The sequence below is a fragment of the Azospirillum ramasamyi genome, from assembly GCF_003233655.1.
Taxonomy (GTDB): Bacteria; Pseudomonadota; Alphaproteobacteria; order Azospirillales; family Azospirillaceae; genus Azospirillum; species Azospirillum ramasamyi.
Genome location: NZ_CP029829.1, coordinates 949,990 through 1,006,041, shown reverse-complemented (window position 1 = coordinate 1,006,041; position 56,052 = coordinate 949,990). Strand labels below are relative to the sequence as shown.

At 68.6% G+C, this 56,052-nt stretch carries 54 protein-coding genes, 1 tRNA gene and 1 riboswitch (2 of these 56 cut by a window edge); of the genes, 28 read left to right on the top strand and 27 right to left on the bottom strand.

The window, feature by feature from the left end:
• Positions 1-18, bottom strand: partial view of an ABC transporter permease gene (locus tag DM194_RS04595; protein ID WP_111066136.1) — the beginning only. Its footprint begins 750 nt before the window's first position; the window shows 18 of its 768 coding nt (coding positions 1-18); it begins with the start codon at positions 16-18; the stop codon falls past the left edge of the window.
• Entirely contained in the window at positions 15-731 is a 717-nt protein-coding gene (locus tag DM194_RS04590) for an ABC transporter ATP-binding protein (protein WP_425457272.1), read from the bottom strand. The genes DM194_RS04595 and DM194_RS04590 overlap by 4 nt, the downstream gene beginning before the upstream one ends.
• A 74-nt stretch (positions 732-805) precedes the next feature.
• A riboswitch (TPP riboswitch) is annotated at positions 806-912 on the bottom strand.
• Between the two features lie 80 nt (positions 913-992).
• Here DM194_RS04590 and DM194_RS04585 point away from each other — a divergent pair.
• From DM194_RS04585 to DM194_RS04575, 3 genes are all read left to right on the top strand, one after another.
• Positions 993-2,165, top strand: a complete 1,173-nt coding sequence (locus DM194_RS04585; protein WP_111066135.1) for an acetoin utilization protein AcuC — start codon at positions 993-995, stop codon at positions 2,163-2,165.
• A 149-nt stretch (positions 2,166-2,314) separates the two neighbouring features.
• Complete coding sequence (locus DM194_RS04580; RefSeq protein WP_111066134.1) at positions 2,315-2,962, top strand: hypothetical protein; 648 nt, start codon at positions 2,315-2,317, stop codon at positions 2,960-2,962.
• Positions 2,959-3,516 (top strand): hypothetical protein, encoded by a 558-nt coding sequence (locus tag DM194_RS04575; RefSeq protein WP_111066133.1) that lies wholly within the window; start codon positions 2,959-2,961, stop codon positions 3,514-3,516. The genes DM194_RS04580 and DM194_RS04575 overlap by 4 nt, the downstream gene beginning before the upstream one ends.
• An 81-nt stretch (positions 3,517-3,597) precedes the next feature.
• Here the strand turns inward: DM194_RS04575 and DM194_RS04570 are convergent, their stop codons facing one another.
• On the bottom strand, positions 3,598-5,187 hold the full coding sequence (locus tag DM194_RS04570; RefSeq protein WP_111066132.1) for a hypothetical protein: 1,590 nt from the start codon (positions 5,185-5,187) through the stop codon (positions 3,598-3,600).
• A 458-nt stretch (positions 5,188-5,645) separates the two neighbouring features.
• On the opposite strand from DM194_RS04570, the gene DM194_RS04565 reads away from it, so the two are divergent.
• The 3 genes from DM194_RS04565 (at position 5,646) to DM194_RS04555 (ending at position 7,761) form a co-directional block, all read left to right on the top strand.
• Positions 5,646-6,329, top strand: a complete 684-nt coding sequence (locus DM194_RS04565) for a hypothetical protein (protein ID WP_246024290.1) — start codon at positions 5,646-5,648, stop codon at positions 6,327-6,329.
• 198 nt (positions 6,330-6,527) lie between these two features.
• Positions 6,528-6,956: a response regulator gene (locus DM194_RS04560; protein ID WP_111067752.1), complete on the top strand. Its 429-nt coding sequence runs from the start codon at positions 6,528-6,530 to the stop codon at positions 6,954-6,956.
• Between the two features lie 304 nt (positions 6,957-7,260).
• The gene (locus DM194_RS04555) at positions 7,261-7,761 is read left to right on the top strand and encodes a single-stranded DNA-binding protein (protein WP_111066131.1); all 501 of its coding nucleotides are present in this window, start codon (positions 7,261-7,263) and stop codon (positions 7,759-7,761) included.
• A 256-nt stretch (positions 7,762-8,017) separates the two neighbouring features.
• Here DM194_RS04555 and DM194_RS04550 read toward each other — a convergent pair whose 3' ends face one another.
• From DM194_RS04550 to DM194_RS04535, 4 genes are read right to left on the bottom strand one after another with little or no spacing between them, the layout of a single operon-like run.
• A complete protein-coding gene (locus DM194_RS04550) occupies positions 8,018-8,794 on the bottom strand; it encodes a sulfite exporter TauE/SafE family protein (protein ID WP_211110605.1) in 777 nt (258 codons plus the stop codon).
• Between the two features lie 25 nt (positions 8,795-8,819).
• Positions 8,820-9,257, bottom strand: a complete 438-nt coding sequence (locus tag DM194_RS04545; protein ID WP_111066129.1) for a YeeE/YedE family protein — start codon at positions 9,255-9,257, stop codon at positions 8,820-8,822.
• 5 nt (positions 9,258-9,262) lie between these two features.
• Positions 9,263-9,688 (bottom strand): YeeE/YedE family protein, encoded by a 426-nt coding sequence (locus DM194_RS04540; RefSeq protein WP_111066128.1) that lies wholly within the window; start codon positions 9,686-9,688, stop codon positions 9,263-9,265.
• 26 nt (positions 9,689-9,714) lie between these two features.
• A complete protein-coding gene (locus DM194_RS04535; protein WP_111066127.1) occupies positions 9,715-10,065 on the bottom strand; it encodes an ArsR/SmtB family transcription factor in 351 nt (116 codons plus the stop codon).
• 101 nt (positions 10,066-10,166) lie between these two features.
• Here DM194_RS04535 and DM194_RS04530 point away from each other — a divergent pair, with 101 nt between their 5' ends.
• Positions 10,167-11,030 (top strand): MBL fold metallo-hydrolase, encoded by an 864-nt coding sequence (locus DM194_RS04530; protein WP_111066126.1) that lies wholly within the window; start codon positions 10,167-10,169, stop codon positions 11,028-11,030.
• A gap of 40 nt (positions 11,031-11,070) precedes the next feature.
• Here DM194_RS04530 and DM194_RS04525 read toward each other — a convergent pair whose 3' ends face one another.
• The 3 genes from DM194_RS04525 to DM194_RS04515 form a co-directional block, all read right to left on the bottom strand.
• Positions 11,071-11,526, bottom strand: a complete 456-nt coding sequence (locus tag DM194_RS04525) for a protein tyrosine phosphatase family protein (RefSeq protein ID WP_162629960.1) — start codon at positions 11,524-11,526, stop codon at positions 11,071-11,073.
• Between the two features lie 153 nt (positions 11,527-11,679).
• The gene (locus DM194_RS04520; RefSeq protein ID WP_111066124.1) at positions 11,680-12,153 is read right to left on the bottom strand and encodes a hypothetical protein; all 474 of its coding nucleotides are present in this window, start codon (positions 12,151-12,153) and stop codon (positions 11,680-11,682) included.
• A 20-nt stretch (positions 12,154-12,173) separates the two neighbouring features.
• A complete protein-coding gene (locus DM194_RS04515) occupies positions 12,174-12,731 on the bottom strand; it encodes a DsbA family protein (protein WP_162629959.1) in 558 nt (185 codons plus the stop codon).
• Positions 12,732-12,849: 118 nt separating this feature from the next.
• On the opposite strand from DM194_RS04515, the gene DM194_RS04510 reads away from it, so the two are divergent.
• On the top strand, positions 12,850-13,263 hold the full coding sequence (locus tag DM194_RS04510; RefSeq protein ID WP_111066122.1) for a DUF302 domain-containing protein: 414 nt from the start codon (positions 12,850-12,852) through the stop codon (positions 13,261-13,263).
• A gap of 406 nt (positions 13,264-13,669) precedes the next feature.
• Here the strand turns inward: DM194_RS04510 and DM194_RS04500 are convergent.
• From DM194_RS04500 to DM194_RS04480, 5 genes are all read right to left on the bottom strand, one after another.
• A tRNA-Gln gene (locus DM194_RS04500) sits at positions 13,670-13,744 on the bottom strand.
• A gap of 117 nt (positions 13,745-13,861) precedes the next feature.
• Positions 13,862-15,967: a hypothetical protein gene (locus DM194_RS04495; RefSeq protein ID WP_111066121.1), complete on the bottom strand. Its 2,106-nt coding sequence runs from the start codon at positions 15,965-15,967 to the stop codon at positions 13,862-13,864.
• On the bottom strand, positions 15,967-18,690 hold the full coding sequence (locus tag DM194_RS04490; protein ID WP_111066120.1) for a DUF4159 domain-containing protein: 2,724 nt from the start codon (positions 18,688-18,690) through the stop codon (positions 15,967-15,969). The genes DM194_RS04495 and DM194_RS04490 overlap by 1 nt, the downstream gene beginning before the upstream one ends.
• Positions 18,691-18,876: 186 nt before the next feature.
• A complete protein-coding gene (locus tag DM194_RS04485) occupies positions 18,877-19,794 on the bottom strand; it encodes a DUF58 domain-containing protein (protein WP_111066119.1) in 918 nt (305 codons plus the stop codon).
• Positions 19,795-19,815: 21 nt separating this feature from the next.
• Positions 19,816-20,781: an AAA family ATPase gene (locus DM194_RS04480; RefSeq protein ID WP_176581399.1), complete on the bottom strand. Its 966-nt coding sequence runs from the start codon at positions 20,779-20,781 to the stop codon at positions 19,816-19,818.
• A gap of 283 nt (positions 20,782-21,064) precedes the next feature.
• On the opposite strand from DM194_RS04480, the gene DM194_RS04475 reads away from it, so the two are divergent.
• Genes DM194_RS04475 through DM194_RS04465 form a run of 3 tightly spaced genes read left to right on the top strand, consistent with a single transcriptional unit; the run spans position 21,065 to position 23,679 of the window.
• Complete coding sequence (locus DM194_RS04475; RefSeq protein ID WP_246024289.1) at positions 21,065-21,679, top strand: DUF1285 domain-containing protein; 615 nt, start codon at positions 21,065-21,067, stop codon at positions 21,677-21,679.
• 32 nt (positions 21,680-21,711) lie between these two features.
• A complete protein-coding gene (locus DM194_RS04470; protein ID WP_111066117.1) occupies positions 21,712-22,365 on the top strand; it encodes a CoA pyrophosphatase in 654 nt (217 codons plus the stop codon).
• A 54-nt stretch (positions 22,366-22,419) separates the two neighbouring features.
• Positions 22,420-23,679, top strand: a complete 1,260-nt coding sequence (locus DM194_RS04465) for a CCA tRNA nucleotidyltransferase (RefSeq protein WP_111066116.1) — start codon at positions 22,420-22,422, stop codon at positions 23,677-23,679.
• On the opposite strand, the gene DM194_RS04460 is transcribed toward DM194_RS04465, so the two are convergent.
• A complete protein-coding gene (locus DM194_RS04460) occupies positions 23,655-24,866 on the bottom strand; it encodes a DUF2252 family protein (RefSeq protein ID WP_111066115.1) in 1,212 nt (403 codons plus the stop codon). The two genes, DM194_RS04465 and DM194_RS04460, sit on opposite strands and share 25 nt — an antisense overlap.
• Before the next feature lie 272 nt (positions 24,867-25,138).
• Here DM194_RS04460 and DM194_RS28605 point away from each other — a divergent pair, with 272 nt between their 5' ends.
• Positions 25,139-25,270, top strand: coding sequence for an SDR family NAD(P)-dependent oxidoreductase (locus tag DM194_RS28605; RefSeq protein WP_246024288.1), 132 nt, complete (start codon positions 25,139-25,141; stop codon positions 25,268-25,270).
• Positions 25,271-25,603: 333 nt separating this feature from the next.
• Here DM194_RS28605 and DM194_RS04450 read toward each other — a convergent pair whose 3' ends face one another.
• Both DM194_RS04450 and DM194_RS04445 read right to left on the bottom strand, forming a co-directional pair.
• Positions 25,604-27,154 (bottom strand): Ppx/GppA family phosphatase, encoded by a 1,551-nt coding sequence (locus DM194_RS04450; RefSeq protein ID WP_111066114.1) that lies wholly within the window; start codon positions 27,152-27,154, stop codon positions 25,604-25,606.
• A gap of 23 nt (positions 27,155-27,177) precedes the next feature.
• Positions 27,178-29,325: an RNA degradosome polyphosphate kinase gene (locus tag DM194_RS04445; RefSeq protein ID WP_111066113.1), complete on the bottom strand. Its 2,148-nt coding sequence runs from the start codon at positions 29,323-29,325 to the stop codon at positions 27,178-27,180.
• Between the two features lie 189 nt (positions 29,326-29,514).
• Between DM194_RS04445 and DM194_RS04440 the strand changes: the two genes are divergently transcribed.
• The 7 genes from DM194_RS04440 (at position 29,515) to trmFO (ending at position 37,253) form a co-directional block, all read left to right on the top strand.
• Positions 29,515-30,033 carry a SixA phosphatase family protein gene (locus DM194_RS04440; RefSeq protein ID WP_111066112.1) on the top strand — a complete coding sequence of 173 codons (519 nt, stop codon included), beginning with the start codon at positions 29,515-29,517 and terminating at the stop codon, positions 30,031-30,033.
• A gap of 99 nt (positions 30,034-30,132) precedes the next feature.
• A complete protein-coding gene (locus DM194_RS04435) occupies positions 30,133-31,749 on the top strand; it encodes a CYTH and CHAD domain-containing protein (RefSeq protein WP_111066111.1) in 1,617 nt (538 codons plus the stop codon).
• Positions 31,750-31,918: 169 nt separating this feature from the next.
• The gene (gene uvrA / locus DM194_RS04430; protein ID WP_111066110.1) at positions 31,919-34,786 is read left to right on the top strand and encodes an excinuclease ABC subunit UvrA; all 2,868 of its coding nucleotides are present in this window, start codon (positions 31,919-31,921) and stop codon (positions 34,784-34,786) included.
• A 62-nt stretch (positions 34,787-34,848) separates the two neighbouring features.
• Positions 34,849-35,043, top strand: a complete 195-nt coding sequence (locus DM194_RS04425; protein WP_111066109.1) for a hypothetical protein — start codon at positions 34,849-34,851, stop codon at positions 35,041-35,043.
• Between the two features lie 132 nt (positions 35,044-35,175).
• Positions 35,176-35,481 (top strand): nucleotidyltransferase family protein, encoded by a 306-nt coding sequence (locus tag DM194_RS04420; RefSeq protein WP_111066108.1) that lies wholly within the window; start codon positions 35,176-35,178, stop codon positions 35,479-35,481.
• Positions 35,469-35,876, top strand: coding sequence for a nucleotidyltransferase substrate binding protein (locus DM194_RS04415; RefSeq protein ID WP_111066107.1), 408 nt, complete (start codon positions 35,469-35,471; stop codon positions 35,874-35,876). The genes DM194_RS04420 and DM194_RS04415 overlap by 13 nt, the downstream gene beginning before the upstream one ends.
• Before the next feature lie 33 nt (positions 35,877-35,909).
• Positions 35,910-37,253, top strand: coding sequence for a methylenetetrahydrofolate--tRNA-(uracil(54)-C(5))-methyltransferase (FADH(2)-oxidizing) TrmFO (trmFO, locus tag DM194_RS04410; RefSeq protein WP_111066106.1), 1,344 nt, complete (start codon positions 35,910-35,912; stop codon positions 37,251-37,253).
• A 134-nt stretch (positions 37,254-37,387) separates the two neighbouring features.
• Here trmFO and DM194_RS04405 read toward each other — a convergent pair whose 3' ends face one another.
• Complete coding sequence (locus DM194_RS04405) at positions 37,388-38,242, bottom strand: phytoene/squalene synthase family protein (RefSeq protein ID WP_111066105.1); 855 nt, start codon at positions 38,240-38,242, stop codon at positions 37,388-37,390.
• Positions 38,243-38,365: 123 nt separating this feature from the next.
• Here DM194_RS04405 and DM194_RS04400 point away from each other — a divergent pair, with 123 nt between their 5' ends.
• The 4 genes from DM194_RS04400 (at position 38,366) to DM194_RS04385 (ending at position 42,215) form a co-directional block, all read left to right on the top strand.
• The gene (locus DM194_RS04400) at positions 38,366-39,238 is read left to right on the top strand and encodes a squalene/phytoene synthase family protein (RefSeq protein ID WP_111066104.1); all 873 of its coding nucleotides are present in this window, start codon (positions 38,366-38,368) and stop codon (positions 39,236-39,238) included.
• A 70-nt stretch (positions 39,239-39,308) separates the two neighbouring features.
• The gene (gene hpnD, locus DM194_RS04395) at positions 39,309-40,232 is read left to right on the top strand and encodes a presqualene diphosphate synthase HpnD (RefSeq protein ID WP_111066103.1); all 924 of its coding nucleotides are present in this window, start codon (positions 39,309-39,311) and stop codon (positions 40,230-40,232) included.
• The gene (gene hpnE, locus DM194_RS04390) at positions 40,233-41,615 is read left to right on the top strand and encodes a hydroxysqualene dehydroxylase HpnE (RefSeq protein ID WP_111066102.1); all 1,383 of its coding nucleotides are present in this window, start codon (positions 40,233-40,235) and stop codon (positions 41,613-41,615) included.
• 6 nt (positions 41,616-41,621) lie between these two features.
• Positions 41,622-42,215: a superoxide dismutase gene (locus DM194_RS04385; RefSeq protein WP_111066101.1), complete on the top strand. Its 594-nt coding sequence runs from the start codon at positions 41,622-41,624 to the stop codon at positions 42,213-42,215.
• Between the two features lie 145 nt (positions 42,216-42,360).
• On the opposite strand, the gene DM194_RS04380 is transcribed toward DM194_RS04385, so the two are convergent.
• The 4 genes from DM194_RS04380 to yajC form a co-directional block, all read right to left on the bottom strand.
• On the bottom strand, positions 42,361-42,738 hold the full coding sequence (locus DM194_RS04380) for an Mth938-like domain-containing protein (protein ID WP_111066100.1): 378 nt from the start codon (positions 42,736-42,738) through the stop codon (positions 42,361-42,363).
• A 30-nt stretch (positions 42,739-42,768) separates the two neighbouring features.
• On the bottom strand, positions 42,769-43,725 hold the full coding sequence (gene secF, locus DM194_RS04375) for a protein translocase subunit SecF (protein WP_111066099.1): 957 nt from the start codon (positions 43,723-43,725) through the stop codon (positions 42,769-42,771).
• An 11-nt stretch (positions 43,726-43,736) separates the two neighbouring features.
• Positions 43,737-45,335 carry a protein translocase subunit SecD gene (secD, locus tag DM194_RS04370; protein ID WP_111066098.1) on the bottom strand — a complete coding sequence of 533 codons (1,599 nt, stop codon included), beginning with the start codon at positions 45,333-45,335 and terminating at the stop codon, positions 43,737-43,739.
• A 121-nt stretch (positions 45,336-45,456) separates the two neighbouring features.
• Entirely contained in the window at positions 45,457-45,888 is a 432-nt protein-coding gene (yajC, locus tag DM194_RS04365) for a preprotein translocase subunit YajC (protein WP_111066097.1), read from the bottom strand.
• Positions 45,889-46,113: 225 nt separating this feature from the next.
• On the opposite strand from yajC, the gene DM194_RS04360 reads away from it, so the two are divergent.
• Positions 46,114-47,001, top strand: a complete 888-nt coding sequence (locus DM194_RS04360; protein ID WP_111066096.1) for an ATP-binding protein — start codon at positions 46,114-46,116, stop codon at positions 46,999-47,001.
• Here the strand turns inward: DM194_RS04360 and DM194_RS04355 are convergent.
• From DM194_RS04355 to serS, 4 genes are read right to left on the bottom strand one after another with little or no spacing between them, the layout of a single operon-like run.
• Positions 46,958-48,184: a LysM peptidoglycan-binding domain-containing M23 family metallopeptidase gene (locus DM194_RS04355; RefSeq protein ID WP_246024287.1), complete on the bottom strand. Its 1,227-nt coding sequence runs from the start codon at positions 48,182-48,184 to the stop codon at positions 46,958-46,960. The genes DM194_RS04360 and DM194_RS04355 overlap by 44 nt on opposite strands.
• 8 nt (positions 48,185-48,192) lie before the next feature.
• Positions 48,193-48,846 carry a protein-L-isoaspartate(D-aspartate) O-methyltransferase gene (locus DM194_RS04350; protein WP_111066094.1) on the bottom strand — a complete coding sequence of 218 codons (654 nt, stop codon included), beginning with the start codon at positions 48,844-48,846 and terminating at the stop codon, positions 48,193-48,195.
• Positions 48,843-49,625 carry a 5'/3'-nucleotidase SurE gene (gene surE / locus DM194_RS04345; RefSeq protein ID WP_111066093.1) on the bottom strand — a complete coding sequence of 261 codons (783 nt, stop codon included), beginning with the start codon at positions 49,623-49,625 and terminating at the stop codon, positions 48,843-48,845. Before surE ends, DM194_RS04350 begins: the two co-directional genes overlap by 4 nt.
• A complete protein-coding gene (gene serS / locus DM194_RS04340; protein WP_111066092.1) occupies positions 49,625-50,896 on the bottom strand; it encodes a serine--tRNA ligase in 1,272 nt (423 codons plus the stop codon). Before serS ends, surE begins: the two co-directional genes overlap by 1 nt.
• Positions 50,897-51,112: 216 nt before the next feature.
• On the opposite strand from serS, the gene DM194_RS04335 reads away from it, so the two are divergent.
• The 4 genes from DM194_RS04335 to DM194_RS04320 form a co-directional block, all read left to right on the top strand.
• Positions 51,113-52,321 (top strand): MFS transporter, encoded by a 1,209-nt coding sequence (locus DM194_RS04335; RefSeq protein WP_111066091.1) that lies wholly within the window; start codon positions 51,113-51,115, stop codon positions 52,319-52,321.
• Positions 52,322-52,416: 95 nt separating this feature from the next.
• On the top strand, positions 52,417-52,980 hold the full coding sequence (locus tag DM194_RS04330) for a 1,2-dihydroxy-3-keto-5-methylthiopentene dioxygenase (protein WP_111066090.1): 564 nt from the start codon (positions 52,417-52,419) through the stop codon (positions 52,978-52,980).
• A gap of 437 nt (positions 52,981-53,417) precedes the next feature.
• Positions 53,418-54,701, top strand: a complete 1,284-nt coding sequence (locus DM194_RS04325) for a type III PLP-dependent enzyme (RefSeq protein WP_111066089.1) — start codon at positions 53,418-53,420, stop codon at positions 54,699-54,701.
• A 143-nt stretch (positions 54,702-54,844) separates the two neighbouring features.
• Positions 54,845-56,052 carry the 5' portion of a homospermidine synthase gene (locus tag DM194_RS04320; protein WP_111066088.1) on the top strand. It continues 214 nt past the right edge of the window, so the window shows 1,208 of its 1,422 coding nt (coding positions 1-1,208); the start codon lies at positions 54,845-54,847; its stop codon lies off the right edge, out of view.

Sequence of the window (56,052 nt, the reverse complement as noted above, 5' to 3'; positions counted from 1 at the left end):
GCGCAGCAGCGCCCTCATTCCGCCAGCCTCCGCAACAGCTCCGCCTGCAGCGCCAGCAATCCGGGGTCGTCGACCCGGCGCGGCACCGGGCCCGACGGTTCCAGAGCCGGCCCCATGACGGCCGGGCGGCCGGTCATCACATGCAGGCGGTCGCCGATGCGCAGCGCCTCCAGCGGGTCGTGGGTGACCATCAGCACCGTGCGGCCGGCCAGCGTCTCCGCCGCCGTTTCCTGCAGCCGCAGCCGCGTGATGGCGTCGAGCGCGGAGAAGGGCTCGTCCATCAGGACCAGCGGCTTGTCCTCCATCAGCGTGCGGGCCAGCGCCACCCGCTGCCGCTGCCCGCCGGACAGGGCGGCCGGACGGTCGCGCTCCCGCCCCGCCAGACCGACGCGGTCGAGCAGCGCGCGGGCACGCTCCACCCGCGCGGCATCGGGACGCCGGTGGCGCAGACGGTCGCCCAGAAGGACATTGTCCAGAACGGTCAGCCAGGGCAGCAGCAGATCCTGCTGCGCCATGTAGGCGATGCGGCCGGGCAGGGGGTGTCCGTCGCCGGTGGTGACGCGGGTCGGAGGCTCCGGCTCCGCCAGGCCGGCGAGGATGCGCAGCAGCGTGGTCTTGCCGACGCCGCTCGGCCCCAGCAGGCAGGTGGTCCGCCCCGCCGGCAGATCGAGCGTCAGGTCGGAGAACAGCAGCGTGCCGCCGAAGGTCAGCCGCGCTCGCGAGACGGTCACCGAAAGCGGCGTCATCGCCGGCATGGACGCGAGGACGGGCGCGGGAAGGGCGATGATGCGGAGAAGGTGCGCTTGCGGTCTGCCATCACTGATCCCTACGCCGGCATGAACCGGATCAGGTTCCAGGGGTCGTCCCGCAACGGGACCTCTCAGCCGCCCATCGGCTCCCCCCAGTGAAGACGGCGACTATAGGCGCGGATGATCCGTGACCGCAAGCATCGGCGCAGGCGATTCCAGAGTGCGGAAGCGGAGGGGTGCCGCTTGACCGGCGCGCGGCACCGCCTAGTTTCTCACGGGACCGATGGAGATCATCCCCTGACCACGCCTCTCCGCATCCCCCTGTTCATCGGCGGCGAGATCTATCGCGGCTCGACCTATGGTCCGAAGCATCCGCTGGCGATCCCGCGCGTGTCGACGGTCATCGACCTGAGCCGCGCCATGGGGTGGCTGCAGGAGGAGGTCTATCTCGACACCCATGTGGCGAGCGAACGCGAGCTGGCGCGCTTCCACACGGCGGACTACATCGCCGCCCTGAAGCGGGCGGAGGCGGAGCAGCGGGTGGACGAGGCGACGGCGGCCCGCCACAATCTGGGCAAGCTGGAGAATCCCGTCTTCGCCGAGATGTACCGGCGGCCCGCCCACAGCAGCGGGTCGGCCCTGCAGGCGGCGCGGATCCTGGGCGACCGTCCGGCCGGGCTGGTCTATGCCCCGGCCGCCGGCACCCACCACGCGCGGCGCGACCGCGCCAGCGGCTTCTGCTATTTCAACGCGCCGGTGCTGGGCATCCTGGAACTGCTCGACCATGGGCTGGAGCGGGTGCTCTATGTCGATCTCGACGCCCATCACGGCGACGGAGTGGAGGAGGCCTTCGCCGACGACGACCGGGTGCTCACCATCTCGATCCACGAGGACGGGCGCTGGCCCTATACCGGCAAGGCGGAGGACCGGGCCGGCGGCATGGCCCGCAACCTGCCGGTTCCGCCGGGCTTCAACGACAGCGAGATGGAGCATGTGATGGAGGCGGCGGTGCTGCCGCTGGCCCGCGCCTTCCGCCCGCAGGCGATGGTGATCCAGACCGGCGCCGACGCCCTGGCCGAGGATCCCCTGAGCCGGCTGGAGCTGTCCAACCATGCGCTGTGGGAGGCGGTGGCCGCCCTGCTGCCGCTGGCGCCGCGGGTGATGGTGGTCGGCGGCGGCGGCTATAACCCCTGGTCGGTCGGGCGCTGCTGGGCCGGCATCTGGGCGGTGATGAACGGGTTCGACCCCGCCGTGTCGCCGACCGGGGAGGCCGAGGCGGTGCTGCGCGCCCTGACCTGGACCCGCGCCGCCGGCCGCAACCCGCCGGAGCACTGGTTCACCACCCTGGCGGACCTGCGGCGGCCGGGACCGGTGCGCGACGCGGTGAAGCGGGTGGCGGAGATCGCGGCATCCTGACTCATTGTCGACGGATTTCGAGCGAAGCCGCGACGTTTCGTTGACGGCATTGGATTGTTCGTTGATCCTCGAAGTTCCGCACGGGTGCCGATCCCGCCGATTTCGGCAGGTCGCGCGGCGCGGAATCCGGTAGGAGAACGGGCGGGCGGATGTCGAACACGACGCTGTTCCTGATCGCCATCGTCATCATCATGCTGGCCGCGGTCCCGGTCGCCATGATGCTGAAGGATTTCCTGCCGAACATCCTGGAAAAGAGCAGCGGTCTGGAGCAGATCGAGAACCGCGTCTATGTGCTGCATGCCGAGACGCAAGAGCTGCAGAACCGCGTCAATCACCTGGTCCAGCGCCGCAACAGCCAGTCTTCCGAACGCCACCGCCTGGAAGCCGACATCCGCAAGGCGGAGAAGCAGATCAGGGATCTGACGGATCAGCCGCCGCTGTTCGTGCATGAGGTCGGCGATCCGCAGGCCGGCCTGATGAAATTCGTCGCGACCGTCACGCAGGAAAAGGCGTCCGCCGCCGCAAGGGCCGCCGGCGACCGGGGGCCGGTCAACCCCATCTGGCGCTGCGCCAACGTGGCGGAGGTATGGGCTGCCAGCTTCGACGAGGCCAAGCAGATGGTCGACGTCGCCTTTCCCTTCAAGCTGGGCTTCCAGAAGTCGTTCATGCGCGGCGACGCGCGGTCCGGCGGCTTGAAGGAGGGCGGCATGAAGGGCGGCGGGAAGGGCGGCGTGCCCCAGGCGCCGGCGACGGCGCGGACCAAGGCCGCGTCGGCCACATCCGGCGCCGCGACATGATGATCAACTTCCTCATCATCCTGGGCATCATCGCCATCGGCGCATGGCTCGGCAACGTGCTGCTTTCGGTCGAACAGCGGGTGTCGCAGGCCCGGCAGCGGGTCCGCGGCGTCCGCAACACGCTGGACAAGCTGGACGCGACCATCCACCGCCTGCACCGCGAGGAGGAGAACCTCCATGGCGAGATCGAGGATTTGGTCCGCGAGATGGTGGAACTGCGCAGGAAGCAGGTCGAGATGCAGCACCGCCTGACCGAGGCGCAGAACCGCCGCCGCCCGCAGATCCTGATCCTGACCGACCGCCGCAACCCCGGCGACAGGGAATGGCTGGTCACCATGGTGAACCAGCAGATCGGCGAGATCGACGCCGCCCACCCGCTGGCCGTCGAATGGGCACGCGGGCGCGAGTATCTGGTCTGGGCGGAGTCGGAGCGCGAGGCGGCCGAACGTGCCAGCCGGCGGTTCAGCGCAAGGCCGGGCTATCAGGTGAAGTCGGTGGCGGCGGCAAAGGAAGACCTCTACAGCGCAAGCGCCGCCCGCAACGCGGCGGCCTGACCGGAGCGGGTCGGCAAAGAGAAAGCCCTTCTCCCGCGGGGGAAGAAGGGCCTTGGAGAGCGGACGGTTCGGCCGGAAGGCTCAGCGCGCCTTGGCGGTCGCCGGGGTCTGGCGGAAGGCGTCGTGCAGGTAGGGCGACAGCGCCAGACGCATGTTGCGCAGCCATTCATGGATGATGATCAGCGACCGCGAGGCGACGGGCGGGGTCATGCCCAGCTTCACCAGATCCTCGCGGGTCATCGTCGCCACCTGATCCAGCCGGTGGCCGGTCAGGCGCGCCCAGGCGGGTGCGGCGCAGGGCGACATGGAGATCACCTGCAGCCCCTCGCGCTCCACCATCTCCGCCTTGCGGCGGGCGTACTGGCTGTCCTCCAGCTGCGAGAAGGGGCCGGAGAAGCCGTTCTCCACCAGGACGCGCTTGGCCTTGGGTGCGATGGTCGCCACCCGCTCCAGCGTGGTCATGCCGGTGGACAGCGAGGCGAGATCGACGGTCACCGGGACCATGAAGGTCAGCCGCTCGCCGTCGCCGACATAGTAGTCGAAGCCCGACACCTCGGCCCAGTTGAAGAACCACTGCGAGATGTTGCCGCCGAAATCATACAGGCGGCCGCCGCGCTGCAACTCCGGCCCGATCAGATCCCAGAACTCGTAGAAGCCGTCGCCCGACCCCATCATGTTCATGAAGTCCTGGGTGATGCGGCGGTGTTCGACCACGTCCGGGCCGAACAGGCGGGCGAGTCGCTCGTTCACCTCGTACTCGACGACCTTCAGCTGCAGGCCTTCCAGCATGGCGGTCGCCATCAGGTGATGGGACAGCAGCGTCTTGCCGACGCCGCCGCGGTCATTGAGGACGAAGATCGTGCCCAGCATGCGATCGCCTTTCCAGTGTACGTTTGTTGAGTCGTCTTGAAGCATCGGGGGGGACATCAGGGTGCCGGTGTTCTGCGCGGCCGCCGTGGACGTCGGTTGGGGAGCCGGCCGCGGGGCCGGCTCGGGTATTGGTTCCGGTATCGGCTCGGACACCGGTTCGGGAATCGGTTCGGGGGCCGGAGCCTCTTCCGCCTCGTTCTCTGAAGCGGCTTCCGGTTCCGGGGCGCCGGCTTCCGCCGCCGGTTGATCCTCGGCCTCCGCCGCCGGAGCAAACAGGCTCGGGGCAGGGGCGGGGGGTTCGGAGGAGGGTTCGGAGGCGGAGTCAGCCGATGCCGGCTCGTCTTCAGGTTCCTCATCCGGCTCCTGGACGGGAGCAGCGTCAACGGACGCCGCGGCCTCGTCGGCATGATCGGAGTCGGCAGCCTCGGCGGTTTCGGCAGCCTCTTCGGACTCTTCGTCCTCGCCCTTCAGCCCGGCCGACAGGGCGGCCTCGTGGACGGCGGCAAGCGTTTCGGCCGGCATTGCCGCGGCGGCAGCGCCATCGTCGCCGGCCGCCTCGCCGCGCCCCTCGTTCCCGACCAGGAAGAAGGCCGAACGCAGGGTTACCGGCGAAATCGGCTGGCTGTCGCGGGCGGTGATGCCCAGCTTCGCCAGCAGGTCGGAGATTTCGGCCCAGGACAGGCCGCGTTCGCGCATCAGCCCGATATCGGCATAGCTTTCGCGCACCGCCTGCATGGCGCTGCGGTTGCCAGCCGGGCGATCGGCAAGGAGCCGTTCAAGTTCCGAGCGATCGATCGACACCTTATGGGATTCCGGCAAGATGAAATGGCGGCGGGGAGCCGCCTGGACGTTGGATCACAAGGAATCCATTCCCCTGGGGCCGAAAAAATAGTACAAGCGGCCATCACGCGCAAACGGTTTCCAAACGACATCAACGGCGCTAAACATCGCTCTCCGCCATGAGGCGCCGGCCGTGACGTTGCGGCAACTTCGCCGACGCTCGGCGGACCGCGCCATGACGTTAGGCAGTTGGAACAGCGGCAGTTGGAAGCACGGCTTTCGGAACCGCCGTCCGGTTGCGCGGTTTGCAGTACGGGCGTCCGGCTGTTTTCGTCGCGGCGTGTGTTGTCACTGGGCTGGGCTTGGAACCGGGGTTGGGCAGGATGCCTCACGATTTTGGTTCATCACGGAACCGGCGCCCCGCACTGGGGGCGGGAATCGGTTTCCACGAGCTGCGGCAGGCCTGCGAGATCTCGGCGTTGCGCGAAGATCTGGAAAGGCTGGCCCATGAGGCGGGCGCGTTGCGTGACGGTGTGGAACAGGCCGTCGAGAATGTCCGCGACCGGTTTGCCGCCCTGAGCGCGGAGGAAATGGCCGATCCCATGGTCCTGGCCCCGCTGCTGCAACTCGCGGTGACCACCTTGCTGGAGATCCGCGAGCAGGCGCGGCAGCTCAACACCCGCACCGGCCCGCTGGCCGACGATGAACGCCCCTCCTGGCTCGGGGCCGCAGAGGCGCCACGCCTGCGCCCGTCCACGTCGCCGCCCGCCTGGGACGAGGAGTGGGATGAGGCATGGGATGAGGAAACGCCGCCGGCCCGGCCCCAGCCAATGGACTCCGTTCCGCCAGCCGACCGGCCGGCCGCACCACCGCCGGATCGGCTGACCGATCTGCCGGCCCGGCCGTCTCAAAGGGCGTTGGCGGCACCGACCGCGCCGGCGCCAATGGTCGAGCCATTCCGACCGGCAGCGGACCCGTCCACACCGCCGCCGGCAGTTTCATCCGCGGCGCCCATCCCACCGGCCGACACCCCGGCCGCATGGCTCGCCGGCGAACCGGCTCCGCCGCCGCTGCCGTCAAGGGCGAATGCGGCGCGCAGTGCCGGAACCGGCAGGCCGCGCCCGTCCGGCGGCATCGACTGGCTCGGCCCGGCAGGACGCTGACCATCTCCTTGGCATCGCCGCCCAAGGCTCACCGACTCGAGGTGATGCGTTTCTGCACCCATTGGCGAAAAAGGTCGGATTCTGAACGATTGATCTTGCAAATTCGGGGTGTTGTAGTACAAACGGCCTATTGGTAAACATAATTTTACCAAAATTCGCCGCTTATTGCTCAACGCCACGGATCCGGAGGTCGGTCGCATGCTCAGGATCGACACCATCGCCAAACCGCAGTCGACCTACCGCACCCGCGCACCCGGCCAGCCGTTGCGCGTGATGGTGGTGGAGCATGACATGGCCGCCGCCGATGCTCTGGCGGCGGTGGTCAGCGACCTTGGCCACACCCTGTGCGGCATGGCTCGGACCGAGGCGGAGGCCGCAGAACTCGCACTGCGCGAACGGCCGGATCTGGCGCTGCTCGATGTCCGGCTCGGCGGCGGCGACGGCATCGCGGCGGCCCGGCGGCTGAAACAGGACCATGGCCTGCGCTGCATCTTCCTGTCCGGCAACAGCGACCACGGCACCATGGCCCGCATCACCGAGACCTATCCGCTCGGCGTCGTCCACAAGCCTTTCTCCCATGCCCAGTTGAAAGTGGCGCTCGATCTGGCGGCGCGGCGTCTGCGCTGACCGGATACCGGCGCCACCTCGAAGGAAACGGTTTTCCGGCGCCTGCTGCTCTGCTATATTTGTTCATGGAGTGTTCTGGTCCGGGACGGCAGGGCGAGTGCGCCTGTCCGGAGATAGCCGGGGCATTTCCGACGGCGGTTGACCGGCGTCGGTCCCTCGTGCTTCGTTGCGCGGGACCGGGGGGATGGTCGCCATTGAACAGCCGGCCCTGCGAATGGGAACCCTCGGCATCTGGATGCCTCCGCCGGGCATCCTGATGGGTCGGCATGGATGCTGGGACACTCGCGCTTAGGAGCAACGAGCGATGAATGTTTGGACGTTTACGGGACGCCTGGGCGCGGACGGCGAATTGCGCACGACCCAGAGCGGCGAGAAGGTGCTGGGCTTCCGCGTCGCCAACGACGTCGGCTTCGGCGATCGCAAGACGACACAGTGGGTCGATTGCTCCATCTGGGGCCGCCGCGCCGAGTCGCTCGCTCCGCACCTGACCAAGGGCAAGAGCGTCGTCGTGTCGGGCGAAGTGACGCTGCGCGAGTATGAGAAGCGCGACGGCACCCGCGGCGCCGGCCTGTCGGTCCGCGTGGCCGAGATCGACTTCACCGGCGGCGCCCGTGAAGAGGGTGGCGGCGGCAGCTATGGCGGCGGCGGTGGCGGCTACGAATCGCGTGGCGGCGGCAGCGGCGGCGGCGGCGGCTATGGTGGTGGCAGCGGCGGGGGCAATTACGGCGGTGGTTCGTCGGGCGGCCGCAGCGGCGGCGGCGCTCCGCCCCGTCACGAGGATCTCGACGACGAAATCCCCTTCTGAGAACGGCCCAAGACGGTCGTGCAAGGCTTCCTGCCTGAAGCCTTTGCGTTCACTACGACTTCCCGGTTTCGCGGTTCACCGGCTATGGTTTCTTTCCGCCTGTGAGCTTCCTGCCGGGAAATCCGGTAAAGAATGGCACGGCTTCCGGTCCGCATGATCGTAATGGAGGGGGAGCGACTTCCCCTCCTGAACGGTCCATACGCCGTGCTTTTCTTCCGACCGAACCCTCGACTGCTGACGATCACGTTGGATCGGATCAGAACAGGCCGAGGGCGCCGGCGTTGCGATACAGCATGTAGGCCGCCACAGCGAACAGCACTCCGGCGAAGATGTTGGTCAAAGCGCCCTTGCGTGTGGACAATCGCACCGCGGCCTTCATGCCCGCGAATCCGCCGACCACGCCGCCGGCGATGAACAGCGCCGCCACCGTCCAGTCGACCAGCCCCGAAAGCGCGTAGTTTGCCGCCGTGGTCAAGCCGAAGGCGCCGACCGAGAACAGCGAAGAGCCGATCGCGTTGAGCATGGCCATGCCGCTGCCGAGCAGGAGGCCGGGGACGATCAGGAAGCCGCCGCCGATCCCGAAAAAGCCCGACACCGCGCCGGTCAGGAAACCGATGACGACAAGCCGCGCGGCGATGGTCTTGTCGATATGCACATCGGGGTCGCCCTCGCTCCCGCGCTTCCTCAGCATGGAAACGCCGACGACGATCATCACCAGCGCGAACAGGAACAGCAGGCTCTCGCCGTTGACCGCCTTGCCGATCGTCGAGCCGACCAGCGCACCGACCACCCCGGACGCGGCGAAGGTCGCCGCACACGGCCACTTCACCGTCCCGGCCCGGGCGTGCTGGGCCAGGTTGGCGAAGGCGTTCGCGGCGACCGCCAGGGCGCTGGTGCCGATGGCGGCGTGCGGGTCCGACACGCCCACGACGTAGAGCAGCAGCGGCACGGCCAGGATCGATCCGCCGCCCCCGATCAGCCCGAGGGAAAAGCCGACCAGCGATCCGGACAGGACCGTGAGAAACTCGAACATCGGAATCATTCCCGTCTGGGCCAGGTCACGCGGCGGTGACGCGGCGCATGCGGACGGCCTGCATCAGATCATGGGCGCCGATTCCAACCAGCATGGCGGCCACGAACAGCCACGCTCCGGAAGTTCCCAAACTGAGCGCGGCGAGCGCCGGGCCGGGGCAGTAGCCGACCAACCCCCAGCCGACGCCGAACAGGATGGCTCCCGCCACCAGCCGACGATCAACGGCCGTCGCGGTCGGGCCCTGGAAGGCGGGGGCGACCAGCGGCCTCCCGCGTCGGCGTGCGACGGTGTAGCCGATCGCCGCAACGGGAATTGCCGCGGCCATCACAAAGGCGAGGCTCGGATCCCAGGAGCCCGCCACATCGAGGAAGTCCAGCACCTTGGCCGGGTCGATCATGGAGGACACCGTCAGGCCCAGGCCGAACAGCAGGCCGGATGCGAGGGCGACAAGCAGGGCGGGCATGACGGTCAAACTCCGATCAGGTGGCGGGTGACGAAGACGGTCACGACGGCGCTGGCCATGAAGAGGCCGGTGGCAGTCAGGGAGCGCAGCGACAGCCGGGCCAAGCCGCAGACGCCGTGACCGCTCGTGCAGCCGCTGCCGAGGCGCGTGCCGAAGCCGACCAGCAGACCTGCGGCGATCAGAAGGGCGGGACTGCCGACATCCGTCGGGGCGGGCAGTTCACCGGCGACCGCACCGTAGATCAGCGGTGCCGCCATCAGGCCGGCCAGGAAGACGGCGCGCCAGGCGAGGTCGCCGGACCGCAAGGCGAAGAGCCCGCCGAGAATGCCGCTAATCCCGGCGATCCGGCCTTTGGCGACCCATAGGAGGGCCGCGGAGGATCCGATCAGAAGGCCGCCAAGGGCGGCCGAAGCAGGCGTGAAGTTTTCCATGGGTGTCAAAGGTCCGGATTGGGCCGTCACTCGGGGCGAGGATCGGCGCAGAACAGGCGGTAGAGTTCGGCAAGGACGGGGCGGACCCGGTCTGAGCCGATTCGGTAGAAAATGGCCGTGCCGTCCCGGCGGGTCGCAACAAGTCCTTCCTCGCGCAGCCTCGCCAGGTGCTGGGACAGGTTGGACTGCGAAAGACCGAGACGCCGGACGAGTTCGCCGACCGGCAGTTCGCCTTCGAGCAGCGAGCACAGAATCATCAAGCGATGGCGGCTCGCAAACGAGCGCAGGAACGCCTCGGCCTCGGTTGCGCGGGCTTCCAACTCGGCTGGATCCATCGGCAGGTCGTTAGGCGGCGCGTCGTGCGACGTGTTCGACATATTTCACCATTTTCTAATTTAGGCTTAATTGATATATTGAGCCGGGCCACCTGTTCAAGCGGTAAAGGGAACGGTCCCGTCAGACCAACCAGGAGGTTTCCATGAAGCCCGACGTCTTGCCGCTGTTCGACGAGGCGACCAACACAGTCAGCTATGTCGTCGTCGATCCCGACACCCGCGCCGCTGCCCTGATCGACAGCGTGCTCGACTTCGACCCGAAGTCCGGCCGCACCGCGACCGCCTCGGCCGACCGCATGATCGCGCTCGTACGCGAGCGCAGCCTTGCCGTGGAATGGATTCTGGAGACGCATGTCCACGCCGACCACCTGTCGGCGGCGCCCTACCTGAAGGAAAAGGTCGGTGGCCGCATCGGCATCGGCGAACATATCCGCGAGGTCCAGAAGGTGTTCCGCGCCCTGTTCAACATGGAGCCCGGCTTCGTGGCCGACGGGCGGCAGTTCGACCACCTGTTCTCCGATGGCGAGCGGTTCCGGATCGGCCGGTTGGAGGCGCGGGCCATCCACACGCCCGGCCATACCCCGGCGGACATGACCTACCTGATCGGCGACGCGGCCTTCGTCGGCGACACCCTGTTCCAGCCCGACTACGGCACGGCGCGATGCGACTTCCCGGGCGGCGACGCCCACGCCCTGTTCCGCTCGATCCGGCGAATTCTCGCCCTGCCATCCGAAACGCGGGTCTTCACCGGCCATGACTACAAGGCTCCGGGACGCGACGAATACGCCTGGGAGAGCACGGTCGCGGAACAGCGGGCGCGCAATGTCCACGTCCGGGACGGTATCGGCGAGGAGGAGTTCGTGGCGCTCCGCACGGCCCGCGACCGGACATTGGACATGCCGAAGCTGATCCTGCCCTCGGTCCAGGTGAATGTGCGTGCCGGGCAGTTGCCCCCGGCCGAAGGGAACGGAAAACGCTACCTCAAGATCCCCCTCGACGCCCTGTGAGACGGTCGGGCGGAAGCGGTCCGCAGCAGCGGTTGTCTTCCTACGTCTTCCTGGCGTCCACAGACTGTATGAAGTTCGCCTTCGTTTCCGGCGTCCCGAACTGGAAGCCCGTCCCCTCGGCCTTGGCCGCCGCCTCGTCGCCGGACTGTCCCTTGCCGCGGGCGACATGCAGGAAGGTGAGGAGACCGGCGCGGCGCCCCGACGCGCAGTGGACGGCGACCGGACCCGGCAGGCGCGCGACCTCCCGGTCGAAGCGTTCGGCGTTGTCCTCGTTCATCATGTCCTGGGGGGAGACGGGAATGCTCAGATAGGCGAGGCCGTTGCTCCGGGCGATCTCCCCCTCCTTGTCCGGCGACAGCACCTCGTCCTTCTCGCCGGGGGCGCGCAGGTTCACGAGCGAGCGGAATCCCTCGCGGGCCAGTTCCCCGACACGGTCGGCGGTCGGCGGCGTCATTTCGATGGTGAAGCGGTCGTCCACCTTCAAGCGGTCCGTCATGCGATGCTCCGTTGGTGTGGGGGGCGGGGTTGGAGCCCGGCCCGACAACTCAAGCCGCGGGCAGGTCGGGTGGATCATGCCACGGCGCCGCCCCTGGCCCCGGCGCGTGGACGGCGCCGCAGGCAGGCGCGGCGCCGTCATGCCCTGAAAACATCAGGACGGTCTGATGCGTTCCCCGAGGTCTTGGTCCGACATGCCGACCGGGCAGACCACCGCTTGGCGGCGCTCCCTCCACTCCCACGCGACCGCCGCCCCGGTGACGGCGGCGCCGACCATGGCCAGATGAAGGCGGTACGGCTCGAAGTAGGCGAGCAGCAGATCCGCCCCGAAGACCAGCAGCAGGAGCTTGTTGCAGGTGGGACAGGCAATCCCGAGGAACGCGACGACACTGCCCAGCCCGGCGCCGCGGAGTGAGCACATCGGCCGCCGGATGGCCACATAGACCCCGACCAGCACCGCCTGGATGGCAAGCAGCCAGACCTCGAACCCCTGGGTCGGCGTCATGCGGATGAACACGGGGTTCGGCCAGACGGCGGTGACGGTCCCCAGCGCCAGGAAGGTCAGGACGGCCCCAGTGACACCGCGCAGGACACGAGGCGGCGCCAAGGGATTGTCGGCGGGAATCATGACGAGCGCTCCATGTCGGTTCAGCCCTGCTCGCCGCTGCGCTTCTTGGTGCGCACATCGGCGACGATCTCTTTCATACCCTTCAGGTCGAGGCCGCCGGGAACGAGATAGCTGCCGATGACGAAGGCCGGGGTACCCTGGAGTTTCAGCATGGCCGCCTGTGCGGACGCCTGCTTGAAGGCTTGGTCCACCTGGGCAGCGCGCTCCTTCAAATCCCGCTCGGCCCGCGCCAGGTCGAGACCGGCCTCGCTGGCCGCCTTGCGGATCTTCTCCTCGTCGAGGCGCCCGGAAATGCTCATGAAGGCGTGATGGACCTGCTCGTAGCGGTCCTGCCAGCGCGCGGCGAGCGCGATCTTGGCGGCGTAGATCGAGGACGCGCCGAACACCGGCCAGTGCTTGTGGACCACCCGGACGTTCTTGTCCTCGGCGACCAACTGCTCGAGGAAGGGGTGGACCCTGCGGCACACCGGGCATTGGTAGTCGAAAAACTCGATCACCGTCACGTCGCCCTGCGGGTTGCCCAGGACCACCGCGCTGGGGCCGTGGGTCAGGTCGTCCGGGCCGAGTTCCGCGACCATCACGCCCGAACAGGCCGAGCTAAGATCTGCGTGAACCCTTGTCCACCGAACCAGGGCAAGATCACTGCGGCGAGCGCCCCCGCTGGTGACGGTCAAAGAGCATACTTTGGAGGCACCCATGACGGCAGCGAACGGACTGATTGTTCAATCGAGTTCATTTGGGCCGAAGGAAACTATTGACCGGCTGGTTGCGGCAATCGCCCGCGCTGGCATGACCGTGATGGCGCGTATTGACCACGCCGCCGCCGCTGAGAAGGCCGGGCTCGCGCTACGCCCGACCGAGGTGCTGGTGTTTGGCAACCCGAAGGTGGGAACCCCGCTGATGCAGGCCGTCCCGACCTTGGCCATTGACCTGCCGCTGAAAGCGCTGGTCTGGCAGGACGATGCAGGAAAGACGTGGCTGGCCTGGAATGATCCCGCCTGGATTAAGGACCGCCATGGCGGAGCCGCCGCCATGGACGAAACCCTCGCGGCGATGTCCGCCGCGCTCACCATGATGGCTGGCAGGGCTACGACAGCAGGAGAAGATTAAAGCTAACCGGCGGTCCCGACGATCTGACGCTGGATATCTGGACGCCGGAGCCGAGTGCCAAGGGGGTGCCCGTCATGGCCGGATTCCCGGCGGCGCCTTCTTTCGCGCAGATGCCGGCGAACAGGCCTATGACGGCACGGGTTTCGCAGCCGATGGCATCGTAGTGGTGACGGTAAACTATGCGACGTCGAGCCTCGTCGCCGATCCAGCGAAGGCAACACGCAGCCTGTGGAAGGATATCGCGTTTTGACGAATGAGCGGTCGCAGAAGGCTTGATCGCTTGCCTGGACGCATGGATCTGTGTCGCATCCCGGCCAATTCAGCGTCGATGTCGCTTCTTTGTCGACCGATCCGGCCCAATAGAGCTGCTGTGCGCGAGGGCGACGTACTGGTGCTCTGGGAAATTTGGCTGGGGCGGCAGGATTCGAACCTGCGAATGGCGGTACCAAAAACCGCTGCCTTACCACTTGGCGACGCCCCAACCGGCGCGGCGATCAACTCGTGTCGCCGGAAGGAGCGGCACCATAATCGGAAGCCCCGCCGAACGCAACAGGCTGTTTTCGGAAAATTCTCCCCGCGGAACCGGCTTTGCGAAAGGTCAGCGCCCCTCCCGGCGCCACGCCATCAGAAGGCCGCCCAGCACCAGGGCCAGCACCGCACCGACCGGCAGCAGCGGCACCTCCGTCACCCCGGTCACCGTATAGTCGCCATTGGCTCGCAGGCCGATCCAGCCGGAGCCGCTCTGGCTGCGGTCGGCCTGGGTGCGGCGCACCTCGATGCCGGGATTGGGACCGCTGTCGGTGTCGGTGATCCACTGGATGCCGCCGCCGGTCGCCTCGGACACCGGCTGCATCCGGTCGCCGGTGGACCGCACATCGGCCAGCTCCGGCGTGTTGACCGCGCCCACCACGGCCAGCGTCGTCCGCTCCCCGTCGGAGATGCGGTAGATGCCGGGGGCGCTGGCCGTCACCGTGGCGACCGCGCGGCCGGTATTGTCGTCCGCCAACTGCAGCGTGCTGGTCTGGTCGGATGGGTCGGTGAGCGTGACCGAGCGCGGGTCCGGGGTGAGGGAACGGCGTTCCACCGTGATGCGGTTGCCGTCCACGCGGGCGCGCAGGTCGTTCTCCTCCAGCTCCGGTTCCTTCATCAGCCAATGGGCAAGGCGGCGCAGAAGCTCCGCCTGCGGGCCGCCGCCTTCGAAGCCACGGCTCCACAGCCAGATCTGGTCGGAGGCGAGCTGCGCCACCCGGCCCTTGCCGACGCGGTCCAGCAGAAGAAGCGGGCGGTTGTCGGCCCCCTGCATCACCACGGTGCCGCCGTTGGGGGCGACGTCGACCTGATGGAACCAGCGGCCCCAGGTCGGCGGCGCATCCACCCGGTCGCCGGGCAGGCCGGCGGTCACCGGATGGCGACGGCCGATTTCGGTGACGGTCGGCAGGAAGGGCTGATTCACCGTCTGCCCGCTGGGGGCGGCGGGGAGGATGGATCCCAGCGGCGTGCGGTAGAGCGACAGCGGCGAGGCATAGCCCTGGCCCGACGCCTCCAGCAGGGCGCCGCCCTTGCGGACATAGTCGGCGATGTTCTCCAGATACATCTGCGGCAGCACGCCACGGCGGCGGTAGCGGTCGAAGATGATGAGGTCGAACTCATCGAGCTTCACCTCGAACAGCTCGCGGATCGGGAAGGCGATCAGCGACAGCTCTCGGATCGGCGTGCCGTCCTGCTTCTCGGGCGGGCGCAGGATGGTGAAATGGACCAGATCGACCGCCGGGTCGGCCTTCAGCAGGTTGCGCCAGGTGCGCTCGCCGGCATGGGGCTCGCCGGAAACCAGCAGAACGCGCAGCCGGTCGCGCACGCCGTTCACCACCACCGCGGCGCGGTTGTTGGCAAGCGTCAACTCCTGCTTCGCCGGTTCCACCTCCAGTTCCAGGACATTCTGCCCGCCATGGGTGACCGGCAGGTCGATCCGCACGTCCTGGCCCACCGGAATGCGGAGCGTGCCCGGCGCGCCGCCGTCCTGGCGCAGGGTCACCGCGGCATCGGGGGATTGGCGTCCGGGCATGTCGTCGACGCGGATGGTCAACTCCACCGACTTGCCGACGAGGCCGTAATTGGGCGCCTGCACGATGGCGATGCGCCGGTCGCCCTCGTTGCGGTCGCCGGTCAGCAGGGTGTGGACCGGGCCGATGTCGGCCAGCTTGTCCGGCACCTGCGGAACGTCATGCACCTGACCGTCGGTGATGAAGACGGCGCCGGCCATGCGGCGGCGCGGAACGTCGGCCATGGCCCGGTTCAGCGCGTCGAACAGATGCGTCTCGTTGATGGCGCCGCCGTCCTCCGCCCCTTCGGCGGTACGGACCACGCGCACCTCGAGATCGTCGAAGCGCTTCAGCCGTTCGGTCAGCTGCTCCACCGCACGGTCGGTGCGGGCGCGGCGGTCGCCGATCGCCTGGCTGGGCGAATCGTCCACCACCACGACGGCCACATCCTTGATCGGGTCGCGCTTTTCCTGCACCAGCGACGGGTTGATCAGCGCCAGCGCCAGCACGGTCACCGCCAGCAGGCGGAGCAGCGTGCCGCGCGCCCGGCGCAATGCGGCGATCAGCACCACCAGCAGGGCGAAGCCGATCAGGGCGCCCAGCACCGGCCAGGGCAGCAGCGGCGCCAGAGCCACGGAAAGTCCGGAGAGCAGATCGACGGGCATTACTGGCCGAACCTTTCCAGGATGGCGGGCACATGGACCTGATCGGCCTTGTAATTGCCGGTCAGGGCGTACATCACGACATTCACGCCGAAGCGATAGGCCATCTCGCGCTGGCGCTCGCCGCCGGGAATGACCGCGTACATCGGCTGGCCGTTGCGGCTGACCGCCCAGGCGGAGGCCCAGTCGTTGCCGCCGATCACGACGGAGGAGACGCCGTCATTGGCCGGCCCCTCCCGCGCTTCGATCCACAGCTGGCCGCCGGCCTGCCGTCCGGGGAAATCGGTCAGCAGGTAAAAGGACTTGCGCAGCACATGGTCCTGCGGCACCGGAGCCAGCGGCGGGATGTCCAGCCCCTCGACCAGACGCTGCAGGGCGCCGGAACCACCGCCCGGCGCCTGGTCGCGGGTGTCGAACAGGATGGTGCCGCCATTGCGCATGTACTCGTTCACCCGCTGGCGCGCCTGATCCGACAGCGGCCTCTGCCGGTCCGAGACGGGCCAGTAGAGCAGGGGATAGAAGGCCAGTTCGTCCCGCTCGGGATCCACGCCGACCGCTCCCGCCGCCTCCACCGCCGTGCGCAGGCCGAGCACACTGACCAGCCCCTCCAGCCCGGCGCGGGAGGTGTCGTCGACGCCGCTGTCGCCGGTCTGGACATAGGCGAGATAGGTTTCCGCCGTCACCTTGATCGCGTTGTCCTGATCCTGCGCCCTCACCGGCTGCGGCGCGGCGGCGATTGCGGCCGCCAGCAGAATCGCGGCCGACGCGCCGCCGGCCCCGCGGCGCAGGCTGGGCATGCGCAGCAGGCCGCGGAGCGCCAGCGCGATCAGCAGGTCGATGGACAGCAGGGCCAGCGCCGCGGCCAGCAGCAACGGCTTCAAGGGAACCTCGCCCCGGCTGCCGAAGCCGCCGCGGCCGATGCCGGCCGGCATGGGCGGCAGCGGGTCGATGGTGGTGACGGCGGAGGACAGGTTCAGGGCGCGGCGGGCGTCGTCGGTCCCATAGAAGCCCGGCGGGTGGCGCGGCCCGATCACGTCGGCGCCGGCATTGCCGGCAATGGGGAAGGCGGTGGGCGGCGGCGGCACCAGCCGGCCGGTGCCGTCCAGCACCTCGACCGGGTCGAGCGAGGTGGTCGCCGCGGTGCCCGTCACGCCGCCGCTGAGCGCCACCAGCCGGCGCAGCATGTCGACATACAGGCCCGATAGCGGCAGGTTCGACCAGTCCGGGTTGGCCGTGGTGTGGACCAGCACGATCCAGCCGTCCCCGCGCTTCTGCGAGGTGACGAGCGGCGTGCCGTCTGCCAGACGCGCCCAGGTGCGGTCGGCCAGATCCAGCGCCGGTTCGGCCAGGACCTGCCGGTTGACCTGCACATCGGCGGGAATCGCCAGCCCCTCGAAGGGCGACTTGGCCGGGAAGGGCTGCAGCCGCGCCGGCTCCGACCAGGACAGGGCGCCGCCCAGCGCACGGTCGCCGATGCGCAGCCGCACCGGCACCAGCGTGTCGGCATGCTGGGCCAGACGCGGCCCGGCGAAGCGCAGCAGCACGCCGCCCTTCTTCACCCAATCCTCGATGTCCTGCACCTCGCTGCCGGTCAGGGCGCCGATGTCGGACAGGATCAGCACCGCGAGATCGCGCTTCAGCAGGTCCAGCGTGTCGCCGCGCCGCACCTCGTTGTAGGGCGACAGGGCACGCTCGAGGTAATAGAGGTCCGAAAGCAGCGGCTGGCTTTCCCCCTCCGACCGGCCGGAAACCAGCCCGACCGGGCGGCGGCGCCAGCGCTCGTCCAGCAGCACGGTGGCGCCGGCGGTGGTGTCTCCCTCCACCCGCAGGGCCGCGGCGTCATTGCGCAGTTCGGTGGGCACGTCCAGCCGCACCTCCCGCATCTTCTGGCCGGGCTCGAAGGCCACGGTCTGGCGGGTCAGCAGCCGGCCGTCGGCGGCGGTGAGGCGGACGGTCACCGGCTCCGGCCTGGACGGGTCGGCGCGGACGACGCGGGCGGTCAGCACCGTGCCCTCGCTCGACGGCGGAAGCAGCAGGTGCGGCGGGCGTTCGGTGGAATCGTCGAGCACGTCGGCGGAGCCGAGGCGCTGCAGCCCGGCGGCGAGCGCCGCGGCACGGCCGTCGCCGACACCGTCGCTCAGCCACACCGCATGGATGGAGCCGCGACCGTTCGCCTGCGCCTCGACCGCCTTGAGCGCCTCCAGCGCCGCGGCGCGGTCGGTGGGCCAGGGCAGGGGGGCGAGCGCCTGGGCCAGCCGGCGGGCCTCGGCGGCGGGCAGGACGGCGCTGGCATGGATCGGCTGGCCGTCGGCCGCCGGCGCGGTGGGCAGCAGGATGACCGGGCGCTCCTGGCGCTCGGCCTGGGCGATCAGTTCGTCCATCATGCGCTTGCGCGTCGGCCAGTCGCGGCCGGCGGCCCAGCCATTGTCGACGACCAGCAGGAGCGGCCCGCCGCCCGGCAGCGCCGCCCGCGGGTTCAGCAGCGGCCCCGCCAGCGCCAGGATGATCAACGCCGCCACGATCAGGCGCAGCAGCAGAAGCCACCAGGGCGTGCGGGCCGGCGTCTCCTCCTGCGCGGTCAGGTCCCGCAGCAGGCGGATGGCCGGGAACTGGACCGCGCGCGGCGCCGGCGGCGTGACGCGCAACAGCCACCACAGGACCGGCAGGGCAGCCAGTGCGGTCAAGACCCAGGGGGCGGCGAAGGCGATCGGTCCGAGACCCAGCATTGGCGCGACTTTACGAGGGGGAGGGGATCGGCCGCACGAGCCACGAGGGCCTGCGGCCGCGAGCGATGGTCATTCCGGCGCAGGCGGAGATCCAGAGCTTGGGCCGCATGGCGCCGCGGGCAAGCCTGGAGCCCCGCCGGTGCGGGGATAACGGAAGGTGCGGGGAAGGGATCCCCGGCCGCCGCGTCACACCGCCTCCATCGCCATCGCACCCCAGAGGGTGAGCAGCGCCGATTGCGGGGAGCGGTCGGTGCGGTGGACGGCGAAGCTCCAACCCGCGGTGCGGGCCAACGCGGCCAGACCGTCCTGCTGTGCCTTCAGGCGTTCGCGGTAGGCCTGGCGCACCGCCTCGACACGGGGGACCAGCAGATGCTGTTCGCCCTCCAGGCCGTGGAAATCGACGCGCCCGTCATAGGGCAGCGTCTCTTCCGCCGGATCGAGGATCTGGACAAGATGGCCGCGCAGGCCGCGCCCGGACAGTCCGGCGACGGCGGCGTGGATTTCGGGAAGGGGGGATAACAGATCGCCGAACAGCACGGTCTGGGCATGGCGGGGCAGGGGCTCCACCTGCGGCAGGGGATCCGCCGACGCGGCGGCGCGCGGGTCGGTCATCATCCGGGCAATGCGGTCGATGGCGGTCTTGCCATGGTCGGGCCGCACGCCGCTGTTCAGCAGCGCCACCCGCTCGCCGCCGCGCGCCAGCAGCACTGCGGTGGCGAGGGTCAGCAGGTCGGCCCGCTCGCGCTTGGTCGGCAGGCCGGAGGCGGAGCGGAAATCCATGGAGGGCGAACGGTCGCGCCACAGCCAGACGCTCTGCGCCGCCTCCCATTCGTTCTCGCGCACATAGACCGGCTGGGTCTTGGCCGACTGGCGCCAGTCGATCATCGACGGCGCGTCGCCGGGCTGGTAGCGCCGGAACTGCCAGAAGGTCTCGCCCAGTCCGACGCGGCGCCGGCCGTGCACGCCCTGGGCGACGGTGGCCGCCACCCGTTCCGCCGCCACCAGAAGCGGGGGGAGGGCGGAGGCCAGCTCCTCCGCGCGGTGCCGGGCGAGCAGCGTCGCCGCCGCCGGGGTCTTCTGCTGTGGGGCTGGACTGCGCGGCATCGCGGCTCCGCTCCGAAGGGGTCACATCAGGGGGGCACAGAGGCGGTCGATGACGTCGTCCAGCGTCACCCCGTCGGCCCGCGCGGCGAAGTTCAGCGCCATGCGGTGCTTCAGGATCGGCTTGGCAAGCGCCACCACATCGTCCAGCGAAGGCGACAGCCGCCCGTCCAGAACCGCGCGGGCGCGGGCGGCGAGCATCAGCGACTGGCTGGCGCGCGGGCCGGGGCCCCAGGCGACGTGCTGGCGCACCTCCATCAGCTCCGACATCTCCGGCCTGCCGCGGCGCACGAGGTCGAGGATGCCGTCGACCACTCCCTCGCCCACCGGAACGCGGCGGACGAGGCGCTGCGCCGCCAGCAGGTCGGCGGCGGACAGCACCGTCACCGCGCGCTCGTCGGCGGAGCCGGTGGTGGCGATCATCATCCGGCGTTCCGCCTCGCGGTCAGGGTATTCGACGTCGATCTGCATCAGGAAGCGGTCGAGCTGGGCCTCCGGCAGCGGATAGGTGCCCTCCTGCTCCAACGGGTTCTGGGTCGCCAGGACGTGGAAGGGCTGGGGCAGGGGATGGTACTGGCCGGCGACCGACACGCGATGCTCCTGCATCGCCTGCAGCAGCGCCGACTGGGTGCGCGGGCTGGCGCGGTTGATCTCGTCCGCCATCAGAAGCTGGCTGAACACCGGGCCGGGGATGAAGCGGAAGGACCGGCGGCCGTTGTCGCCCTCCTCCAGCACTTCGGAGCCCAGGATGTCGGCGGGCATCAGGTCGGGCGTACACTGGATGCGCTTCTCGGCGAGTCCCAGCACGATGCCCAGCGTTTCCACCAGCCGCGTCTTGGCGAGGCCGGGAACGCCGATCAGCAGCACATGGCCGCCCGCCAGCAGAGTGACCAGCGTGCGGTCGATCACCTCCTGCTGGCCGAAGATCACGCGGCCGATGCGGTCGCGGACGGAGGCCAGCCGGTCGCCCAGCGCCTCGATCTCCTCCATCAGCCGTTGCGGGTCCTCCGGCACGGGTGGCTGCCCCCTCAGGATGTCCTGTGCGCTCAAGGTCTGCTGCTCCCCCGATGATGGGCCCGATGACGGGCTGGCCCCGGAATGGGCCGGTTCGGCGTGGCAGTCGCGGTCGTCCGCGACGGGAAACACGGGATCCGCATGGTTGGCCCTGTTCCTGCGCGTTGTCGACACCCATTTTCCGGATCCTGCTGCCGGACCGGGTGGGACCGGCGGACCATTGGAGTGGACCTAACGGTCGAGTGTGGCGAAAATACGCATGTTCGGGGACAAAACGGTTCCCAATCCCATGAAGGTCGGTAACGCGATGGCGAAAGACAAGCGCGCAGATGGGCCAACCGTATCGGATGCACCGCTGGATGTTCCGGCGGCGCTGGGGCGCACTCCGACGTTGGAACAGTACGACATCCGCATTGCGCGTGACGGGACCTGGTTCCACAATGGCGATCCGATTCGTCGGATCGAGTTGGCGAAGCTGTTCTCAACCGTCCTCAGGCGCGAGGACGATGGCGAATACTGGCTGGTCACGCCGGTCGAGCGCGGCCGGATCGTGGTGGAGGATGCACCCTTCGTCGCGGTGGAGATGACGGTGACGGGCAGCGGAGCCGATCAGGTCCTGACCTTCCGCACCAACCTCGACCATCAGGTCGAAGCCGGCCCCGACCATCCGATCCGGGTGGCCGAAAACCCTGCAACCGGGGAGCCGGCACCCTACATCCAAATTAGAAGCCGGCTGGAGGCACGTATCCTGCGGCCCGTGTTTTACGACATGGTGGAGCGCAGCGAGACGCGCCGCTCCGAAAACGGCGAGTCCGAGGTGGGTCTATGGAGCAACAAGGTCTTCTTCGCGCTGGGCAAGCTGCCTGGCGATTGAGCCTGGAGGAGGTTCGCCGGCGTTTTCCGGCCATGAGCGACGATGCGGCGGTGGAGAACGCGGTCCGGTCGAACCGGATGGCGCCGAAACACGCGGCCAAAATCCGCGGCGACCATGATCTGAACCCGGATTTGGGGCCGCCGGACACCCTGCGCGAGGCGGCGGTGCTGGTTCCCCTGGTCGACCGGCCGGAGGAATTGACCGTCATCTTCACCCAGCGCACCGCGACGCTGAGTTCGCATGCAGGGCAGATCAGCTTCCCCGGCGGCCGGATGGAGCCGGAGGATAATGGTCCCGAGGACACCGCGTTACGCGAAACGGCGGAGGAGATCGGGCTTGAGCGCGGCCGGATCGAGATCGTCGGCCGGCTGGACACCTATGTCACGCGCACCGGATTCCGGGTGACGCCGGTGGTGGGGGTGGTGACGCCGCCCTTCATCCTGACGCCCGACCCGACCGAGGTGGCGGAGGTGTTCGAGGTGCCGCTGTCCTTCATCCTCGACCCGTCCAACCCCCAGCGCCACAGCCGCGAGTTCCTGGGCAAGCCGCGCTGGTTCTACGCCTTTCCCTATCCGCAGCGCTACATCTGGGGGGCGACCGCCGGCATGCTGGTCAACCTGCGCGACGTGCTGGGCGCCGCCGCGCGCGAGGCCGGGGAGGGCGGCTCCTCGTCGGGTGCCCCCTGACCGGCTGCTGACGGTGGTGGATCGGACCCTGGGAATCGGATAGCGTCGCGCGCCATGACCGTCGCCGCACGCCTGTCGCCCCAGCCCTGGATGACCGCGCCCGAAAGCCGGGCGGTGTTCGCCGCCCTCGACGCCGGCGGCGCCGACGCGCGCTTCGTCGGCGGCTGCGTGCGGGACGCGTGGCTGGGCCGGCCGGTGAAGGACATCGACATCGCCACCCATGCGCCGCCGGAACGGGTGATGGAACTGCTGGAAGCCGCCGGCATCCGCGTCATCCCGACCGGCATCACCCATGGCACCGTCACCGCGCTGTGCGGCGGCAAACCCTATGAGATCACCACGCTGCGGCGCGACGTGGAGAATTTCGGCCGCCATGCCCGCGTCGAGTTCACCGACGATTGGGTGGAGGACGCCGCCCGCCGCGACCTGACGATGAACGCGTTGAGCTGCACGCCGGACGGCGCGATGTTCGATCCCTTCGGCGGTTTGGCCGATCTCGCCGCCGGGCGCGTCCGCTTCGTCGGCGAGGCGCGGCGGAGGATCGAGGAGGATGTGCTGCGCCTGCTGCGCTTCTTCCGCTTCCATGCCCATTACGGCCGCGGCGAACCCGATGCCGAGGCGATGGCGGCCTGCCGTGAACTGGCGCCGCGCCTGCCGACGCTGTCCGGCGAGCGGGTGCGGGGCGAGCTGTTCCGCCTGCTGACCGCACCCTGCGCGGCGGCGGTCTGGCGGCTGATGATGGGGCAGGGGATCATGGTCCATCTGCTGCCGGAAGCGATGGACACCGGCCGGCTGGACCGGCTGATCGCGGTGGAGCGCGACCTGGGCGTCACGCCCGATCCGACCCGCCGGCTCGCCGCGGTGCTGGACAGCGACCGGCCGGGAGCGCTCCGCGCCGCCGAAGCGCTCCGGCTGTCGAACCGCGAGCGCGACCGGATGCTGGCGCTTGTCGAGCCGCCGGTGGCGCTGGCGCCGTCCGACGACCGCAAGACGCTGCGCCAGGGGCTTTACCGCATCGGCGACGGCGAGCTGTTCGGCGACCTGCTCATGATGGCCGCCGCCATCCATGGTGGCCCGCTCGACCTCATGGCCCTGCGGAGGGCGCTGGAAGTGGCCGGCGACCTGCCGGACCTGCGCCTGCCGATCGCCGGCCGCGACCTGCTGGATCTCGGCATCCCGCGCGGCCCGGCGGTCGGCGAGATGCTGAAACGGGTTGAGGGCTGGTGGATCGCCGAGGACTTCCGGCCCGGCCGCGACGCCTGCCTGGAGATGGCGCGCGGCCTGCGCGATCAGGCGTCCGGACGCTCGGCATAGCGGCGGCAGTGTTCCAGATAGGCCGCCTCATGGCCGACGATCAGGTCAACGATGCTGGACCACAGCCAGGACGGCGCGTCGAGGCTCTTGGTGCGGTTGCGCGCCAGCTCGCCGCGCCATGATCTGCGCGTCGCCTCGTCCATCTGGCGGGCATGCGCCTTGCCGACCACGGCGGCCAGAAAGAAGGCGACGTGGGTCGCTTCCTCCCGCGTCAGGTGGTCGAAGTCGAGTTTGATGTCCTGCGGCAGCAGTTCACGCAGGAAAACGGCGCGGTCGAGCAGGCGGGCAGGGCGCATGCGGTCGCCGAGATGGGGCGAGAGATTCTCCGCGCCGGCGACCACGCGCTCGGCATTGTCGCGCGGCATTCCGGTCCTGGAGACACGCGGCGCGGCGGCCTGCACCGCTTCCTTGATGTCAATCAGGCTGAGGCCACCCTCATCGTAATGGCCCTCGCCGACGCCGAGCAGCACCGCGATCCGCAGCCGGCCCAGCGAACTGCAGCCCTTCACCCAATAGGCGGCGTCGAGAAGCTCGATCCAGTCATTGTCATCGCGGGAGTGCAGGGCGGTCACCAGACGGCGCACCTGATCCTTGCGGAAAAGCTCCTCCACCTCCGCACGCTCATCGTCGGTCAGCGGCCAGAAACGCTTGCCGAGCGGGATGGAAGGCCGGATGTCCTTGATGCGGTCCCTGGCCAGATGCTTCCAGGTGCGGCCGATGGCCTCCCGCATGCCGACGCGGACGACCGACGGCTTCTTGCGCACGGCATCGCCGCCGAGTTCGCCGTCCAGGGTCATCATATAGCCTTCGATCATCTGCTCCAGCATCAGCGCCGTGGTGACGCCGGGCAGGTCCGAACCGCGCGCGGCGGTGGCGAGCGACAGGCCGAGCCGGATCAGGTCATGGGCCGGGTTGCCGATCACGGTCTGATCGACGTCGCGAATCTGGATGCCGATCCGGCCCTTGGCGTTGGCAACCGGTCCCAGATTGCCGACATGGCAGTCGCCGCAGATCCAGACCGGCGGACCGTCCGGGATTCTGCCGCCGGATTCCTCCAGCCATTCGTAGAACTTCACCGTGCTGCCGCGCACATAGGCGTGGGCGGATTCCGCCATCTTGTGATTCCGGCGCCGGGCCAGAATCTCCTGGCGCTGGTCAGGCTGGGTGGGCAGGTTTTTCGGCGACATGGGCCATCCGCTGATCCGAAGGGGCGAGGCCGGACATGGGCAACGCGGGGGAGGTCCGCCATGGGGCATCCGGGCGAGCCTCAACGACCCAGCCATGCAGGATCTTCAGGGGGTGCTACGGCGCCTACAGACAAAAAACACATAAGCAAGATTATGGAAATTAAATGGGAGCGGGGTGGTTCCGATCTTGCGAATTCGAAAGCAAGAACCGGATAGCCGGTCATGGCCCATGTTCGCAATTCTCGGGCAGTTCATCGCAACGGAGGTCGGACATGGGACAGCTCGATGGAAAGATCGCAATCGTCCCGGGCGCCAGTTCCGGGATCGGCCGCGAAACGGCGCTGCTGTTCGCCGAGCATGGCGCAAAGCTGGTCCTCGTGGCACGCGGCGTCTCAACGAACTGATGCGGCTGGTGCAGGAAATCCGGGACGGAGGCGCCGAAGCCGTCGTGGTGGCCGGCGACGTCAAGGACTCCGATGTCGCGCGAAGCGGTCGCGGTCATCATGCGGCGGTTCGGCGGTCTGAATGTCGCCTCCAACAATGCCGGCACCACCGGGCGCGCAGACCTCGATCCCCGACATGACGGCGGAGAATTGCCATCAGGGTGATCGACACCAATCAGCGCTTTATCTGGCGTCGGACGCCTCCAGCTTCACCACCGGCGCGGCGCTTCCGGTGGATGGTCGCGGTTTCCATCACCAGAACCTGACACGGCCTCGCCGGCCTGCCCTGCCGCCCTACTCCGCCGCCTGCGGCCGCCGCGGCTGAACCACGTCGCCTTTCAGATTCATCGCCTTGGCGAGCGCATCGATGCGGCGCTGCACCGCTTCGCCGGACGGCACGCTGCCGTCGTCGGGAAGGGTCAGCACGATGCGCCCGTCGCCGACCTTCAGGCTGGTCCGCTCCAGCAGCGCCGTGGCGCCGCCAGACAGCGTGTGGGCGAGGCGCAGCGCCAGGCCCAGCACCAGCGCCTTCATCCCCTGCCCTTCCGTCACCAGGGTGCGGACCGGCGCGGTCAGCGGCACGTCGATGGTGCCCGAATAGCGGGCATGGGCGGCAAGCGCCAGGAAAGCCCGCTCGTCATGGTCGAGCGCCGGGAACGGGTAGCGCAGCACGCGCAGGAAGGCATGCTCGGCCCGGTAGTCGGGATGGTCGGCCCAGCCGACATCGCTCAGCAGGCAGGCGGCATGGCGCAGGCGGATGGCGTTGTCGTCCTCGCCGGCGAACAGCCCGGCCGTCCACGACATCAGCAGGGCGGGATCGCCCATCCTTACGAAGCGGCGGGCCCAATCGGCGGCCGAGGCCATCAGCGGATCCTCCCGCTGGCCTTCCGGCGACAGCAGGGAATAGAGGAGGCCTTCCCGCAGCCCGTAGGCGGAAAACACCAGCTTCGACGGCTGGACGATGCGCAGCAGTCGCTCCATCACCAGCCCGGCGAGGGGCAGCGTGTCGAGCCGGCGGCGCGATCCCGCCATCTTCTCCAGCGACGAGCGGCTCTGCCGGCCGATCAGGGACGTGAACTCCCGCGCGTCGGATGCCGCGATGGTGTAGTGGTGGATGATGTGCAGCGGATGGCCGGACTGCTCCATATGCAGCTTGGCGATGGCGCGCCAGCTTCCGCCGACCGGGTGGAAGGGCCGCCCCTTCATTGCCGACAGCCAAGGCAGTGATTCCAGATGCTGGTCGATCAGCCTGGCCGGACCGCCCTTGGACGCGCCGACCTCCATCAGCCGCAAGGGACCGAGCGGCAGCGTCACCTGCTTGCCGATCACGCCGCGGTCGAGCGTGACCAGTTCCAGGCTGCCGCCGCCGAGATCGCCGACGAGGCCGTCGGCGCCGGGAGTGCCGGACAGCACGCCCATGGCGGACAGCCGCGCCTCCTCCTCCCCGCTGATGACGCGGACGGTCAGGCCGGCGCGGCGGCGGATGGCATCGACGAAGGCGGCGCCGTCGCGGGCGTCGCGCACGGCGGCGGTGGCGATCACGTCGAGCCGGCCGACGCGCATGCCCTGGGCCAGCGTGGCGAAGCGTTCCAGCGCGGCAAGCCCCTGGACGACGCCGTCGGGGTTCAGCAGGCCCGACTTCTCCACGCCGCGGCCGAGGCCGCACAGCACCTTCTCGTTGAACAGGGCGAGCGGCGCGCGGGTCAGCCCGTCATGGACGACGAGACGGATCGAGTTGGAGCCGATGTCGATCACGCCGACACGCTCCGCCGGACCGCCGGCCGTCCCATTCCAGTTGGCGGAAACGTCGCCTGGAACGGCGGCCGCGCGAATGTCCTTGCTCATACCCAGACTCCCGTCACCCGTCCTCAGGTCACCGCGTGCAGCATGAGCCGCGGCGGCGTGCGCTTGCTGCTGAGCGCGCTGCCCCGGCCCGACAGGCTGGGGTTGGTCATAAAGTAATTATGGGCACTGAACGCGTCAGGGCCAGCTTTGATCCGATGGTACACGCCATCGGGGCCGAGCTTCCAGGTGCTTGCATCGTCCTTGAAGTTGGCAACCATGATCTGGTCGAGCACCTGTTCGTGCACCGTCGGATTTTCGATGGGCACCAGGGTTTCGATTCGACGGTCCAGATTGCGGGTCATCCAGTCGGCCGAGGAAATGAAGACCTTGGCCTGGTTGCTGGGCAGGCCATGGCCGTTGCCGAAGCAGATGACGCGGCCGTGCTCCAGGAATCGGCCGACGATGCTGCGCACCCGGATGTTCTCCGACAGCCCCTTCACCCCCGGCCGCAGGCAGCAGATGCCGCGGATGACCATGTCGATCTGCACCCCGGCCTGGGACGCCTTGTACAGCTTGTCGATGATGACCGGATCGACCAGGGAGTTCAGCTTCACCCAGATCGCGGCCGGACGGCCGGCGGCGGCATGGGCGATCTCCCCCTCGATCAGGTCGGACAGGCGCTGGCGCAGGGTGATCGGCGCGATGGCGATCTTCTCCAGAACCTTGGGCGTGGCGTAGCCGGTCATGAAGTTGAACATGACGGCGGCGTCGTGGCACAGCGCTGGGTCGCAGGTGAAGAAGGACAGGTCGGTGTAGACCTTCGCCGTGATCGGGTGATAGTTGCCGGTGCCGAAATGGACGTAGCTGCGCAGCGCCTTCTTCTCGCGCCGCACCACCAGCGACACCTTGGCGTGCGTCTTCAGATCGACGAAGCCGTAGACCACCTGGGCGCCGGCGCGCTCGAGGTCGCGCGCCCAGCGGATGTTGGCCTCCTCGTCGAAGCGGGCCTTCAGCTCCACAAGCGCGGTCACCGACTTGCCGGCCTCCGCAGCCTCGATCAGGGCGGCGACGATCGGGCTGTCCTTGCTGGTGCGGTACAGCGTCTGCTTGATCGCCACCACCTGGGGGTCGCGCGCCGCCTGCCGGATGAACTGCACCACCACGTCGAAGGATTCGTAGGGGTGGTGCACCACGATGTCCTTGTGGCGGATCGCCGCGAAGCAATCGCCGCCGAAATCGCGGATCCGCTCGGGGAAGCGGGCGTTGAAGGGGCGGAAAACCAGGTCCGGCCGCTCGTCGACGATCAGCAGCTTGGTGTCGGTCAGGCCGATCAGCCCATCCAGGATGAAGACGTCGTCCGACGCCACGTTCAGTTCATGGCGCAGGAATTCGCGCAGATCGGCCGCCATGCCGCTGTCGGTCGCCAGCCGGATGACGCTGCCGCGGCGGCGGCGCTTCAGCGCGCTTTCGAAGGTGCGGACCAGATCCTCCGCCTCCTCCTCGATCTCGATCTCGCTGTCGCGCAGCACGCGGAAGACGCCGTGCGCCTTGACCTGGAACGGAGGGAACAGGCGGTCGATGAACTGCATCACCACCTTTTCCAGCTGGATGAAGCGGATGTCCGAACCCGGCAGGCGCATGAACCGTTCCAGCTGCGTGGGCAGCGGCACCAGCGCGTCGATGTGCCGGCCCTTGACCGGATCGTGCAGCTGCAGCGCCAGCGAGAATCCCAGGTTCGGCAGGAACGGGAAGGGGTGGGCCGGATCGACCGCTATCGGCGTCAGGATCGGGAAGATGTCGTCGAGGAACTTGGCCTCCAGCCAGTCCAGCTCGCCTTCGCTGAGCTCGCTCGGATCGACGACCGAGATTCCGGCCTCGCGCAGTTCGCCCTTCAGCGTGCGCCACATCGTCTGCTGGCTGTCCATCAACGCGGCGATGCGCTGCTTGACCGCCGTCAGCTGCTGGGCGGGCGTGAGATTCTCCGGGCTCGGCGCCTTGACCCCGGCGGCCACCTGGCCTTTCAGACCGGCGACGCGGACCATGTAGAATTCGTCGAGGTTGCTGGCGGAAATCGACAGGAAGCGCAGCCGTTCCAGAAGCGGGTGGTTCGGATTGGCGGCCTCGTCCAGGACGCGCTGGTTGAAGGCCAGCCACGACAACTCCCGATTGATGAAGCGTTCCGGAGCGTTGGGCTCGATGCCGACCGACTCGAGTTCCTGGAGTTGCGTCACGTCAACCTCTGAAATTCTGGGACCCCGTCTGCCCCCGGCCGCGAAGCGGTGCCTTGGGCAACCATGATATGGTGGGCAGACAGAGTATCCCATATGCGTTACGGTTTCAGGACTCCCATTTGGCGATGATCCAGGCCATCTCCACCCCTTCTCCACCTTCCGGCCAGCTAAATCCGACCGAATCCCGCCATGAAGACGCTGTTCCTGCTGCGCCATGCCAAATCCACCTGGGACGATCCGTCGCTGGACGACCACGACCGCCCCCTGAGCGCCCGCGGGGAGAAGGCTGCGTCGCTGGTCGGCAGCTATCTCGCCAGGCATCATGCCCGCATCGACCTCGTCCTGTGCTCCACCGCGGTCCGGGCGGTGGAGACGCGCAAGCGGGTGATGGCGGCGATGGGCGCGCCCTACCCGCCGGTCGAGCATGAACGCGGCCTGTATCTGTGCGGCGCCCGCACCCTTCTGGAACGGCTGCGCGACGCGCCGGATTCCGCGACCGGCCTGATGCTGGTGGCCCACAACCCCGATCTGCACGAGTTGGCGAACGCGCTGACCGGCAGCGGCGACCACCACCTGCGCCATGCCATGGGCAGCAAGTTTCCGTCCGGCGCCTGCGCCGTCCTGGTCTTCGAAACCCTGCATTGGGCCGACCTTGAGCTCGGCGCCGGCCGGCTGGCGGATTTTGTGCAGCCGCGTAAACTCACTTAACCTGCGGCGGCGGTTGGAGTATCCACGGAGCCACCTGTTCAATTCCAGACCGCTCTGGCCGTCAGGCCATTCCGGCCGGATTCGGGAGGACCCCGCCCCTTGCCACCCGTCGTTCCGCCCGCCAAGCCCTCCGCCAAGCCGTCTGCCGTCCCCGATGCGCAGCCATCCGCCCCCGCCGTCCGCGAGGTGGAGCTGAAGCTCCATGCGGCGTCGGCGGATCTGGCGCGGGTCGCCTCGCTGCCGGCGCTGCTGGCGCTGGCCGATGGGCCGGCGGCGACGCAGCGCCTGCGCACCGCCTATTTCGACACGCCGGACCTGAAGCTGGCTGCCAACGGGGTGGCGCTGCGCGTGCGGCAGGAGGGCGACCGCTTCGTCCAGACGCTGAAAACGGTCAACAGCGCCAGCCCCGGCGATTCCGCCGCGGTCGCGGTGCGGCGGGAGTGGGACTGGATCGTTGCGGGCGAAGCGGTGGACCGCGGCGTGCTGACCGACCCCGGCGTCGCCGGTCTGGTGCCGGCGGCGGCTCTCGACGATCTGGACTGCCTGTTCATCACCGACTTCAACCGCACCACCCTGCTGCTCCGTCCCGATCCGCTGACGGCGGTGGAGATGGCGGTCGACGACGGGCGGGTCTATGCCGGCGGCAACTCTCTGCCGATCAGCGAGGTGGAACTGGAGCTGAAGGCCGGAAAGGTCGCCAGCCTGTTCGAACTGGCGCTGACGCTGCAGGCCGCCGTCCCCATGCGCATCGGCAACGAGAGCAAGGCGGAGGCCGGACTCCGGCTGGTCACCGGCAGGGCGCCCGGACCGGTGGAAGCCGAGCCGCTGGGCCTGTCGCCCCTGACCACGGTCGCCGAGGCCTATCGCCACATCCTGCGCCACGCGCTGCGCCAGTTCCTCGCCAACGAGGCCTGTGCGCTCGGCGGCAGCGATGTGGAAGGGCTGCACCGGATGCGCGTCGCGCTGCGCCGGCTGCGCATCGCCCACCGCCTCTTCGCGCCGCTGATCGCCTCCCCCGAAGCCGACCGTCTGGTGGAGGAGAGCCGGGCGCTGGCGAAGCGGCTCGGGCCGGCGCGGGGCTGGGACGTGCTGATGTCCGACGTCATCGATCCGCTGCTCGCCGACCGCGCGGCACTGCCGGGCATCGACGGCGCGGCGCTCGACCGGCTGGCCGCCCTCGCCCGCTCCGCCGGAGCCGGTCCGGCGCGGGAAGCGATGGCGGCGATCCTGGCGCCCGGCTGCACCACCATGCTCCTGGGACTTGGCGCGTGGCTGGAGCATGGCCGCTGGGTGTCGCAGGCCGAGGGCAACCGCCGCGCCATGCTGTCGGCGCCGGTCGCCACGCTGGCCGGCGGCTGGCTGTCCGTGCGCATGGCGAAGCTCGGCAAGACGCCCAAGCCGCCGGAGGATGCCAAGGGCCGCGACAAGCTGCGCCGCCGGCTGCGCAGCCTGCGCTACACCGCCGACTTCTTCCGCGGCCTCTATCCGGAAGCCGCCGTACTGCCCTTCTTCGCGGCGCTGGAGCCGCTGCAGGCGGCGCTGGACGCCGAGCAGGACGCCGTCACCGGAGCCCGCATGCTGGGCGAGTTGAAGGGCGCGGACAGGAAGACGGTCGCCGCCGTCGCCGCCTGGATCGAGCGCCGGTCAGACAAGCGGCGCAAGACCCTGCCCGAGCTGTGGAAGCGCTTCCGCGCCGTACCGCCCTTCTGGTCATGACCGACCCGCGCCGGGCGCCGGTGGCAATGCCGCACCCCGCGCTTATATCGTCAGCCGGCCGGCGTCCGGCGGTCCCGCAAGAGACCCGGCCGGGCGGTCCGTTTTTCGTCATGCGGTGCGGCTGCTTGCCACTTTCCATCCGGATGGGCTTCGGGTAAAAGAACACTCCATGAACAAGTACATCAGCGTCCGCGGCGCGCGGGAACACAACCTGAAGAACGTCGATGTGGATCTGCCGCGCGACGAGCTGATCGTCATCACCGGCCTGTCGGGATCGGGCAAATCCTCGCTCGCCTTCGACACCATCTATGCCGAGGGACAGCGGCGCTACGTGGAGAGCCTGTCGGCCTACGCGCGCCAGTTCCTGGAGCTGATGCAGAAGCCCGACGTCGATTCGATCGAGGGGCTGTCGCCGGCCATCTCCATCGAACAGAAGACGACCTCGAAGAATCCGCGCTCCACCGTCGGTACGGTGACGGAGATCTACGACTACATGCGCCTCCTGTGGGCGCGGGTCGGCATCCCCTATTCGCCGGCCACCGGCCTGCCGATCGAAAGCCAGACGGTCAGCCAGATGGTGGACCGCATCATGGCGATGCCGGAGGGCACGCGCCTGCTGCTGCTGGCGCCCTTCGTCCGCGGCCGGAAGGGCGAGTACAGGAAGGAAATCCAGGACCTGCGCAAGCGCGGCTTCCAGCGCGTGCGGGTCGACGGCACCACATACGAGATCGACGAGGTGCCGGCGCTCAACAAGAAGCTGAAGCACGACATCGAGGTGGTGGTCGACCGCATCGTGGTGCGCGAGGGGCTGGGCAACCGTCTGGCCGATTCGCTGGAAACCGCGCTGGGGCTTGCCGACGGCATCGTCTGGGTCGAGAACGCCGAAACCAACGAGATGACCGTCTTCTCGCAGAAATTCGCCTGCCCGGTCAGCGGCTTCACCATCCCGGAGATCGAGCCGCGGCTGTTCTCCTTCAACAACCCGTTCGGCGCCTGCCCGGCCTGCGACGGCTTGGGCAGCAAGATCTATTTCGACCCGATGCTGGTGGTCCCTGACGAGCGGCTGCCGCTGGCCAAGGGCGCCATCGCGCCGTGGGCGGGCTCGAGCTCCAAATACTACGACCAGACGCTGGAGAGCATCTGCGAGCATTTCGGCGTCGCGATGACCACGCCCTGGCAGGAACTGCCGGATAAGGTGCGCCAGACCATCCTGTTCGGCTCGGACGGGGCGGCCATCACCATGACCTATGACGACGGCCTGCGGCGCTACCAGACCAACAAGGCGTTCGAGGGCATCGTCAACAACCTGGAACGGCGGTACCGCGAGACCGACAGCGCCTGGACCCGCGACGAGCTGTCCAAGTACCAGTCGTCCCAGCCCTGCGAGGTCTGCAAGGGCGCGCGGCTGAAGCCGGAAGCGCTGGCGGTCAAGATCCGCGGCCGCAACATCTCCGAGGCGGCGGAACTGTCCATCGCCGGCGCCGGTGCCTGGTTCAGCGAGCTGAACGAGCATCTGCGCCCGAAGGACCGCGAGATCGCCTACCGCATCCTGAAGGAGATCAACGAGCGGCTCGGCTTCCTCAACGCCGTCGGCCTCGATTACCTGACGCTCAGCCGTGGGTCCGGCAGCCTGTCCGGCGGCGAGAGCCAGCGGATCCGGTTGGCGTCGCAGATCGGCTCCGGCCTGACCGGCGTGCTCTATGTGCTGGACGAGCCGTCCATCGGCCTGCACCAGCGCGACAACGACCGGCTGCTGGAAACGCTGAAGCGTCTGCGCGACATCGGCAACACCGTCATCGTCGTCGAGCATGACGAGGACGCCATCCGCAGCGCCGACTATCTGGTCGACATGGGCCCCGGCGCCGGCCAGCACGGCGGCACCGTCATCGCCCAGGGCAGGCCGGAGGAGGTTCAGAAGAACCCCGACAGCATCACCGCCCAATACCTGAACGGCACCCGCTTCGTCCCGGTCCCCGACACCCGCCGGCCCGGCCATCCCGGCCAGTTCCTGGAGGTGCGGGGCGCCCGCGCCAACAACCTGCAGAATGTCTCGACCAGGATCCCGCTCGGCACCTTCACCTGCGTGACCGGCGTGTCGGGCGGCGGCAAGTCGACGCTGATCATCGAGACGCTGTACAAGGCGGTGGCGCGCAAGCTGATGGGTGCGCGCGAGCATCCGGCGGACCATGACGCGGTGCTGGGTCTGGAGCATCTGGACAAGGTCATCGACATCGACCAGTCGCCGATCGGCCGCACCCCGCGCTCCAACCCCGCCACCTACACCGGCGCCTTCACGCCGATCCGCGACTGGTTCGCCGGCCTGCCGGAATCGAAGGCGCGCGGCTACGGACCCGGCCGTTTCTCGTTCAACGTCAAGGGCGGGCGCTGCGAGGCCTGCCAGGGCGACGGCGTCATCAAGATCGAGATGCACTTCCTGCCCGACGTCTACGTCACCTGCGACGTCTGCCACGGCAAGCGCTACAACCGCGAGACGCTGGAAGTCACCTACCGCGACAAGACCATCGCCGACGTGCTGGACATGACGGTCGAGGAAGGCAAGGAGTTCTTCAAGGCGGTCCCCGGCATCCGCGACAAGATGGACACTCTGGAACGGGTGGGCCTCGGCTACATCCACATCGGACAGGCGGCGACCACCCTGTCGGGCGGCGAGGCGCAGCGCGTCAAGCTGTCCAAGGAACTCAGCCGCCGCGCCACCGGACGCACGCTGTACATCCTGGACGAGCCGACCACCGGCCTGCATTTCGCCGATGTCGAAAAGCTGATGGAGGTGCTGCATGCGCTGGTCGACCAGGGCAATACGGTGCTGGTGATCGAACACAATCTGGAGGTCATCAAGACCGCCGACTGGATCATCGACCTGGGGCCTGAGGGCGGCACCGGCGGCGGCGAGATCGTCGCCGAAGGCACGCCGGAGGATGTCGCGAAGGTGGAGCGCAGCTACACCGGCCGGTACCTCGCCCCCTACCTGAAGGCGAAGCCGGCGGTGCGGAAATCGGCAACCCGAAAGAGGGCGTGAACAAACGCAAGCTGCGCCGCGTTCTCCCCGGCAGAGTTCGCACTGCATGGGAGATGAGGCGCATGAAGACGATCGTGACCGGTGCCGGCGCCGCCCTGGGCGCCGCACTGCTGCTGGCCGCCTGCGGCTCCGACGGCACCACCACCAGCACGACGACCACCACGACCACCACGCCGAGCTACGGCTCGACCACGGCGACCCCGGCGCCGACCGGCGCCACCACCATCGAACGCAGCACGACGACCAAGAGCGAGTGAGCGCCCGCTCGGTTTTACGGTTCTGACTGGATGTTCTGATTGACTCCTGATCGACTTGCGGCCGGCCTTCCCTGTGGAGGCCGGTTTTTTCCTATGCGCGATTCCCGGCCTGAGTCGTGGTAAACTGGCCGGATGATGAACCCGGTACGCCTGCGCGCGCTCGACACCGTCAAACGCATCGTGTTCGATCATTTGGCGGAACACCCCGCGCGCGTCTATCTGTTCGGCTCCTGCGCGCGTGGCGATGTCGGGCATTGGAGCGACATCGACGTCGCGATAGATCCAATGGAACCACTGCCCCCCGGATTGATCGGCGAGATCGCCGAGGCGCTGGAGGAAAGCACCGTTCCCTACTTCGTCGATGTCGTCGATCTCCGTTCCGCCCGAGGTGAATTCCGGCAAGAGGTCGAGCGGGAAGGCATCGAATGGACAAGGTAGACCGAAAACTCGACACGGCACGCCAAGCCCTTGGCCGTCTTCAAGACGTTCTCAATCGGCCGGTTGACGATGTGGTCCGCGATTCCGCGATTCTGCGGTTCACCTTGGCGACCGAAACCGTCTGGAAAGCCGCGAGGTCGGTCATCGCCGACGAGACGGGCGCTGAACGACTGACTTCGGCAAGTCCGAAGGCCATGGTGCGCGAAAGCCAGATCGCCGGTTTCCTGACGGAGGAGCAGGCGGAAGCGGCGATGGCGATGATGAACGACCGGAACCTGACGGTTCATACCTACGATGAGGAAAAGGCGAACGAGCTGTTTTCGCGCCTTCCCGCCCATGCCGCATTGATTGAGGCCTGGATCTTGGCGATGCGGAGCGCCATAACCCGCCCCTGATCCGCCTGCTCTTACAGTATCCTGGAAAGTCCAATGACCGACACCCTTCGCCCCGTCCATGTCATCGGCGGCGGTCTCGCCGGTTCGGAAGCCGCGTGGCAGCTCGCCTCGCGCGGCGTGCCCGTCGTGCTGCACGAGATGCGGCCGGTCCGCAAGACCGAGGCCCACGATACCGACAAGCTGGCGGAGCTGGTCTGCTCCAACTCCTTCCGGTCGGACGACGCCGAATACAACGCGGTGGGTCTGCTGCACGAGGAGATGCGGCGCTGCGGCTCGCTGATCCTGCGCTGCGCCGACGCGAACAAGGTGCCGGCCGGCGGCGCGCTGGCCATGGACCGCGACGGCTTCGCCGATGCGGTGACGGAGGCCGTCTCCTCGCATCCCCTCATCACCCTCCAGCGCGAGGAGGTCGCCGGCCTGCCGCCGGAGGAGTGGGACAGCGTCATCGTCGCCACCGGCCCCCTCACCTCCCCCGCCCTGGCGGAAGCCGTCCGCGACCACACCGGCGAGGAATCTCTTGCCTTCTTCGACGCCATCGCTCCCATCGTCTATCTGGAGAGCATCGACCTGTCGAAGGCGTGGTTCCAGTCGCGCTACGACAAGCCTGGCCCCGGCGGCACCGGCAAGGACTACATCAACTGCGCCTTCGAGAAGGACGAGTACCGCGCCTTCATCGCCGCCCTGATCGAGGGCGAGAAGCTCGACTTCAAGGAGTGGGAGAAGAACACCCCCTACTTCGAAGGCTGCCTGCCGATCGAGGTGATGGCGGAGCGCGGAGTCGACACCCTGCGCTACGGCCCGATGAAGCCGGTCGGCCTGACCAACCCGCACAAGCCGGAACGCCGCCCCTATGCCGTGGTCCAGCTGCGCCAGGACAATGCGCTGGGCACGCTCTACAACCTCGTCGGCTTCCAGACCAAGCTGCGCCACGCCGAACAGGCGCGGATCTTCCGCATGATCCCCGGCCTGGAGAATGCCGAGTTCGCCCGGCTGGGCGGCATGCACCGCAACACCTTCCTGAACAGCCCGCGCCTGCTGGACGGCGCCCTGCGGCTGAAGTCGCTGCCCCGCCTGCGCTTCGCCGGGCAGGTCACGGGCTGCGAGGGCTATGTGGAGAGCGCGGCCGTCGGCCTGCTCGCCGGCCGCTTCGCCGCGGCGGAACGCCTGGGCCGGGAGATTACGAAGCCGCCCGTCACCACCGCGCTGGGCGCCATCCTCGGCCACATCACCGGCGGGGCGGAGGCCGAGACCTACCAGCCGATGAACGTCAATTTCGGCCTCTTCCCGCCGGTCGACGACAAGATCCGCGGCCGCGACCGCAAGCTTGCCTACACCCGCCGGGCACTGGCCGACCTCGACGGCTGGCTCAAGGACTGATACCGCCTAGCGCAAGTTCCGACTTGCGCCCGGCGATAAGGGCCGCGACTGCGGCCCAGCAGGCCCGTGCCTGCGAAGGCAAGCGGCCGGACGGCCGCCCCCGCCGTCCGAGGGCAAGCATAGTCGCGCGGGCGTCAGTAGCGCCCGCGCATCGCCGCCCAGCCCAGCTTCATCTGCCGGAACGGGTTGGGCAGCAGCACGCGCGGGACGAACACGTCGTTGCGCTCCCGCGCGATCACGCCCAGATGCAGGTCGGCAAGCGTGGCCGGCAGCAGCGCCGGCACCGCCGCCTTCGGCACCTGACGGCGCAGGGCGCGCGCCTCGTCCAGATGCCTGCGCGCCACATCGGCGATCTCGCCCACCACCGACCGCAGTTCCGCGCTGAAACGGCCGGCGAACAGATCCTCGCTTCGGGCGCCATGGCGCTGCATCAGATCTTCCGGCAGGCGCTGGCGATTCTGGCGGGCCAGGAACGGCGCCGCGCGCAGGATGCCGGCCAGGGCATAGGCGATGCCGACATGACGCCCGGCCGCCATCGCCGCCTCGTCCCGCACGCCCAAAATCTCGAGCGCCAGTTGGACCAGCGGCGCCCCGGTTACCTCGGCATAGTTGACGAGGCAGGTCAGGTCGGCCGGCGGCGTGTCGTCCAGGTCGGCCTCCCGCGCGTCGATCAGCCGGTCGAACAGGACGCGGCTCAGCCCCAGCCCGCGGGCCGCCTCGGCCAGCGGATCCATCACGCCATGGCGGGGGACGGGTCCGTCCTCATAGACCGCCTCTATGCCGTCACGCCAGAATTGAAGCCTCATCTGGCCCAGGATCGGTTCGCTGACGACCTCCCGGGTCTTCGCGATCTCCAGGTTGAAGGCGTAGAGTGCGAACATCGCTTCTCGCCTTTCGGTAGGAGTGAACAGACCTGCCAGAAAGTGGTCGTTGTCATATTTCCGAACCTCCCGTCCGCAATAGGACAGGTCGGTCGCAGCCTTCACCATGGGATGCCTGATTGGAAAAAGTGGGGAGGATCGACGGAAGGACGGGCCAAAGCCTGTTTCCAGGCCTATATGAAGCACACAAGGTCGCACCGCCAGCCCCGACGCGCAGCAGGCAGGGATCCCATGACGGATTTCAACATCGCCCCGACGAAGCCCCGCAAGACCGGCCCGGTCGCCCGCAAGGACGAATCCGGGGAGAATTTCCCGGTCGCCTCCCGCCTGATTCCGAAGCACCTGCGCCCGCATGTGATCGCCTTCTATGGCTTCGTGAGGCTGGCCGACGACATCGCCGACGATCCCGATCTCGAACCGGAGACCAAGCTGGCCTATCTGGAGGCGCTTGAACGGGCGCTTGTCTCCGGCCAGGCCAAGCACGCCTACCTGAAGCCGGCGACCGTGCTGCGCGAGAGCCTGCAGCAGACCGGCGTCAGCGACCGCCATGCCCGGCAGGTGCTGCGCGCCTTCCGCCGCGACGCGGTCGGCGCCCGCTGCCACAGCTGGAGCGACCTGCTGCTGTATTGCCGCTTCTCCGCCAACCCGGTCGGCCGCTACCTGCTGGAGCTGCATGGCGAGGGGGTGGCCGCAGGGCCGGCCTCCGACGCGCTCTGCTCCGCGCTGCAGGTGCTGAACCATCTGCAGGACGCGCGCGAGGACTGGACCCAACTCGGCCGCTGCTACATTCCGCTGGTCTGGTTCGACGACGCCGGCATCAGCGTCGAGCGTTTGGTCGAATGCGAGAGCGACGTCCGCATGCGCGCGATCTTCGATCAGGCGCTGGAGCATACCGACCGCCTGCTGGAACGGGCGGCGGCCCTGCCCGGCCTGATCCAGCACCGCGGCCTGCGGATGGAGGCGGCGGTGATCCTCAGCCTCGCCGAGTCGCTGTCGCGGCGTTTGAAGGCGCGCGACCCGATGAAGGCCAAGGTCACGCTGGGCACGCACCACAAGCTGGCGGCGGTGGCGCGGGGACTGGCGCGAAGCTTCTCCGCCGCATAAACTCCCGGGCCACACGTCACGACGTGCTACGCCACGCACGTCACCGCGTGCAATGCCCAGGATGCGACAGATGACCCCTCCACCGCTGGAGACGTCCCCGCTGGAACCGGTATCCACGACGTTGCCGGACAAAGAGACACCCGATACGGCCTCTTCCGTCACCGCCAGATCAGGCAGCACCTTCTACTGGCCGATGCGTCTGCTGCCCGCGTCCAAGCGGGCTGCGATGTTCGCCATCTATGCCTTCTGCCGCCGCATCGACGACATAGCCGACGAACCGGGCGACCCCGCCGCCAAGCGCGCGGCGCTCGACCTCTGGCGGCGGGACATCCGTGACCTCTATGTCGGCGGCGCCCCCAACGGTCCGCTCACCGCCGCGCTGAAGGGCGCCATCGAGCGCTACGGCCTGCCGCGGGCGGAGTTCGAGGCGCTGATCGACGGCATGGCGATGGATGTGGCGGAAGAGGCTGCCGGCGGCATGCGCGCCCCCGACCTCGACACCCTGCGCCTCTATTGCCGCCGCGTCGCCGGCGCGGTCGGCATGCTGGCCATCCGTGTCTTCGACCGCGCCGATCCCTCGACCGAGCGGTTCGCCCTGGCGCTGGGCGAAGCCCTGCAGCTGACCAACATCCTGCGCGATTTGGCCGAAGATGCCGAACTCGACCGGCTCTACCTGCCGCGCGAGCTTCTGCTGGCCGCCGGCATCGACGGCGACCGGCCGGCGGAGGTGTTGGCGCACCATGCCCTGCCGCAGGTCTGCGAGGCGCTGGCGGACCTCGCCGAAGCCCGCTTTGCCGAGGCCAGGGCGGCGATCGCCGGGCAGGCGCGGGGTTCGCTGTGGGCGGCGACGGCAATGATGGTGCTGTATCACCGGCTGCTGCGGCGCCTGCGCGCGGCCGGCTGGCGCGACCTGAACGCCCGTGTCCGGGTCGGGCGGCGGGAAAGCGCCTGGGTGGCGGTGCGCTGCATGCTCGGCATGCCGCCGGCCACCTGAATGACTCCCACCGTCCATGTGATCGGCGCGGGGCTGGCCGGTCTCGCAGCCGCCGTAAGGCTGACGGAAGCCGGCAGGCGGGTGGTGGTCCACGAGCAGGCCCCGCAGGCCGGCGGACGCTGCCGCAGCTTTCACGACGCAACGCTCGGCCGCTCGATCGACAACGGCAGCCATATGGTGCTCAGCGGCAACCGGGCGCTCCTCGACTATGCCCGGCGCACCGGCGGCGGCGAAGCCCTGGAGGAGGTCCGCCCGGCCGCCTTCCCCTTCCTGGACCTGCGTGACGGCGCCGCCTGGACCTTGCGGCCCGGCGGGCTGTGGCTGTTCGATCCGGCGCGGCGGGTTCCCGGCAGCCGGCCCCTCGACTATCTCGCCGCCCTGCGCACCCTGACCGCCGGCAAGGATCACTCCGTCGCCGATCTCCTGCCGCCCGATGGCCGGCTGTTCGGGCCGTTGTGGCGCCCGCTGGCGGTCTCCGCCCTCAATGGACCGGTGGAGCGCATCTCCGCCCGCCTGTTCGGCGCGGTGCTGCGCGAGACGCTGCTGCGCGGCGAGGCGGCCTGCCGCCCGGTGCTGGCGCCGCGCGGCCTGTCCGCCGCCTTCGTCGATCCGGCGCTGGCCCGCCTGCGCGCGGCCGGAGCGGCGGTGCATCTCGGTTCGCGGGTGGACGGCCTGACCTTTAGCGGCGACCGCGTGACCGGACTTTCGGCGGGTGGCAGCGCCGTGGCGCTGGGTCCGGCTGACGGGGTGATCGTCGCCGCCCCGGCCTGGGCGGCGGAACGGCTGGTGCCGGGCCTGACGGCGCCGCCACCGGGCGCGGCCATCGTCAACCTGCATGTCCGGCTGGACGGCCCGGTCCGGCTGCCCGGCGGCCTGCCATTCCTTGGGCTGGTCGGCGGGACGGCGGAATGGCTGTTCGCCCGCGACGACCTGCTGTCCGTCACCGTCAGCGATGCCGACGCGCTGGCCGCGCTTCCGGCCGAGGAGGCCGCTGCGACGCTGTGGGCGGAGATCGCCCCGCATCTCGGCCAGGACCAGCGACTCGGGGGCCCGATTCGGCCCTTCCGGCTGGTGAAGGAGAGGCGGGCGACGCCGGATCAGTCGCCCGAATCGGTCGCGCGCCGGCCGGGACCGCGAACCCGCTGGCGCAACCTGACACTGGCCGGAGACTGGACGGAAACGGGACTTCCAGCCACGTTGGAGGCGGCCATCCGCTCGGGAAACCGGGCGGCTGAGGCCGCTTTGTCGAGCGGAAATAACCCTATAAGACGTTCAGGACTGTTTCCGGCCTTCACAAGCTTCCGTCATCGGCCTATTTGGACGGACGGAGGTGCCGTGCTCGCAAGGCCCGGCCCGGAAGGACAATCAAAGAAGAGAGGGTGAAGTAAAATGGCGTTCGAACTTCCGCCGCTTCCGTATGCGTACGATGCGCTGGCTCCGTACATCTCGTCGGAGACGCTGCACCTGCACCACGACAAGCACCACCAGACCTATGTCACCAACCTGAACAACCTGACCAAGGACACCCCGCTGGCCAATGCCAGCCTGGAGGAGGTCATCAAGGCCTCGGCCGGTGACGCCTCCAAGGTCGGCATCTTCAACAACGCCGCCCAGGTGTGGAACCACACCTTCTTCTGGCAGTGCCTGAAGAAGGACGGCGGCAAGATGCCGGCGGCCCTGGAGCAGCGGATCGTCGCCGACTTCGGCAGCGTCGAGAAGTTCAAGGAAGAGCTGACCCAGGCCGCCCTGACCCAGTTCGGCTCCGGCTGGGCCTGGCTGTACCTGGACGGCGACAAGCTGAAGATCGGCAAGACCGGCAACGCCGACACCCCGCTGGCGCACGGCCACAAGCCGCTGTTCACCATCGACGTGTGGGAGCATGCCTACTACGTCGACTTCCAGAACCGCCGCGCCGACTTCGTGAAGGCTGTCATCGACAACCTCGCCAACTGGGACTTCGCCGCCGAGCAGCTGGCTGCGTAACGTTCCGACGGACGCACTCCATCCCCCTCCCCTGCGCCAGCAGGGGGGACCGGGGTGGAGGGCTGGCGCCGCAAGGCGCCCGCCAAAAGCAAAGGCGCCCTGAATGGGGCGCCTTTGTTCATTCCGGGGCCGAGGGCTTCGCCGCCTACACCGGCAGCATCGCCGCCGCCACCCGCCGCCCTTCGGCGAGCAGGACGTTGTAGGTCCGGCACACCGCGCGGCTGTCCATCGGCTCCACCACCACGCCCTGCTCGCGCAGGCTCTGGCGGAGCGCCTTGGGGATCATCGTCATGGTCGGGCCGGTGCCGAGCAGAAGGATTTCCACCTTCGGCTCGGCCGCCAGCACCATGGCGAAATGCTCCAGGGTCAGGGCGGCGGCGTCGGTCGCCTCCCAGGCCAGGGTGCGGTCGGGCAGCACGACGACCGCGCCGACGCGCCATTGGCCGGAGACGCAGAACTGCCCCGGACCATAGCCGTCGATGACCTGACGGTCGGACGGGATCATCGGCATGATGTCGGCCATGCTGCCCTCTCCTAACTCTGTGTTCCGGCGTTACGGCGTGGTGGCCGGGGTGTTGCCCTCCGCCGCGTCGGTCTGGCTGCCGCGCCGCAGGCGATTCTCGCCGAGGAACAGCAAGATGGGCGCCGCGATGAACACGGACGAACTGGTCGCAAGGATAACGCCGAAGATCAGCACGATGCCGAAGTCCTGCAGAGCTTCACCGCCGAACAGCGCCAGCGGAATGATCGACAGCAGGGTGGACACCGAGGTTCCCAGCGTGCGGTTCAGCGTCTCGTTGATCGAGCGGTCGATCAGCTCGCGCAGCGGCATCTTCTTATAGAGGCGCAGGTTCTCGCGCATACGGTCGTAGACCACGACCTTGTCGTTCACCGAATAGCCCATGATGGTCAGGATCGCAGCGATCGCCACCAGATTGAACTGGAGTCCGGTGATCGCGTAGAAGCCGACGATCTTGGTGATGTCCAGCAACAGCGTGACCACCGCGCCCAAGCCGAACTGCCATTCGAAACGGAACCAGATGTAGATCAGCATCGCCAGCATCGACAGGCCGAGCGCCAACATGCCGTTGGCGAACAGTTCACCGCTGACAGAGGCGCCGACGGCCTCCACGCGGCGCACCTGGGTGCCGGGAAGTGCTTCCGCCAGCGTGCTGCGCACCTTGTCGGCGGCGACCTGCTGGGCGGCGTCGTCGCCGGGCTGGCGTTCCAGGCGGATCAGCACGTCCTGTGGCGATCCAAACTCCTGCAGCGCCACCTGTCCCATGCCGAGGCCGGACAGGGTATGGCGCAGAGAGGAGAAGTCGGCCGCCTGGGGCGTCCGCGCCTCGATCACGATGCCGCCGCGGAAATCGATTCCGTAATTCAGACCCGGATAGAAATACAGGAAAACCGATGCGAGGGACAAAACCGCCGACACGACGAGGCCGGCGATGCGGCCGTTCATGAAGGGAATCTTGGTGTTGTCGGGGACGAGGCGGAGATGGAACATCGGAAGACCTCTCAGACCGGCAACACGGCCGGACGCGTCCGGCGCAGCCACGTCACCATCATCAGGCGCACAAGCACCGTGGCGGTGAACATGGAGATGAGAATGCCGAAGGTGATGGTGACGGCGAAGCCCTTGATGGTGCCGGTGCCGAAGATGAACAGCAGCGACATCTTGATCGCCGTCGTCAGGTTGGAGTCGACGATCGTGCTGTAGGCGCGGCTGAAGCCGGCCTCCATCGACGCGAAGACGCCGCGGCCCTTCTTCGTCTCCTCGCGGATACGCTCGTTGATCAGGATGTTGGCGTCGACCGCAAGACCAAGCGTCAGCAGGATGCCCGCGATGCCCGGCAGCGTCAGCGTCGCCTGCAGCAGCGACAGCGCCGCCAGCGTCAGCACGATGTTCACGAACAGCGCGATGCAGGCGAAGGAGCCGAACAGCCCGTAGGACGCAATCATGTAGGCGCAGACCAGGACGAAGCCGACGGCGACGGCGGTCAGGCCGGCACGGATCGAATCGGCGCCCAGGTCGGGACCGACGGTCCGCTCCTCGATCACCTTCAGCGGGGCAGGCAGGGCGCCGGCACGCAGCAGGACGGCGAGGTCGTTGGCGTTGGCGGCGGTGAAGTTGCCGCTGATCTGGCCGCGTCCGCCGGTGATCGGCTCGCGGATGACGGGTGCGCTGATCACCTTGTTGTCGAGCACGATGGCGAAGGGCCGGCCGACATTCTGCCTGGTCACTTCGGCGAAGCGGTTGGCGCCCGCCGTGTTGAATTCGAAGTTCACCACCCATTCGCCGGTCTGCGGATTCGTGCCGGCGGACGCGTTCTTCAGCGTGGCGCCGTCGACCTCGACCTTCTTGCGGATGACGTATTTCGACTGGTAGCGGTCGCCTTCGGTCGAGGGCAGGATCTCGGAGCCCGGAGGGGCGCGGCCGGTGTTGGGGTCGGCGTTCATGTCGACCAGCCGGAAGGTCATCTTGGCGGTGGTGCCGAGCAGCCGCTTGATCCGGTCGGGTTCCTCGACGCCGGGCAGCTGGACCAGGATCCGGTCGTTGCCCTGGCGGGCGATTGTCGGCTCGTTCACGCCGGTTTCGTCGATGCGGCGGCGGACGATCTCGATCGACTGCTCGACGGCCTGGGTGGCGCGTTCGCGCAGCGCGGCCTCGCTCAACGTCAGGGTCACGGTGCTGCCGTTGACCGACACATTCAGGTCGGGCTGCCCGCTGCTCAGCGCCGACCCGCCCACCGGGGTGGCGAGCTCGCGGAGTACCTTCACCGCCTCCTCGGCCTGCGCCGGGTCACGCAGCTGGACGGTTACGGAGCGCTCGCCGGCGGTCAGCGAGGTGTAGCCGATATTGGCGGTGCGCAGCTGCTGCCGAGCGCCGTCGACCAGCCCCTCCACCCGGTCGCGGATGACGGTGGCCATGTCGACCTCGAGCAACAGATGCGATCCGCCGCGCAAGTCGAGGCCCAGGGACACCTTGCTGTGCGCATACCAGGACGGCAGCGCGGCCAGCGTATCGCGGCCCAGGAAGTTGGGCAGCACCATGATGAAGCCGGCGATGCAGATCGCCAGGATCATGTAAATCTTCCAGCGCGAAAAATAGAGCATGCGTCACTCGAATCCGATCAGACACCCGCGCAGGCCCGGCCGGTTCGCCGCGGCTGGGCGGCGGCCGACCGATCCGGGTGGGAAGCGCTTTCGGGCTGGCCCGCGTGAGAGGAAGCGCGGCTTACTTGCGGCCGAACAGCTTGCCGATGCCGCCGGCGGCGGGGGTGTCGGCCGGCTTGCTCTCGCCTTCCTCCGTGGTGGCGGCGGGGGTGGAGTCGCCGCCGGACTTGCCGGTCGGCTCGGTCTTGGCAAGCACGAGGTTCACGGTGGAGCGCAGGCAGCGCACGCGCACGTTCTCGGCGATTTCGACGGTCAGTTCGTCGTCGGCGACCTTGGTGACGACGCCGATGATGCCGCCGCCGGTCACGACGCGATCGCCGCGGCGGATGGCCGCGAGCATGGCCTTATGCTCCTTCATCTTCTTCTGCTGCGGACGGATCAGCAGGAAATAGAAGACGATGAAGATCAGGATCAGTGGCAAAAACTGGACGAGCATGTCACTGCCGCCGCCAGCCGGCGCCGCCGTCTGTGCATAAGCCGTCGAAACGAACATCTGAAAGCTCCTTACAGGTTTGATCTCGGCACCGGATCGGCGTTCCGCCGGGACGCCGCGACTATAAACGCCCATGACCGGGATGCAATGGTGATGCTCCACATTCCGTGGAGCCGCCACGGCTTGTGTGCTTGCCTTGCTGTGTTACGGTGCGATGGCGTCGGAGAGATGGCTGCGCAGGCGCCCACTTTCCATGGAACATCCAGAAAAAACATGCGGAGAATCATGTCGCAACCCTTCGCTGGCTCCGGTGCCGGTGCCGACCAGGCCCTGATTCCCCTGCTGACCCGCATCGCGGAGGCGCTGGAACGGCTGGCCCCGCCGCCGGACCGCCCGCTGGACTTCACCGCGGCCGATGCCTTCACGTGGCATCCCGATCCCGACCGCCTGGAGCCGGTTCCGGTGGTGAACCGCGTCGACATCCTGCTTCTGCAGGGCATCGAGCGGCAGCGGGAAATCCTGCTGGACAACACGCGGCGCTTCGCCGCCGGCCTGCCCGCCAACAACGCCCTGCTGTGGGGCGCGCGCGGTACCGGCAAGAGTTCGCTGGTCAAGGCCGCCCACGCCGCCATCTGCCTCGAACGGCCGGGCGAACTGGCGCTGGTCGAAATCCACCGCGAGGACATTCCCACCCTGCCCCGCCTGCTGGCGCGGCTGAAGGGCGAGCCGCGCCGCTTCATCCTGTTCTGCGACGACCTGTCCTTCGACCATGACGACGCGCATTACAAGTCGCTGAAGGCGGTGCTGGACGGCGGAATCGAAGGGCGGCCGGACAATGTGGTGTTCTACGCCACCTCGAACCGCCGCCACCTGATGCCGCGCGACATGATCGAGAACGAACGCTCGACCGCCATCAACCCGGCCGAGGCGGTGGAGGAGAAGGTATCGCTGTCGGACCGCTTCGGCCTGTGGCTGGGCTTCCACAACTGCGACCAGGACACCTATTTCGCCATGATCGACGGCTACGTCCGCCATTTCGGCCTGGAAATCCCGGCCGACCGGCTGCGCGCGGAAGCCATCGAATGGTCCGTCACGCGCGGAAGCCGGTCTGGCCGGGTGGCTTGGCAGTTCATCCAGGACCTGGCCGGTCGTCTAGGGCAGCCCCTTCGCTGACCTTGCGGTCCATCTGAGTGCTCGGGTCGACGGCTTGGCTGCCCTTGCGCAGCTCGAAATGGAGCTGGGGCGTGGACACGCCGCCGGTCTGGCCGACCCGGGCGATCACCTGCCCCCGCTTCACCGCGGCGCCGCGCTCCACCTCGATCTTGTCGAGATGGGCGTAGGCGGTGATCCAGCCGTCGGAATGCTTCAGCAGCAGCAAATTGCCGAAGCCGCGCAGTTCGTTGCCGGCATAGGCGACCACGCCGCTGTCGGCGGCGACCACCGGGGAGCCCTTCGGTGCAGCAATGTTCAGGCCGTCATTGTGCAGTCCGTCGGGTTTCGGCCCGAAGCCGGAAATCAGTTTGCCATTCACCGGCCAAAGGAAACGGCCGCCGCGCGACGGCGTGGCGGAGTCCGCCTTAGGCTCGGGCTTCGGCGGCGCGGCGGCGGCGACTTCCTGCTGCGGCGCGGCGGCGGGCGGCGGGATCGGGGTCGGGACCGGCTTGGCTCCCGGCGGGCGCAGCATGGTCGGCGCCTGTCCCGGCTGATAGGTGGTGTCGCCCGCGGCGACCTGCCCGGTCGGGGCCGGCGCCGGTTCGGCGGCAATGCCCGACTTCGGCGGCGGCGGCAGCGGCGTGGCGGAGATGCCGCCGGAAGAGGACGCGCCCGGCGGCGGCAATTCGACCGCCTGGACCGCACCGCGCCCGGCCGGCGAGCCTTGCGGCGTCAGCGGCATGGCGCCGCCGGTGGCGGGAGCCGAAGCGATCATGGTGCCGCCGCCGTCGTTCGCACCCGGCAGGCGCAGGGGCTGGCCGGCCTGCACGCCATAGGGCGGCGACAGGTTGTTCAGCCGCGTCAGTTCGCTGACATCCACATTGTGCATGCGCGAGATGCTGTAGAGGCTGTCGCCCTTCTGCACGATGTACTGGCGCGAGGTCGGCAGGACCAGCCGCTGCCCGATCTCCAGACGGTAGGGCGGCGACAGCCTGTTCACCTCGATCAGGTCGCGCAGCGGCACATTGTAGCGGCGGGACAGGCTGTAGGCACTGTCGCCCTTCTGCACGGTGATGGCGCCGCCGGCCGATTCCGGCACTTCGGACATATGGGTGAAGGGGGCCAGCCCGCCCACCCGTTCGCAGGCACCGAGTGCCAGGACGGCGGTGGACAGGACCAGGGCCGGCAGAAGGCGAGCGGACATGGCGGATCTCATGCGGAACGGGCCGGTTGTGGCGGGTCGGACAGCAGCGGAACGAAACGGACGGGCCACAGGTCCTCCCGGATAAGGCCAGCTTCGGAACGCCGGAATCGCACCACTCTCTGATCGCGGTGATCGGTTCCCAGCGGAATGACCATGACACCACCAACGGCGAGTTGATCCGTCAAGTGTTTTGGCGGCTCGGGACCACCGGCGGCTGTGACCAGTATGCGGGCGAAGGGCGCAACCTCCGGCCAGCCGCGCGTCCCGTCGCCGAGCCGCGTGGTGATGTTGCCGATGTTCAGCGCCCTGAACCGCTCTTCCGCCTCGCGCAGCAGAGGTTTCAACCGCTCGATGGTGAAGACCCGGCGGCACAGCCGCGACAGCACCGCCGCCTGATAACCGGAGCCGGTGCCGACCTCCAGCACAAGATGCCGCGGGTGAAGGTCCAGGGCCTGGGTCATCTGCCCGACCACCAGCGGCTGGCTGATCGTCTGGCCCAGGTCGATCGGCAGGGCCGCATCCTCCCACGCCCGGTCCTGGAAGGCGTCCGGGACAAACAGCTCGCGCGGGATCCGCTCGATGGCCGCCAACACCTTGGTGTCGGTGACCCCGGCCCCGCGAAGGGCCATCAGCAAGCGGATCTTGCGCGGGTTGTAGGTCACACGAAGGCCTGCCTCAACGTCTGCAGCGTCGGCGTGTGGGTCAGGTCGAGATAGATCGGCGTCACCGAGATGCCGCCGTTGAAGACGACATGGATGTCGGTGTCGTCCGCCACATCGGCCTCGCCGCGCAGCGTGCCGATCCAGATATAGGGCTTGCCGCGCGGATCGACGCGCTCGAACAGTTCGTCGCCGATCTTGCGCTTGCCGTGGCGCACCACCTGGATGCCCGTCACCTCTTCGGCCGGACAGGCCGGGAAGTTGACGTTCAGCAGCACGTTCCTCGGCCAGGCCACCGTCACCGCCTTGCGCACCACCTCCGCCCCATGGGCGGCGGCGGCGGACCAGTCGATCGGCTGGCCCGGTTCGTAATGCTGACTCATGGCGATGGCTGGGACGTTCAGCAGCGTCGCCTCCATCGCCGCGGCGATGGTGCCGGAATAGGTCACGTCCTCGCCGATGTTGGAGCCCTGGTTGACGCCGGACAGCACCAGCGTCGGGCGGGCGTCCCGCATCACATGGTTGACCGCCAGCAGAACGCAGTCGGTCGGCGTGCCGTCCACCGTATAGCGGCGCTCGTCCAGCTTGCGCAGGCGCAGCGGCCGGTTGATGGTCAGCGAATGGCTGGCCGCCGACTGCTCCATCTCCGGCGCGACCACCCAAACGTCGTCGGACAGTTCGCGCGCGATGGTTTCCAGGACCTTCAATCCCTGCGCATGGATGCCGTCGTCGTTGGTGACGAGGATGCGCGTCTGGGACAGGTCGAGCGGCAGGTTGAACATCAGGCCGAAATCCTCTCCACTCCGCGCATGTAGGGGCGGAGCGCTTCGGGAATCAGGATCGAACCGTCGGGCTGCTGGTAGTTCTCCAGCACCGCGATCAGGCAGCGCCCGACCGCCACACCCGATCCATTGAGGGTGTGCACGAATTGAGTTTGCTTCTCGCCCTTGTTCCTGCAACGGGCTTTCATCCGCCGCGCCTGGAAATCTCCGCAATTGGACACGCTGGAGATCTCGCGGTAGGCGTTCTGACCCGGCAGCCACACCTCGACGTCATAGGTCTTGCGCGAGGAGAAGCCCATGTCGCCGGTGCACAGCACGATGGTGCGGTAGGGCAGGCCCAGCCGCTCCAGGATCGTCTCGGCGCAGCGGGTCATGCGCTGGTGCTCCGCCTCCGACTGTTCCGGCGCGGTGATGGACACCATCTCCACCTTCCAGAACTGGTGCTGGCGGATCATGCCGCGGGTGTCGCGCCCGGCCGACCCGGCTTCCGCCCGGAAGCACGGGGTCAGCGCGGTGTAGCGCAGCGGCAATTCCTCCTGCGCCACGATCTGGTCGTTGACCAGATTGGTCAGCGGCACCTCGCTGGTCGGAATCAGGTAATGGCCGCTCATGGGGATCTTGAAAAGATCCTCCTCGAACTTCGGCAGCTGGCCGGTGCCGAACAGGGCGTTGTCGCGCACCATCAGCGGCGGCGCCACTTCGGTGTAGCCATGCTCCGCCGTGTGGATGTCCAGCATGAAGTCGGCGAGAGCGCGCTCCAGCCGGGCGAGCCCGCCCTTCAGCACGGTGAAGCGGGCGCCGGACATGCGGGCAGCCGCCTCGAAGTCCATCAGGCCCAGCGCCTCGCCCAGTTCGTAATGCTGCTTGGGGTTGGCAATCTCGGGCGGGGTGCCCCAGCGGCGGACCTCGACGTTCGCGGTCTCGTCCGGCCCCTCCGGCACGTCGTCGGCCGGGATGTTGGGCAGGCCGGCCAGCAGCGCGTCCAGCTCGGCGCCGAGGGCGCGCTCCTCCTCCTCCAACTGGGGCAGGCGGTCCTTCAGGACCGCCATCTCGTCCAGGATCGGCTGGGCGTCGCGGCCTTCGCGCTTGGCGAGGCCGACCTCCTTCGCCGCCTCGTTGCGGCGGGCCTGCATCTCCTGCATCTGGGTCTGCGCGGCGCGGCGGCGGCCGTCGAGGTCGAGCACGGAGGACGACATCGGCGCCAGTCCGCGGCGGCCAAGGCCACGGTCGAAGGCTTCGGGATTCTCACGGATGGCGCGAAGATCGTGCATGGCTCGAACAATCAACGAATTGTGTGGGGTACTGGTTATAAGGCGCGCCCCGACGAAGATCCAGCACAAGGCCGTGGCTGCACCACTCCTGATAGGGACCTGCACGAACGGCATGGCCGCTGCGCCGCGGCGGCTGTTGGACGGAAGGGCCGCCGCAGGGCAATGTCGCGTGTGCGCCGCAGCAAGCGGCGTAAGACAGACCATGGAGCCCCGCGCGTGCGCGACGAGATCGAGACCGGTGCCGAGACCGCCTATCTGCAGGCCGGCACCCCCGCCTATCGCCGCGCCAGCCGCATCCTGTTCGTCGCCGGCTTCTCCACCTTCGCCACCCTCTATTGCGTCCAGCCGCTGCTGCCCGACTTCGTGCGAGAGTTCGGGGTGACGCCGGCCGAATCCAGCCTGTCGCTGTCGCTGACCACCGGCGTGCTGGCGGGCGCGCTGCTGGTGGCCGGCGCCATTTCCGACGGGATCGGGCGCAAGCCGGTGATGGTGGCGGCGCTCCTCGCCGCCGGACTGCTGGGCATCGTCGGCGCGCTGATGCCGGACTGGCACGGCTTCCTGGCGGTGCGGGCTCTGGAAGGGCTGGCGCTGAGCGGGTTGCCCGCGGTCGCCATGGCCTATGTCTCCGAAGAGGTCGATCCGAAATCGGCCGGCGTCGCCATGGGGCTCTATATCGGCGGGACCGCCATCGGCGGCATGTCCGGCCGGGTGCTGACCGCCGTGGTCACCGATCTCGGCACCTGGAGGCTGGCGGTCGGGGTGGTGGGCGCGCTGGCGGTGGCCGCCGCGGTCACCGTCTGGTTCGCCCTGCCGCCGTCGCGCCATTTCGTCCGCCGCGCCGCCGGGATGCGGGCGCTGGTGCGCGCCTGGCGCGGGTTGCTGACCGACCCGGCCCTGCTCGGGCTGTTCTCTCTCGGCTTCCTGCTGATGGGCGGATTCGTCACCGTCTTCAACTACATCGGCTTCCGCCTGAGCGAGCCGCCGTTCGATCTGCGGCCCGCCATCGTCGGTGCGGTGTTCCTGGTCTACAGCTTCGGCGTCGTCAGTTCGCCGCTGTTCGGCGGCTGGGCGGGTCGTTTCGGCTCGAACCGCACCCTGGCGACGGCGGTGGCGCTGATGGTGGGCGGGCTCGTTCTGATGGAGTTCGACAGCCTGTTCGCCATCGCTCCCGGAATCGCCCTGTTCACCTTCGCCTTCTTCGGCGCCCATTCCATCGTGTCCGCCTGGATCGGCCGCCGGGCCTCGGTGGCGCGCGGGCAGGCCTCGTCCATCTACCTGTTCTGCTACTATCTGGGCTCCACCCTGGCCGGAACGCTGGGCGGGCTGTTCTGGCATGATTTCGGATGGACGGGCGTGGCGGCCTTCGTCGGGCTGCTGATGATGATCGCGGTCGCCGTGACGGTGGGGCTCCAGCGCAGCCGCTGATCGCGCGACGAACCGTCGCGCTTGCGATTCGGCTTATTGCGCCGCGAACGGCCGCACTTCAGGCTGTGGCCGATGGTACGCCGGGAGGATTGGCATTGAGTCACCTGACCGTTTATCTGGAGAACGACGCCCTCCGGCCGGAACTGAGCACGGCCGACCCCGCTTTGATGGCCGGACATCTGGCCCATACCGGCATCCTGTTCGAACGCTGGACCGCCGGCGCCCCCCTGCCCGCCTCCGCCGACGGCGATGCCGTGCTGGCGGCCTATGCCGCACAGGTGGAGGCGTTGAAGGAGGCGCGCCGCTTCCGCTCCGTCGACGTGGTGCGGGTCACCCCGGCGACGGAGGACGCCGCCGCCCTGCGCGCCAGATTCCTGGACGAGCACACCCACGACGAGGACGAGGCGCGCTTCTTCGTCGAAGGCTCGGGCGCCTTCTACATCCATCTCGACAGCCGGGTTTTCCGCGTGGTGTGCGGGGCGGGCGACCTGCTGAGCATTCCCGCCGGCACGCCGCATTGGTTCGACATGGGCGCGCGGCCCCGCTTCACCGCCATCCGCTTCTTCACGCGGCCCGACGGCTGGATCGCCAGCCCGACCGGTGACACCATCGCCGCCCGCTTTCCGCTGTTCGAACCCGAAACAATGGAAGCAGCCTGACCCCGCCTTAATCGCGCCCTGAAAATTTAACTTGAATCGCCGACGGAATAGCGTAAATCAATCGGCACGACGCACCCGCACGTGCCTATGGCCCTCTGTGGTTATGCTACGACGTACCGCGTCCTTTTTGGCAGAACCGGCCATTCCAGTGGGCCGGTCCCGAGAGGGAGGTCAGTATGTACGCTGCCCACGGTGGGGCTGTGAGACGGTAGCCCTTTAGCCGGTAAACGACGCGCTGTTGCCCGGAGCTTCACAGCCCGGGGCCGCTGCTCGCACCGGCTTTTTCCGTCTCCCCCTTTCCCTTTTCCGATCAATCGCCGATTCCGCCGCACCACCCGTGCCACAGCCTTGCGCTGGCACGGCTCGTGGCGCGGCCGGGATCGACGTCTGCTCACCGGACCGGTTTGCACGCCGCCGTCCGGGGATAGGAGTGCGCCATGGGCTTCCTGCGTTCCCGTTCCGCCGTCACCCCGCTGCGCCGCGTCGGCCTGAACGACAGCAGCGCCGTTTCGCTGTCCAGCGGCCGCCGTTCGACGGTGGCGCAGGCCGTCGCCCTGCACCGCCCGGAAGAGCCGATGCACTGCATCCGCCCCGGCGTGCTGGCCGACACCGCCGGCAGCTTCCTGGCCGCCTTCGCCGAGGCGACGGATGCCGCCGCGCGCGGCGGCGACGTGCTCTATGCCGTGAAGTGCAACCCGGAGCCCGCGGTGCTGCGTGCCCTGTGGGCCGGCGGCGTGCGCCATTTCGACGTCGCCTCCCCCGGCGAAATCCGGCTGATCCGCCAGATGTTCCCGGACGCCGTCCTGCATTACATGCACCCGGTCAAGGGCCGTCAGGCGATCCGCAACGCCTATCACCAGTATGGCGTCCGCGACTTCGTGCTCGACAGCCGCGAGGAGCTGGACAAGATCCTGGAGGAGACGGATGACGCCGCCGACCTCGGCCTCGTCGTGCGCCTGGCGCTGCCGAAGGGCAATGCCGTCTACGACCTGTCCGGCAAGTTCGGCGCCGCCATGGCCGATGCGGTGGAGCTGCTGCGCGCCGCCCGCGCCGTGGCGCCCAAGGTCGGGCTGTCCTTCCATGTCGGTTCGCAGATGCTCGATCCGTCGGCCTACGAGCGCGCCATCGCGCTCGCCGGCCGCGTGATCGCCGACAGCGGCGTTTCCATCGACGTGCTGGACGTCGGCGGCGGTTTCCCGGTGTCCTATCCGGGCGTCACCCCGCCGCCGCTCAGCGACTTCATGGCCGCCATCGCCCGCGGCGTCGCCGCCCTCGACCTGCCGGCGCATTGCCGCCTGTGGTGCGAGCCGGGCCGCGCCCTGGTCGCCCCCGGCGTCTCGCTGGTGGTTCAGGTGGTGAAGCGGCGCGGCGACGAGCTGTTCATCAACGACGGCGTCTATGGCGCCCTGTCGGACGCCGGCGTGCCGGGCTTCCGCTTCCCGGCGCGGCTGATCCGCCCGTTCGAGGCGATGACCGACGCCGAGGACACGGCCTTCAGCTTCTACGGCCCGACCTGCGACAGCGCCGACAGGATGAACGGTCCCTTCCACCTGCCGGCCGACGTCAAGGCCGGCGACTGGATCGAGCTGGGTCAGCTCGGCGCCTACGGCTCCTGCCTGCGCACGGCCTTCAACGGTTTCGACCAGGCGCGCGTCGTCGAAGTGTCTGACGCTCCGCTGCTTGCCACTCCCGGCTATCAATTGCGCTCCTGCGCAGCCTGATCGCGCCGCCGGAATCTGTGGATAAAGCGTAAAGACACCCGTAACATTCACCGGTCCGGCGCGTTCCGTTGCCACTTCTCCGAAGTGGGCGGAAGCGCCGGCTCATGTCGTTGGCCTACATTACCTCGGGGAGACAAAAAATCATGGCCCTGGACACGAAGCTCTGCACGTTCACAGGCCGGATGGTCATCGTTGGATTCGGTTCGATTGGCCAGGGTGTCTTGCCTCTGCTGTTGCGTCACATCGACGGACTTACCGCCGACCGGATCACCATCGTCACCGCCGAGGAGCGCGGGCGCGAGGAGGCGGAGCTTTACGGCGTCGCCTTCCACAACAACCCGCTCGACAACGACAACTTCTTCCAGATTCTGAAGCCGCTGATCGACAAGGGCGATTTCCTGGTCAACCTGTCGGTCGACGTCTCGTCGGTTGCGCTGATCGAGTTCTGCCAGCGGGTCGGCGCCTTCTACACCGACACCTGCACCGAACCGTGGGCGGGCGGCTACACCGATTCCAGCCTGTCGCCGTCGCTGCGCTCCAACTACGCGCTGCGCGAAACCGCGCTGGCGCTGCGCGACCGCTTCCAGACCGGCCCGACCGCGCTGATCACCCACGGGGCGAATCCGGGTCTGGTGTCGCATTTCGTCAAGCAGGCGCTGCTGAACATCGCCGCCGACACCGGTATCGAAACCGACGTTCCCACCGACCGCGACGGCTGGGGCCGGCTGGCGCAGAAGCTGGGCATCAAGACGATCCATGTGGCGGAGCGCGACACCCAGGTGTCGAACCAGCCCAAGCGGATCGGCGAGTTCGTCAACACCTGGTCGATCGACGGCTTCGTCAGCGAAGGCTGCCAGCCGGCCGAACTCGGCTGGGGCACCCACGAGAAGGAGCTGCCGCCGGATGGCCGCCGGCACGAGTTCGGCTGCGGTTCCGCCATCTACCTGATGCGGCCGGGCGCCTCCACCCGCGTGCGCACCTGGACCCCGCTGGAGGGGCCGTTCCACGGCTTCCTCATCACCCACAGCGAATCGATCTCGATCGCCGACTATTTCACGGTGCGCGAGGGCGACGAGGTCGTCTACCGGCCGACCTGCCACTATGCCTATCATCCCTGCGACGACGCGGTGATGTCGCTGCACGAGCTGGCCGGCAAGAACTTCAACATGCAGGCCGAACAGCGCCTGATGATGCACGAGATCACCAGCGGCATCGACGAGCTGGGCGTGCTGCTGATGGGCAATCCCAAGGGCGCCTACTGGTACGGCTCGCGGCTCGACATCGACACGGCGCGGTCGCTGGCCCCCTACAACAACGCCACCTCGATGCAGGTGACCTCCACCGTTCTGGG

Coding starts and splice junctions, on each gene's coding strand:
- DM194_RS04405 (WP_111066105.1), bottom strand. CDS start 38,242: ATGGTGAAGGCTGCGACCGACCTGTCCTATTGCGGACGGGAGGTTCGG.
- hpnE (WP_111066102.1), top strand. CDS start 40,233: ATGACTCCCACCGTCCATGTGATCGGCGCGGGGCTGGCCGGTCTCGCA.
- DM194_RS04420 (WP_111066108.1), top strand. CDS start 35,176: ATGATGAACCCGGTACGCCTGCGCGCGCTCGACACCGTCAAACGCATC.
- surE (WP_111066093.1), bottom strand. CDS start 49,625: ATGTTCAACCTGCCGCTCGACCTGTCCCAGACGCGCATCCTCGTCACC.
- DM194_RS04550 (WP_211110605.1), bottom strand. CDS start 8,794: ATGTTCGAGTTTCTCACGGTCCTGTCCGGATCGCTGGTCGGCTTTTCC.
- DM194_RS04355 (WP_246024287.1), bottom strand. CDS start 48,184: ATGTCCGCTCGCCTTCTGCCGGCCCTGGTCCTGTCCACCGCCGTCCTG.
- DM194_RS04580 (WP_111066134.1), top strand. CDS start 2,315: ATGTCGAACACGACGCTGTTCCTGATCGCCATCGTCATCATCATGCTG.
- secF (WP_111066099.1), bottom strand. CDS start 43,725: ATGTTCCATCTCCGCCTCGTCCCCGACAACACCAAGATTCCCTTCATG.
- DM194_RS04415 (WP_111066107.1), top strand. CDS start 35,469: ATGGACAAGGTAGACCGAAAACTCGACACGGCACGCCAAGCCCTTGGC.
- DM194_RS04385 (WP_111066101.1), top strand. CDS start 41,622: ATGGCGTTCGAACTTCCGCCGCTTCCGTATGCGTACGATGCGCTGGCT.
- DM194_RS04480 (WP_176581399.1), bottom strand. CDS start 20,781: ATGGAGGAGATCGAGGCGCTGGGCGACCGGCTGGCCTCCGTCCGCGAC.
- secD (WP_111066098.1), bottom strand. CDS start 45,335: ATGCTCTATTTTTCGCGCTGGAAGATTTACATGATCCTGGCGATCTGC.
- uvrA (WP_111066110.1), top strand. CDS start 31,919: ATGAACAAGTACATCAGCGTCCGCGGCGCGCGGGAACACAACCTGAAG.
- DM194_RS04380 (WP_111066100.1), bottom strand. CDS start 42,738: ATGGCCGACATCATGCCGATGATCCCGTCCGACCGTCAGGTCATCGAC.
- DM194_RS04440 (WP_111066112.1), top strand. CDS start 29,515: ATGAAGACGCTGTTCCTGCTGCGCCATGCCAAATCCACCTGGGACGAT.
- DM194_RS04485 (WP_111066119.1), bottom strand. CDS start 19,794: ATGCCGCGCAGTCCAGCCCCACAGCAGAAGACCCCGGCGGCGGCGACG.
- DM194_RS04400 (WP_111066104.1), top strand. CDS start 38,366: ATGACGGATTTCAACATCGCCCCGACGAAGCCCCGCAAGACCGGCCCG.
- DM194_RS04495 (WP_111066121.1), bottom strand. CDS start 15,967: ATGCCCGTCGATCTGCTCTCCGGACTTTCCGTGGCTCTGGCGCCGCTG.
- DM194_RS04575 (WP_111066133.1), top strand. CDS start 2,959: ATGATGATCAACTTCCTCATCATCCTGGGCATCATCGCCATCGGCGCA.
- DM194_RS04360 (WP_111066096.1), top strand. CDS start 46,114: ATGTCGCAACCCTTCGCTGGCTCCGGTGCCGGTGCCGACCAGGCCCTG.
- hpnD (WP_111066103.1), top strand. CDS start 39,309: ATGACCCCTCCACCGCTGGAGACGTCCCCGCTGGAACCGGTATCCACG.
- DM194_RS04450 (WP_111066114.1), bottom strand. CDS start 27,154: ATGAGCAAGGACATTCGCGCGGCCGCCGTTCCAGGCGACGTTTCCGCC.
- DM194_RS04525 (WP_162629960.1), bottom strand. CDS start 11,526: ATGACGGACCGCTTGAAGGTGGACGACCGCTTCACCATCGAAATGACG.
- DM194_RS04465 (WP_111066116.1), top strand. CDS start 22,420: ATGACCGTCGCCGCACGCCTGTCGCCCCAGCCCTGGATGACCGCGCCC.
- DM194_RS04510 (WP_111066122.1), top strand. CDS start 12,850: ATGACGGCAGCGAACGGACTGATTGTTCAATCGAGTTCATTTGGGCCG.
- DM194_RS04425 (WP_111066109.1), top strand. CDS start 34,849: ATGAAGACGATCGTGACCGGTGCCGGCGCCGCCCTGGGCGCCGCACTG.
- DM194_RS28605 (WP_246024288.1), top strand. CDS start 25,139: ATGGGACAGCTCGATGGAAAGATCGCAATCGTCCCGGGCGCCAGTTCC.
- DM194_RS04325 (WP_111066089.1), top strand. CDS start 53,418: ATGGGCTTCCTGCGTTCCCGTTCCGCCGTCACCCCGCTGCGCCGCGTC.
- DM194_RS04535 (WP_111066127.1), bottom strand. CDS start 10,065: ATGTCGAACACGTCGCACGACGCGCCGCCTAACGACCTGCCGATGGAT.
- DM194_RS04515 (WP_162629959.1), bottom strand. CDS start 12,731: ATGGTCGCGGAACTCGGCCCGGACGACCTGACCCACGGCCCCAGCGCG.
- DM194_RS04490 (WP_111066120.1), bottom strand. CDS start 18,690: ATGCTGGGTCTCGGACCGATCGCCTTCGCCGCCCCCTGGGTCTTGACC.
- DM194_RS04530 (WP_111066126.1), top strand. CDS start 10,167: ATGAAGCCCGACGTCTTGCCGCTGTTCGACGAGGCGACCAACACAGTC.
- yajC (WP_111066097.1), bottom strand. CDS start 45,888: ATGTTCGTTTCGACGGCTTATGCACAGACGGCGGCGCCGGCTGGCGGC.
- DM194_RS04520 (WP_111066124.1), bottom strand. CDS start 12,153: ATGATTCCCGCCGACAATCCCTTGGCGCCGCCTCGTGTCCTGCGCGGT.
- DM194_RS04540 (WP_111066128.1), bottom strand. CDS start 9,688: ATGGAAAACTTCACGCCTGCTTCGGCCGCCCTTGGCGGCCTTCTGATC.
- DM194_RS04475 (WP_246024289.1), top strand. CDS start 21,065: ATGTTCGGGGACAAAACGGTTCCCAATCCCATGAAGGTCGGTAACGCG.
- DM194_RS04560 (WP_111067752.1), top strand. CDS start 6,528: ATGCTCAGGATCGACACCATCGCCAAACCGCAGTCGACCTACCGCACC.
- DM194_RS04460 (WP_111066115.1), bottom strand. CDS start 24,866: ATGTCGCCGAAAAACCTGCCCACCCAGCCTGACCAGCGCCAGGAGATT.
- serS (WP_111066092.1), bottom strand. CDS start 50,896: ATGCACGATCTTCGCGCCATCCGTGAGAATCCCGAAGCCTTCGACCGT.
- DM194_RS04545 (WP_111066129.1), bottom strand. CDS start 9,257: ATGCCCGCCCTGCTTGTCGCCCTCGCATCCGGCCTGCTGTTCGGCCTG.
- DM194_RS04470 (WP_111066117.1), top strand. CDS start 21,712: ATGAGCGACGATGCGGCGGTGGAGAACGCGGTCCGGTCGAACCGGATG.
- DM194_RS04555 (WP_111066131.1), top strand. CDS start 7,261: ATGAATGTTTGGACGTTTACGGGACGCCTGGGCGCGGACGGCGAATTG.
- trmFO (WP_111066106.1), top strand. CDS start 35,910: ATGACCGACACCCTTCGCCCCGTCCATGTCATCGGCGGCGGTCTCGCC.